The organism is Dyadobacter chenhuakuii, assembly GCF_023821985.2.
Taxonomy (GTDB): Bacteria; Bacteroidota; Bacteroidia; order Cytophagales; family Spirosomataceae; genus Dyadobacter; species Dyadobacter chenhuakuii.
In genome coordinates this window covers 173,014-230,684 of record NZ_CP098805.1, presented here as the reverse complement: position 1 = coordinate 230,684, position 57,671 = coordinate 173,014, and the positions used below count along the sequence as shown (strand labels likewise).

At 43.7% G+C, this 57,671-nt stretch carries 46 protein-coding genes (2 of these 46 only partly in view); 36 read left to right on the top strand and 10 right to left on the bottom strand.

Translation table 11 applies throughout. The features are described from left to right. From gmd to NFI80_RS00935, 17 genes are all read left to right on the top strand, one after another. Positions 1–836 carry the 3' portion of a GDP-mannose 4,6-dehydratase gene (gmd, locus tag NFI80_RS01015; protein WP_235164380.1) on the top strand. Its footprint begins 307 nt before the window's first position, so the window shows 836 of its 1,143 coding nt (coding positions 308–1,143); its start codon lies beyond the left edge, outside the window; it ends in the stop codon at positions 834–836. Between the two features lie 22 nt (positions 837–858). Next, positions 859–2,325, top strand: a complete 1,467-nt coding sequence (locus NFI80_RS01010) for a lipopolysaccharide biosynthesis protein (RefSeq protein WP_235164379.1) — start codon at positions 859–861, stop codon at positions 2,323–2,325. Positions 2,326–2,337: 12 nt separating this feature from the next. Then, positions 2,338–3,345 carry a nitroreductase family protein gene (locus NFI80_RS01005; RefSeq protein WP_235164378.1) on the top strand — a complete coding sequence of 336 codons (1,008 nt, stop codon included), beginning with the start codon at positions 2,338–2,340 and terminating at the stop codon, positions 3,343–3,345. Next, on the top strand, positions 3,342–4,529 hold the full coding sequence (locus NFI80_RS01000; protein ID WP_235164377.1) for a polysaccharide pyruvyl transferase family protein: 1,188 nt from the start codon (positions 3,342–3,344) through the stop codon (positions 4,527–4,529). The genes NFI80_RS01005 and NFI80_RS01000 overlap by 4 nt, the downstream gene beginning before the upstream one ends. After that, positions 4,496–5,680: a glycosyltransferase gene (locus NFI80_RS00995; protein WP_235164376.1), complete on the top strand. Its 1,185-nt coding sequence runs from the start codon at positions 4,496–4,498 to the stop codon at positions 5,678–5,680. Before NFI80_RS01000 ends, NFI80_RS00995 begins: the two co-directional genes overlap by 34 nt. 33 nt (positions 5,681–5,713) lie before the next feature. Further along, the gene (locus tag NFI80_RS25610) at positions 5,714–6,352 is read left to right on the top strand and encodes an acyltransferase (RefSeq protein ID WP_275978146.1); all 639 of its coding nucleotides are present in this window, start codon (positions 5,714–5,716) and stop codon (positions 6,350–6,352) included. Positions 6,353–6,420: 68 nt separating this feature from the next. Further along, complete coding sequence (locus NFI80_RS00985) at positions 6,421–7,614, top strand: hypothetical protein (RefSeq protein WP_235164375.1); 1,194 nt, start codon at positions 6,421–6,423, stop codon at positions 7,612–7,614. Next, positions 7,611–8,795 (top strand): glycosyltransferase, encoded by a 1,185-nt coding sequence (locus NFI80_RS00980; protein WP_235164374.1) that lies wholly within the window; start codon positions 7,611–7,613, stop codon positions 8,793–8,795. Before NFI80_RS00985 ends, NFI80_RS00980 begins: the two co-directional genes overlap by 4 nt. A 16-nt stretch (positions 8,796–8,811) precedes the next feature. After that, a complete protein-coding gene (locus NFI80_RS00975; RefSeq protein WP_235164373.1) occupies positions 8,812–10,014 on the top strand; it encodes a glycosyltransferase in 1,203 nt (400 codons plus the stop codon). Continuing rightward, positions 10,011–10,556 carry a WcaF family extracellular polysaccharide biosynthesis acetyltransferase gene (locus NFI80_RS00970; protein WP_235124403.1) on the top strand — a complete coding sequence of 182 codons (546 nt, stop codon included), beginning with the start codon at positions 10,011–10,013 and terminating at the stop codon, positions 10,554–10,556. The genes NFI80_RS00975 and NFI80_RS00970 overlap by 4 nt, the downstream gene beginning before the upstream one ends. 18 nt (positions 10,557–10,574) lie before the next feature. After that, positions 10,575–11,549 (top strand): NAD-dependent epimerase/dehydratase family protein, encoded by a 975-nt coding sequence (locus tag NFI80_RS00965; protein ID WP_235164372.1) that lies wholly within the window; start codon positions 10,575–10,577, stop codon positions 11,547–11,549. 40 nt (positions 11,550–11,589) lie between these two features. Next, positions 11,590–12,858: a WcaI family glycosyltransferase gene (locus NFI80_RS00960; RefSeq protein WP_235164371.1), complete on the top strand. Its 1,269-nt coding sequence runs from the start codon at positions 11,590–11,592 to the stop codon at positions 12,856–12,858. A gap of 31 nt (positions 12,859–12,889) precedes the next feature. Further along, positions 12,890–14,335: a capsule assembly Wzi family protein gene (locus NFI80_RS00955; RefSeq protein WP_235164370.1), complete on the top strand. Its 1,446-nt coding sequence runs from the start codon at positions 12,890–12,892 to the stop codon at positions 14,333–14,335. A 30-nt stretch (positions 14,336–14,365) separates the two neighbouring features. Beyond that, positions 14,366–15,373 (top strand): SGNH/GDSL hydrolase family protein, encoded by a 1,008-nt coding sequence (locus tag NFI80_RS00950; RefSeq protein WP_235164369.1) that lies wholly within the window; start codon positions 14,366–14,368, stop codon positions 15,371–15,373. Positions 15,374–15,750: 377 nt separating this feature from the next. Then, entirely contained in the window at positions 15,751–17,385 is a 1,635-nt protein-coding gene (locus NFI80_RS00945; protein WP_235164368.1) for a DUF1800 domain-containing protein, read from the top strand. 11 nt (positions 17,386–17,396) lie between these two features. After that, positions 17,397–18,917 (top strand): DUF1501 domain-containing protein, encoded by a 1,521-nt coding sequence (locus tag NFI80_RS00940; protein WP_235164367.1) that lies wholly within the window; start codon positions 17,397–17,399, stop codon positions 18,915–18,917. Positions 18,918–19,002: 85 nt separating this feature from the next. Then, positions 19,003–20,853: a glycosyl hydrolase family 28-related protein gene (locus NFI80_RS00935; protein WP_235164366.1), complete on the top strand. Its 1,851-nt coding sequence runs from the start codon at positions 19,003–19,005 to the stop codon at positions 20,851–20,853. Between the two features lie 70 nt (positions 20,854–20,923). Here NFI80_RS00935 and NFI80_RS00930 read toward each other — a convergent pair whose 3' ends face one another. Next, complete coding sequence (locus tag NFI80_RS00930; protein WP_252172088.1) at positions 20,924–24,835, bottom strand: T9SS type A sorting domain-containing protein; 3,912 nt, start codon at positions 24,833–24,835, stop codon at positions 20,924–20,926. A gap of 1,107 nt (positions 24,836–25,942) precedes the next feature. Here NFI80_RS00930 and NFI80_RS00925 point away from each other — a divergent pair. From NFI80_RS00925 to rfbD, 3 genes are all read left to right on the top strand, one after another. After that, positions 25,943–27,310: a sugar transferase gene (locus NFI80_RS00925; RefSeq protein ID WP_235124390.1), complete on the top strand. Its 1,368-nt coding sequence runs from the start codon at positions 25,943–25,945 to the stop codon at positions 27,308–27,310. A gap of 177 nt (positions 27,311–27,487) precedes the next feature. Further along, complete coding sequence (locus NFI80_RS00920) at positions 27,488–28,678, top strand: T9SS type A sorting domain-containing protein (RefSeq protein ID WP_235164356.1); 1,191 nt, start codon at positions 27,488–27,490, stop codon at positions 28,676–28,678. Positions 28,679–28,735: 57 nt separating this feature from the next. Next, positions 28,736–29,599 (top strand): dTDP-4-dehydrorhamnose reductase, encoded by an 864-nt coding sequence (gene rfbD / locus NFI80_RS00915; protein ID WP_235164355.1) that lies wholly within the window; start codon positions 28,736–28,738, stop codon positions 29,597–29,599. Here the strand turns inward: rfbD and NFI80_RS00910 are convergent, their stop codons facing one another. Further along, the gene (locus NFI80_RS00910; RefSeq protein ID WP_235164354.1) at positions 29,600–31,108 is read right to left on the bottom strand and encodes a capsule assembly Wzi family protein; all 1,509 of its coding nucleotides are present in this window, start codon (positions 31,106–31,108) and stop codon (positions 29,600–29,602) included. It lies immediately after the preceding gene. A 270-nt stretch (positions 31,109–31,378) separates the two neighbouring features. Here NFI80_RS00910 and NFI80_RS00905 point away from each other — a divergent pair, with 270 nt between their 5' ends. The 8 genes from NFI80_RS00905 (at position 31,379) to NFI80_RS00870 (ending at position 45,301) form a co-directional block, all read left to right on the top strand. After that, on the top strand, positions 31,379–31,546 hold the full coding sequence (locus tag NFI80_RS00905; RefSeq protein ID WP_235164353.1) for a hypothetical protein: 168 nt from the start codon (positions 31,379–31,381) through the stop codon (positions 31,544–31,546). Beyond that, positions 31,543–33,246: a sodium:solute symporter family protein gene (locus NFI80_RS00900; RefSeq protein WP_235164352.1), complete on the top strand. Its 1,704-nt coding sequence runs from the start codon at positions 31,543–31,545 to the stop codon at positions 33,244–33,246. Before NFI80_RS00905 ends, NFI80_RS00900 begins: the two co-directional genes overlap by 4 nt. A gap of 405 nt (positions 33,247–33,651) precedes the next feature. Beyond that, positions 33,652–35,013 (top strand): TolC family protein, encoded by a 1,362-nt coding sequence (locus NFI80_RS00895; RefSeq protein ID WP_233796832.1) that lies wholly within the window; start codon positions 33,652–33,654, stop codon positions 35,011–35,013. Positions 35,014–35,032: 19 nt separating this feature from the next. Then, positions 35,033–36,142 (top strand): efflux RND transporter periplasmic adaptor subunit, encoded by a 1,110-nt coding sequence (locus NFI80_RS00890; RefSeq protein WP_233796833.1) that lies wholly within the window; start codon positions 35,033–35,035, stop codon positions 36,140–36,142. Positions 36,143–36,179: 37 nt separating this feature from the next. Next, positions 36,180–39,347 carry an efflux RND transporter permease subunit gene (locus NFI80_RS00885; protein ID WP_233796834.1) on the top strand — a complete coding sequence of 1,056 codons (3,168 nt, stop codon included), beginning with the start codon at positions 36,180–36,182 and terminating at the stop codon, positions 39,345–39,347. A 146-nt stretch (positions 39,348–39,493) separates the two neighbouring features. After that, on the top strand, positions 39,494–40,396 hold the full coding sequence (locus NFI80_RS00880) for a bestrophin family protein (protein WP_235179412.1): 903 nt from the start codon (positions 39,494–39,496) through the stop codon (positions 40,394–40,396). Positions 40,397–40,723: 327 nt separating this feature from the next. Then, the gene (locus NFI80_RS00875; RefSeq protein ID WP_235164350.1) at positions 40,724–43,786 is read left to right on the top strand and encodes a SusC/RagA family TonB-linked outer membrane protein; all 3,063 of its coding nucleotides are present in this window, start codon (positions 40,724–40,726) and stop codon (positions 43,784–43,786) included. A gap of 6 nt (positions 43,787–43,792) precedes the next feature. Further along, positions 43,793–45,301, top strand: coding sequence for a RagB/SusD family nutrient uptake outer membrane protein (locus NFI80_RS00870; protein WP_254414164.1), 1,509 nt, complete (start codon positions 43,793–43,795; stop codon positions 45,299–45,301). 88 nt (positions 45,302–45,389) lie between these two features. Here the strand turns inward: NFI80_RS00870 and NFI80_RS00865 are convergent, their stop codons facing one another. The 5 genes from NFI80_RS00865 to NFI80_RS00845 all read right to left on the bottom strand — a co-directional run bounded on the left by NFI80_RS00865 (position 45,390) and on the right by NFI80_RS00845 (position 50,263). Continuing rightward, a complete protein-coding gene (locus tag NFI80_RS00865; protein WP_233796841.1) occupies positions 45,390–45,794 on the bottom strand; it encodes a response regulator in 405 nt (134 codons plus the stop codon). Then, complete coding sequence (locus tag NFI80_RS00860; protein ID WP_235164348.1) at positions 45,781–47,697, bottom strand: PAS domain-containing sensor histidine kinase; 1,917 nt, start codon at positions 47,695–47,697, stop codon at positions 45,781–45,783. Before NFI80_RS00860 ends, NFI80_RS00865 begins: the two co-directional genes overlap by 14 nt. A 174-nt stretch (positions 47,698–47,871) precedes the next feature. Further along, a complete protein-coding gene (locus NFI80_RS00855; RefSeq protein WP_235164347.1) occupies positions 47,872–48,306 on the bottom strand; it encodes a GNAT family N-acetyltransferase in 435 nt (144 codons plus the stop codon). A 12-nt stretch (positions 48,307–48,318) separates the two neighbouring features. Continuing rightward, positions 48,319–49,485, bottom strand: coding sequence for an FAD-dependent oxidoreductase (locus tag NFI80_RS00850; protein WP_235164346.1), 1,167 nt, complete (start codon positions 49,483–49,485; stop codon positions 48,319–48,321). Between the two features lie 28 nt (positions 49,486–49,513). Then, a complete protein-coding gene (locus NFI80_RS00845) occupies positions 49,514–50,263 on the bottom strand; it encodes a helix-turn-helix domain-containing protein (protein ID WP_233796845.1) in 750 nt (249 codons plus the stop codon). 212 nt (positions 50,264–50,475) lie between these two features. On the opposite strand from NFI80_RS00845, the gene NFI80_RS00840 reads away from it, so the two are divergent. The 5 genes from NFI80_RS00840 to NFI80_RS00820 all read left to right on the top strand — a co-directional run bounded on the left by NFI80_RS00840 (position 50,476) and on the right by NFI80_RS00820 (position 53,866). Beyond that, entirely contained in the window at positions 50,476–51,072 is a 597-nt protein-coding gene (locus tag NFI80_RS00840) for a Crp/Fnr family transcriptional regulator (RefSeq protein WP_233796846.1), read from the top strand. Positions 51,073–51,142: 70 nt separating this feature from the next. Continuing rightward, a complete protein-coding gene (gene uraH, locus NFI80_RS00835) occupies positions 51,143–51,550 on the top strand; it encodes a hydroxyisourate hydrolase (protein ID WP_233796847.1) in 408 nt (135 codons plus the stop codon). Positions 51,551–51,673: 123 nt separating this feature from the next. Next, complete coding sequence (locus NFI80_RS00830; protein ID WP_235164345.1) at positions 51,674–52,222, top strand: NADPH-dependent FMN reductase; 549 nt, start codon at positions 51,674–51,676, stop codon at positions 52,220–52,222. A 71-nt stretch (positions 52,223–52,293) separates the two neighbouring features. Beyond that, a complete protein-coding gene (locus NFI80_RS00825; protein ID WP_233796849.1) occupies positions 52,294–52,857 on the top strand; it encodes a Crp/Fnr family transcriptional regulator in 564 nt (187 codons plus the stop codon). A gap of 82 nt (positions 52,858–52,939) precedes the next feature. Further along, positions 52,940–53,866: an alpha/beta fold hydrolase gene (locus NFI80_RS00820; RefSeq protein WP_233796850.1), complete on the top strand. Its 927-nt coding sequence runs from the start codon at positions 52,940–52,942 to the stop codon at positions 53,864–53,866. Between the two features lie 134 nt (positions 53,867–54,000). Here NFI80_RS00820 and NFI80_RS00815 read toward each other — a convergent pair whose 3' ends face one another. Further along, positions 54,001–54,312, bottom strand: coding sequence for a winged helix-turn-helix transcriptional regulator (locus NFI80_RS00815; RefSeq protein WP_233797102.1), 312 nt, complete (start codon positions 54,310–54,312; stop codon positions 54,001–54,003). Between the two features lie 157 nt (positions 54,313–54,469). Between NFI80_RS00815 and NFI80_RS00810 the strand changes: the two genes are divergently transcribed. Continuing rightward, entirely contained in the window at positions 54,470–55,210 is a 741-nt protein-coding gene (locus NFI80_RS00810) for an SDR family NAD(P)-dependent oxidoreductase (RefSeq protein ID WP_233796851.1), read from the top strand. Positions 55,211–55,461: 251 nt separating this feature from the next. Here NFI80_RS00810 and NFI80_RS00805 read toward each other — a convergent pair whose 3' ends face one another. Together NFI80_RS00805 and NFI80_RS00800 are read right to left on the bottom strand one after the other, a co-directional pair. After that, positions 55,462–56,160 (bottom strand): carbon-nitrogen hydrolase family protein, encoded by a 699-nt coding sequence (locus NFI80_RS00805; RefSeq protein ID WP_235164344.1) that lies wholly within the window; start codon positions 56,158–56,160, stop codon positions 55,462–55,464. Between the two features lie 325 nt (positions 56,161–56,485). Continuing rightward, the gene (locus NFI80_RS00800; protein WP_235164343.1) at positions 56,486–56,848 is read right to left on the bottom strand and encodes a winged helix-turn-helix transcriptional regulator; all 363 of its coding nucleotides are present in this window, start codon (positions 56,846–56,848) and stop codon (positions 56,486–56,488) included. A 95-nt stretch (positions 56,849–56,943) separates the two neighbouring features. Here NFI80_RS00800 and NFI80_RS00795 point away from each other — a divergent pair, with 95 nt between their 5' ends. Further along, positions 56,944–57,474 (top strand): NAD(P)H-dependent oxidoreductase, encoded by a 531-nt coding sequence (locus NFI80_RS00795; RefSeq protein ID WP_235164342.1) that lies wholly within the window; start codon positions 56,944–56,946, stop codon positions 57,472–57,474. A 60-nt stretch (positions 57,475–57,534) separates the two neighbouring features. Then, on the top strand, positions 57,535–57,671 hold the 5' portion of the coding sequence (locus tag NFI80_RS00790; RefSeq protein ID WP_235164341.1) for a Rossmann-fold NAD(P)-binding domain-containing protein. The gene runs 901 nt beyond the window's last position; 137 of the gene's 1,038 nt are visible here — the first part of the coding sequence; its start codon is at positions 57,535–57,537; its stop codon lies off the right edge, out of view.

The window sequence follows — 57,671 nt, the reverse complement described above, 5'->3', positions numbered from 1 at the left end:
CAAATGCTGATGGTATAGGAACGCTTCGAATCTTAGAAGCTGTCAGACTTTTGGGCTTGACTAAAAAAACTAAAATTTACCAGGCGTCAACGTCCGAACTTTATGGCTTAGTGCAGGCTGTCCCTCAGTCTGAGACAACCCCATTCTATCCAAGATCACCCTATGCAGTTGCAAAAATGTACGCATACTGGATCACCGTGAATTACAGAGAAGCTTACGGAATGTTTGCTTCTAATGGAATTCTGTTTAATCACGAATCTCCATTAAGAGGCGAAACGTTTGTTACCCGCAAAATTACCCGCGCCGCAGCCAAAATTGTATTGGGGCTGCAGGATTGCCTGTATATGGGAAATATAGACGCCCAGAGAGATTGGGGACATGCGAAAGACTATGTCGAAGCCATGTATTTGATACTTCAGCAGGATACATCAGAAGATTTTGTTATTGCGACCGGCGTTACTACCCGTGTTAGAGAATTTATCAGGAAGACATTCGCGTTCCTTGGTGTTGAACTACAATTCACAGGCGCGGAATCTGATGAAATTGGTACAATAGCATCTGTGGATAGTTCTCGGTTGTCAGAACTTGGCGTTGCAAATGGCCCTCACTTGCAGCTTGGTACAACGGTGTTAAAAATAGATCCAAGATATTACCGTCCGACAGAGGTTGAACTGCTTATTGGCGACCCAACTAAGTCACAGGAAAAATTGGGATGGAAGCCAAAACATACTTTGGATACATTAATAGAAGATATGGCATCGTCAGATCTTCGCTTATTTCAAAAGGATCAGTTGCTGTTGAAAGAAGGTTTCGGCGTAATGAATTTCTTTGAATGATCACTTTCAGGCAGAATTAAGGATGAGCAACTCAAAAAGCCAAGTCATTAAGGGGGTATTCTGGAGTGGTTTACAGCTGGTTATTAATCAGTCACTAACATTCGCCATCAGGCTTGTGCTGGCCAAAATACTTTTTCCGGAGCAGTTCGGCGTCGTAGGAATGGCTACTGTTTTCACCGGTTTTGTCCAGGTTCTAAATGACATTGGTATTGGTGCAGCCCTTATACAACGGAAAGATCAAAACCTAAGAAATGCCCATTTCCACACTGCATTTTGGACAGGAGTGCTATGGTCTACGTCACTATACCTGCTGATCAGTTTTGGGTTGTCCGGTTTTGTAGCTTCATACTATAACGAACCAATCATAAAGGATCTCATCCCTGTTCTCAGTCTTGGTATTCTTTCAAGCCCTATTAATTTAGTTCATAAAGCGCAGTTAACTAAGCAAATGAACTTTAAAAAGATGGCTTTTATAGATAATATAGCCAACGTCACTTCCGGAGTCATCTCGCTGATCCTTGCTTTTGCAGGATTTGGCATCTGGTCGCTTGCATTTAATTCTGTGGCCTCTATTGTTATCGCAATGCCATTATATTTCTGGGCAACGAAGTGGACTCCCAAATTCATTTGGGAGACTTTGGCCTTTAAAGAGATTTTCGGATTCGGAATGCTCACAACTTTGACAAGCATTGTTAATTATATAATTGGCAATATCGACTATCTTATCATTGGCAAATTACTAAATGCTACCTTATTAGGTTCTTACACATTGGCATTTGTATTAACTGATACTTTTCGAAATAGGTTGACAACAGTAATGAATACAGTACTTTATCCACTGTATGGAAAAAAACAAAACGACTCCTCTGCGGTAAAGCGATACTACTTAAAAGTGATTGAATACAATTGTATTATAATATATCCTATTATGCTATACTTTGTTGTATTCAGCGGACCATTTATATACCAAGTATTTGGAAGTAAATGGGTTGACACCATCGACCCATTAAAAATACTTGCCGGTTCAGTTTTGTTTTCTATGATGGTAAATAGCAATACCGTGCTGATAAGAGGATTGGGCTTCGCTAAATTAGAACTACAATTGCAAATAGTAAAAGCATTGATCTTTTTACCGTCATTGGCTTTTGGAATCTACTACGGGGGAATTAATGGAGCAGCCTGGGCAGTTTTAGCAAATAAAGTGTTTGCGGTTTTATTAGCGCAGTACACCTTCAATAAGTTGCTAAGTCTGAAAATTTCCTCAATGGAATTTTGCAAAGCATTAGCGACACCCGTTCTTGCTACCCTTGGTTCCGCAGTGGTTGCTTATACCCTTTTATGGTATGACATAAATTATATCGTTGCAGCGCTCATTATAATACTAGTTTATGCAGCATTGATTTGGCTAAGGATGAAATCCGAAATTTTAGCTACTATTCGAGACTTCAGGAAAGCAAAAGAGCAGCCCGAACTGATAGTTGGGGCTTGACAAAATGAAATTATGATAAAAAAAGTCAAAAGTATAACAAAAGCACTTACTTCATTTGCAATGAGTAAGTCAACAAGCATTTGGCAGTTTAAGACTTTACACCAGTTACGATTTAAATTTGCTGCTTTAAAGCATGGAATTGAATTAAATACTAGTGGACAGTCGACTCTTTTCAACCTAAGAAGAAACATTCACCGACTGGAAAAAGGTTTGTCTTACCCGGTTGCAAAAGAGGTGTTTGCCGAAGACTACATTGTAGAAACAATACAGTTTTTAAAATCAGCTATCTCGAAGGATGTAATTGATGACGATACCTTAAATTGGGCTATATCTGTCTTGAAGCTTTACTTCAAAACCGTCAAGCTAAGTGACAAATTAAAACTGATCAAAAACGATTTTGAGCAAATATCAAGTTCTTTTGACTACGTCAATTCAGTACCATACCATTCATCGACCCGCCCGCCAATAACTGTCAACTATGAAGATCTTCTTAGTCTTTCAGTCCGCAGAAGGAGTGTTCGGTACTTTCATCCGGAACCTGTTGATATCGAGTTAGTGCGGAAAGCTTACGAGATTGCTAAATACGCCCCTAGTGCCTGTAATCGTCAGGCGTTCCAGTTTCTGTTCTACAACGAAAAAACTATTGTTGATAAACTCGCTGCGATACCGGGTGGGGTGTCTGGATATTCTCTGCCGTCAATAATGGTCGTTCTAGGGCGGTATGACGGATATTTTGACGTGCGAGACATCAATGCTCCGGTTATCGACTCAAGCTTGAGTATTATGAGCTTTTTATATGCCGCGGAAACTCTAGGTATGGGGACAGTTTGCATTAACTGGCCAAACCTCCCTGACAGAGAGGCTCAGTTGAGGAAGGTTTTAAATATTGATAAAAGCGAGATAGTTGTTATGATGATTGGCTTGGGATATCCACTCGATGATGGTAAAATACCTTTTTCAGCTAAGCGTCCAAACAAATCGGCCTTACTTTTTAACGAACGTAAAAAATTATCTGAATGAACATTTTAATAACCGGAGCTAATTTCAGTAATAAAGGTGCTCAACTGATGCTTGAAAGTCTTGTCTTTTCGGTCGGAAAGTTCATACCTAATACAACCATAGTAGTAAGTCCGTTACTAGGAAATGATGATAAGCTCAAGAAGCTTGGAATAGAAAAGCTTAATTATCCATTATATCATTATGGTAATGGGAAGAATTTCGACTATTTGCTAAAATATCCATGGTTTTTTTCTCTGCTGCTGAAACTGAAAGGAAAGGTTGCAAAAGGGACTATTGAATTGCGGGACATTGATGCTGTTTTTGACATCTCCGGATTTGCGTTCGGTGATAAGTGGGGTTCGTTGCCTTTGTACAATTTGGCAGTATTCGCACGTAAGATGAAAAGCCAAGGAACTAAGTTTATCCTGTTTCCCCAGGCCTTTGGATCTTTCGAGAAAAGCGGAATGAAAGAGTCTATTACCAGAGTTGTTAGTGAGGTAGATTTGTTGATTGCAAGAGACAGACAATCTTATACTTATATTACCGATACCGTAAAAACTGAGCAAAGTAATATCAAGTTATATCAAGATATCACATTAACTTTTTACAAAAAGATAGCAATAGAAGATGGGCAAATCAACTTGCCTTTTGTTGCGATAGTACCTAATGAGCGAATGCTTGATAAGGCATCCGCAAGTTGGACAAACAGTTACGTCGACACTATGGCTAATGCCATTGACTTTATATTAAAGAAGAGCGATTTGAACGTACTCTTGTTGATACATGCACAAGGTACTAGTGGTGATGCAAAGGTAGGCAAGGATATTGTTGCAAAATTAGATAGCTCGTTGAGCAAACGGGTGACGTTTTTTGTAGAAGAGGATCCCGTTCGACTTAAATCAATAATTGCTAAGGCAGAATTTATGATCGGATCACGTTTTCATGCTCTTGCATCAGCACTATCATCAAATGTTCCTTCTATTGGTACTTCCTGGCTTCACAAGTATGAAATGTTGTTTGAAGACTATGGCTTAAAAGAATTTAGTTTTCTGGAGCCAAGTGATTTAATATTGTCAAAAATTGAAGCATTGCTTGATCACGAAACAAACAATAAAATCAGGAAACAGCTCACAGAAATTAATTCAACGCTTGCTTCTTCCAGCGAACGTATGTGGCAAGAAATAAAAACGGTATTAAATCAATGATGTCCGATCCCAGGAGAAAAATTCTTTACGTCCACCATAGTGGAAATCTCGGAGGTGCCCCTAGGAGCTTATCCTTCTTGATTGACAAAGTGGATAAAGAGAAATATGATGTTTCGCTGCTATGTATTGCAAACGGGCCAGGACTGGACGTTTTTAAAAATATGCCCATTAACATTATTTTAAACGAGAAAATTTTCCCCTTTCACGGTTCTACAGTTAGTGGAATGACGCTTAAATTGTTTTTAAATAATTTTGTACGAATCCCGCAATCTTTTATCCAGACGATTAAGGTAATTAAAGAAGTTAACCCTAGCCTAATTCATCTGAACTCTTCCTCTCTTTTTATTGTGGCAATGGCTGCAAAATTCTTAAATATAAAAATAAAAACTGTTTGCCATATTAGGGAACCACTTCTAAAATATTCAATTTCCGCATTGTTGATTAAGTATTTTTGCTATTTTTTTGTCGACTATTTTATTGCGATTGACTCCTATTCAGGTGCTAGCATGAAAGTTAGAGACAACATGAAAATCATTTATAATGCTGTAAATTTTGAACAGTATAACCCATTAATTAACGCTAACCTGATAAGAGAGGAGTTAAGTCTGCCTTGTAAATCAGTCTTATTCTTATATCTCGCCCGATACAGTTCCAGCAATGGAACCAAATTACTGGTTAAAGCTGCAAAAAAGCTAACTGCAAAATATCCGAATTTTCATTTTGTATTGGCAGGTTTAAAAGATAACGCAAAAGACAGGTACACCCTTGATGTAGTGGAAAGTGTAAAAGACAATGGCCAGATACATTTATTTCCATTTCGAAGTGATGTACCTCAGCTCATCGCGTCTAGTGACATAATGGTGGTGCCGTTTAAGGAGCCACACTTTGCCCGCTCCATTGTGGAAGCATGTGCCATTGCCAAGCCAAGCATTGGAGCGAACGTTGGAGGGGTGAATGAATTAATTATTGACAAGAAAACTGGCTTGCTGTATAATACGTTGGACGAACTTTGTATCTGTTGTGAAAAGCTTGGAACAGATGTAAAATTAAGGAAGGAAATGGGTAATGAGGCCAGAAAAATAGCTGTCGAAAGATTTGATAATGCGGTAAACTCAAGGAGAGTTTTTAATATCTATGATGAGCTAATCTAAGCGATATTCAATTCAATAACTTCCGATCAGGCAATGCAACTTTCAAGAGATCTGAAAAACAAAGTATTACAGCTCCTTTATTGTTGGAGATACCCTAGGGATATTGTCTATTCGTTGCTTAAAATAGGTTATTGGAGCTCTACGTGGCGCCTTTATGGAACCCCCGTTATTTTTGTTCACCCAAAGGCAAAGCTAAAAATTGGAAAAAACTGGATTTCATGCAGTGATCCAAAGTACAATTCTCTTGGTGTGAATCAGAAAGTCACAATCAAAGCAATCAAGCCGCTTGCTTATATAAGTATTGGTGACGATGTCGGGATGTCAGGGGTAAGTATATCCTGCTTTGAACAAGTAACTATTGGAAGTAGAACACTGTTAGGAAGTGGGTGCGTCATAACCGACAATGACGCTCATTCTATACATCCTGATTTTAGGACAGACCCAAGATATGTGCCAAGTAAGCCAGTTTACATTGGTGAAAATGTGTTTATCGGTGCTCGTGCAATTATATTGAAAGGAGTGACTATAGGTGAAGGTGCAGTTGTTGGTGCCGGTGCGGTAGTAGTTCGGGACGTGCCGGCTATGGCTATTGTAGGCGGTAACCCCGCGAAAGTGATTGGAGATGTTCGCGATCCAAAGTTTAACCCTGAACCTCCCGCTGTTGTAGGCTGAATGCATTGCTATCTTTCCAAGCAATAATACTTGGCATAATTAAGACTTTGATCCTAATCGTATATAATATGAAAAAGGCAATATCCAATATCATCATCCTCCTAATTTACCTCACTCCATTTTTTGGAATTAATGAGGTATGTACCTTTCTTTTGATAGAATCTCCTCTGCCTATTATTTATTATAAAGCTCCCAAAGAAGGCCTGCTTGTGATTTTGCTAATCCTGGCTTCCATTTATCATATAAAAAATGGGATTCCCCGCCATATCTTTTTTGTACTTCTTTGTCTATTGTCCTTTACCGTAATTGTTTTCATTTTCTCATCAGGAAACCTGTTTACAGCCGTGGCAGGTTTAAGATGGAGCTTACCTTTTTTCACGTCTATCTTGTTAATAGGATTAATTGATCTAAATCTTTTAAGACGTTTGGCACTCGCTATGTCTATTTTTATATGCTTTAATTTCTTTACGCAAATTTACGAGATGTACAATATGCCTGCAATCCGAGGCTTCAACCAATTTGGTCTATCCGGTCGTGTTTCAGGTTTCTTCTCAAATGCTAGCATGGCGGGAGTTGTGGCATGTTTCACATTCTTCCTTGTTCGTTACTTTGCCGCATTCGGGTCTAAGGCTAAACTATTTATATATTTAATATGCATTGCCAGTGTGTTCCTCTCCATGTCTTCAACTGGAATTGCGGTTCTTATTTTACTGCTCGTTTCTCCCCTATTTTTGAAAAGTTCGCATAAATTGGCATGGATTCTGGGGACTATACCAGTTGGTTTAGCGTTATTTCTTAATCTCGATTTATTAAGCGGACGGCAGGAAGGTTCCTCGGATATCTCATTTTCTACCAGAATAGATATTTTCCTTCGCCAATTCACAAATGTTGAGCTGATATCATCAAGATTCGGAGAGGCTACAAACACTGCTGTTAACCTAAATAAGAACTTATTTTCTAACGGAGACGCTTACATTTCCGATTCGCTTTTTACAAGTATGCTGACAAACTACGGGCTGATATTTTTCATAGGCTTTCTGATCATTCTGTTTATGCTTGTTATGTATGTATTGAAAAAGGAGAAAGATGATTTGACTGTGTTTTTTGTCATGAGTTTGTTGTGTTCCATTCCCTTGATTATTGTTGAGATTTACCCTGTAAACTTAATTATATCGGTTATGATTGCTTACTATACTACTCCACAGCTTGTGAAAAAGAGACGGGTATTTTACCCAACAAGCCCAATAAATCAATATTCATGATTGTTCTAGTTGCACCATATACGGGATATAATAAATCGGGCGATGTTCATTTGGGCGCGTCGAAGAAAATTCGCTTTGTAATTTCCGTCTTGTCTAAACTTTCAAATGACATAATCCTAATCAATTCCGCTCACAACGCTCAGGAAAAAAATGCGTTAGTAAAGCGAAAAATTGTAATTGACGGAGTATCACTTACTGAAATATTGCCCCCAACAATACAGCGCAGAGCGGTTGGAAAACTACTAAATCTAGTTAATATAAATGAAGTTGTAGAACAACTTGGAATTGAGGAGCAAAAGGGAAAAGCACCAGAGTTATTTTGGTTCTATAATGCGTACGCATTCGAGATGTTGTTTGCCAATAAAGTCTCAAAAAAATACAAAGCCCCATTAATACTTGAATTCGAAGATTGGCATTTTTCTCGCAATCGTGGCGGTAGTCTTAAGCCATGGATCGATTATCTTTTTTGGCGCATAAGTATCGGCAAGTTTGAAAAGGTTTATGCAATTAATGCTAACGTCAGGAACATTGTCAGACCGCTCTGCTCTAACGTATCACTGTTGCCAGGAGTCGTTCCAAAAAGCTTAGCCATTATCGCACAGAATAATGCGCCTTTTGCCAAGAGCGGAGGAGCTTTGAAGATTGGATACTTTGGAGGTTTGAGTAAAGAAAAAGGTGCGGATATTGTCCTGGCACTTCCTGATATGCTGTCGTCCAACTTTGTATTGCATGTAACTGGATCCGGGTCTCTGTCTACATTATTCACAGAACAAAGCCATAAGACTCCTGACAAATTGGTTTATCATGGCATGGTTGACGATAAAGAATTAATGGAAATCATCGCTGACTGTGACATCATTTTGAATCCTCATACCCCCATTGCAGAGTTTAAGGACGGCCTGTTTCCGTTCAAAGTGATCGAGTCTATTGCTAGTGGGCGAATGCTCATATCTACCGAATTGTCTTTCACCGGTTTTGAAGAGTTGGCCAAGGGCACATTGTTTGTTGATCATTCAGTAAGCGCATTTGCAAAAGCTATAACTGAAGCCAGGTCCTGGTTTGAAAAGAATAAAACTGACATCGAGGAATCTTCATCGAAAGCAATCGCAATGTTCGGAGAAGAATCGATAGTTGGCTATTTAAAACAACTTATCGAAACCAAAACTGGGCATATTGCTTGATATAAATTGTGATTTGATGAAAATACTAAGAGTTATACCCAGTATGGATCCTTCTATTGGAGGCCCGTGCCAAGGAATCAGGAATTCGATTCCCGAGCTTACAAAGTTGGGTATTGAAAATGAGGTGGTTTGTATGGATGCTCAAGATGCCGATTATTTAGGAATGGATTCATTCCCTATTAAGGCATTGGGCCCATCCAAAGGACCATGGGGTTATTGCGAAAAGCTCATTCCACATTTAGTATCAAATTTTCACCTTTACAACATTGTCATTATCCATGGTCTTTGGCAATATCATAGCTATGCCGTTAACAAAGCCGCCGCTATCTACAAGAAAAAATTTCCTAACAAGGCCACTCCTATTATTTATGTAATGCCACATGGCATGCTCGATCCATGGTTTCAAAAAGCCAAAGAACGGCGGATCAAAGCAATAAGGAACTATTTTTTCTGGAAGTTCTTTGAAAGCGATGTGGTCAATAATTCGGATGGCGTGTTATTTACCTGTTTGGAGGAATTACGACTTGCCAGGCGTCCATTCAGACCATATCGTCCAAAAAAAGAAATTAATGTTGGATACGGGATCATTGCTCCGCCAGCATACACAACCGATATGGACATCGCATTCCGGAGTGCTTGCCCTACTTTGGGGGACGATGCGTATTTGCTATTCCTAAGCAGGATCGACCAGAAAAAGGGTGTTGACTTACTTATCAAGGCCTACTTATTATTAAAACAAAAAGGAATATCATTACCAAAGCTGGTCATTGCAGGACCTGGAATGGAGACATCTTACGGAGATCAACTTCTAGTCCTGGCTTCAAATACCACTGATATACTATTTCCGGGAATGCTGCGCGGAAATGCCAAATGGGGAGCATTTTACGGTTGCGAAGCATTTATTCTGCCAAGTCATCAGGAAAATTTTGGGATTGCCGTGGTTGAAGCAATGGCTTGTGAGAAGCCTGTCCTCATTTCTAATCAAATTAATATCTGGCGTGAAATAGACGCAGGAAAAGGAGGAATGATTGAGCCCGATAATGCATCCGGAGCCGCAAGTCTTATTATGCGTTGGGTTGCGCTATCGGGTGCTGAAAAGCAAATAATGGGTAAAAATGCTTCAAATACTTTTCAAGAACTTTTTACTACTGAAAAGGCTGCAAAACAAATGTTTCAGCAAATCCTGCAACCAGCTAAAACAACGAATAAGTTATCATGAGTTATCAGGATTTAAGCAAGTTTTCTGTCCCAGCCCATTTTCGTGGGAGGTCTAAAATAGTTGTTCAGCTTTGGTGGATGATACAATCATCTGCCTTCTCCTGGTCTCCCCAGGTCTTATATGGGTGGAGAAGGTTTCTCCTAAGATGTTTTGGAGCCAAGATTGGCAAAAACGTCTTAATCAGATCAACAGTTAAAGTAACATATCCATGGAATCTGTCGGTAGGCGACAATACATGGATTGGTGATGATACTGTGCTTTACAATTTAGGTAAAATCAGTATAGGCCAAAATGTAGCGATTGCACATAAAGTGTATTTAAACACAGGAGGGCATGATTACAAAGTTGAGTCGTTTCCCATATTTAGTGAAGAGGTGATAATAGAGGACGAGTGCTGGATCACTAACGACGTATACGTTGCTCCCGGCGTTAGAATTGGTAGAGGCTGTGTGTTGGGAGCAAGAAGTACCGTATTGCAAAACATGCCATCGGGGAAAGTTTGTGTCGGTACACCGGCCAGACCTATTAAAGACAGGATTTAAAATATATCATTTGTATTTATGGCCAAATATCTGATTACCGGCGGGTCTGGTTTCATTGGGACTCATGTAGTTCAAGCTTTGATAGCAGCAAATAACGACGTTTTAAACCTTGATAGTTTCAGCCCAAAAAATCCCGCCCATATTGCCTTTTGGAAAAATGTGGACATTCGTGATAGATCGGCGCTTATAAATGCTATAACCAGCTTTCAACCGCAGTATGTGATTCATTTAGCTGCCAGAACTGACCTCAATGGTGAGACTTTGAGCGACTATAGTACAAACTCAGACGGTGTAACCAATTTACTAGACGCACTGGATCAAGTTGCTGATCTGCAAAGGGTAATATTTGCGTCTTCCATGTATGTATGTAAACCAGGTTACAGCCCTAAAAGTGATTCCGATTACTTGCCACATACTGTCTATGGCGAGAGCAAAGTTTTAACGGAGAAAATTATAAAGGCTAGAAATCCTGCCTATACTTGGTTAATTATACGGCCAACATCCATTTGGGGGCCTTATTTTGGAGAGCCGTATAACCTATTTTTTAAAATAGTTCTATCTCGAAAATACTTCCACCTTGGCGCTAAGGCATGCAAGAAGACTTATGGTTTTGTGACAAACGCTGTATTTCAAATTACAACATTAGTCGATGCTCCTAGCGACGCAGTAAACTCAAAGGTGTTTTATATTGGCGATTACGAGCCTTATGACATTACCCAATGGGCTGATGAAATAGCTGATATAGCAAACATAAAAATCAGGACCGTGCCTTTTTTCCTATTCAGGTCAGCAGCAATATTTGGAGACATATTGAAAGCCATTGGTATTAAGTTTCCTATGACCTCCTTCAGGCTACGAAATATGACAACAGACAATATCCATGATTTAAGACCTATACAACTATTAGCCCCAGTACTTCCCGTAAGGCGCGTAGATGGTAGCAAAGAAACGATTGAGTGGCTGAACAAGGAAGAAAAAGGGATATCTGCCTGACGTATTTACGATGGTAATGCAACTAAACTGAAATTGAATAATGCGAATTTTAATATACGGCATTAACTACGCTCCGGAGTTAACAGGAATCGGTAAATATACTGGTGAGATGGCGTCATGGCTGGCTGATAAAAAGCATAACGTTTCAGTCATTACAGCTGTGCCTTATTACCCTGAATGGAATATTCACGATAATTATAAAAATACTTTTTGGAAGAAAGAAACAATTAAAGGCGTCGAGGTCTATCGCTGTCCACTTTATGTACCTAAAAAGATTACGTCCCTAACCAGGATTATTCATGAATTTTCGTTCTTGATCAGCAGCTTACCGATATGGCTTAAACTCCTATTTGCGAAAAAATATGACATTGTCATTTGTGTTTCTCCCCCATTCCATCTGGGTTTTATGGCTTTGATCTATTCAAAACTTAAAAATTCAAAACTAGTTATTCATGTTCAGGATTTACAGATAGATGCTGCGAAGGAACTTGGAATGATTCGAAATCCATGGCTTTTAAAAGTTATGTTCCAACTTGAATCGTTTCTTTTAAAAAGCTGTTCCGCCATATCAACCATTAGCCCCGGAATGCGGAGGAAGATTTTATTGAAGGGATTCCCGTCTTCAAAAATAATGCTTTTCGCGAATTGGGTCGATGAGAAAGTAGTACATCCGGTTTCAAAGGAGAATTCACTTCGCAAACAATTCGGGATCGAATTGGACGATAAAGTAATTCTTTATTCAGGAAATTTGGGAGAAAAACAGGGGTTGGAACTTATTATAGAGACGGCCGCCCTATATAAAAACAGGAGCGACATCAAGTTCTTGATAGTGGGTTCAGGTGGAGGAAAATTAAAACTAGAAACAATGGTTGCGGAGTTGAATGTAACCAATGTAAGTTTTCTTCCACTGCAGCCAATTGAACAACTGTCTGCGCTTCTCGCTACAGCAGATCTTCATCTTGTATTACAAAAGAAGTCTGCCTCAGACCTAGTAATGCCTAGCAAGCTAACAGGGATTCTTGCAGCAGGTGGGTGCGCTATTGTCACAGCATTTCCAAATACGTCACTTTATGATACGGTAAAACGTAACAATCTGGGAATATTGATAGAACCTGAGTCTGTAGCCGCTTTAAAAAATGGAATTGACCTGGCTTTGACGTCAGACCTTACCATATACAGGACCAACGCGCGAAGATATGCAGAGGACGTGCTAACGAAAGATAAAATTCTTCAATCTTTCGAGGATAAATTGATTCACCTTATACAAACATCACATGTATTATCCCAAGTTCAGACGGAGAGAGCATAATATAAAATCTGTTCTAACCCTTGCAATTGTGATGTCGACGTTTGGATTTTTGCATGGACAGGCAGAGTTAACGTCGGTTGATTCAACCAGGAAAAACATCCAATACAGTTTAAGAGGAGGTGTTACAGCTGCTACTGCCACACAGACCCCATTTTGGCTGCGTTCGAACCAATTTGGAGTAGTGCCGGAAAAAAATCCCAACGTATTTCTCTCTGGCAGCATTATGTCCGATTATACCAAAAAAAATTGGGATTGGGGTTATGGAATTGACACGTGGATAAATCTTGGTGCAAGTTCAAGTGTAATTGTTCCGCAAGCATATATAAAGGCGAAATACAAACGTTTTGAAATTCTTGGAGGAAGGGAAAAACAAATTATTGGAATCGTTGGCGATTCATCGTTGACCAGCGGGTCGTACATTCAGTCAGGGAATAGTATACCTATTCCTATGATCCAAATTGGTTTCACTAACTATGTTCCTTTACTTAAAGGATTGGTTGCCTTTAAGGGCTTTATCAATCACGGATGGTTTGATGCCAATGCAGTTGTGCGAAATCATTACTCGCATCAGAAAGCGTTTTATTTAAGGTTCGGAAAAGACAAATGGCCAGTGGCAATTTCCGGTGGATTCAATCATAATGTGCAATGGGGCGGTACTGTGATAACATCTAACCGATGGACTGTTGGCAAAAAAAATCCCCAAGACTGGATTGACTATTGGTATGTATTTACCGGCAAAAGCATTCCTACCTTTGGCTACGTTGATCCCACAAAATATGACTTAATAGACAGGGGTAACCGGGTAGGTAATCATCTTGGTTCTATTGATGTTGCCCTGGAAATACGATCGGCAGATTGGAATCTGATGTTTTACCGACAATCGTTTTATGATGATGGCTCTTTGTATCAAAAAGCGAACATCCGCGATGGCCTGAATGGTGTCACCCTCAAGCTTCGTAAACCAAGTTCGTCAAAGATTTATCTTAGGTCTCTTCTTTTCGAATATTTATATACTGTAAGCCAGGGTGGCAACAGCTTCGATCTGGACGGTGGGCCAAGAGGAAGAGATAATTATCTTAACCACACTCAATTCGAAGGATGGGTCTATCAGGAAAATACAATCGGCACTCCCTTTATCACTCCAAAGATTGCTACACGACAAGATCTGCCACAACCATCAGTATATTTCTTTTCTAACAATAATAGGGTAAAAGTCTTTCATGCGGGTATTGCTGGCCAAGTCAACCAAGTGAGTGTCGTTGCGAAAGTATCATACTCTAAGAATCTGGGAATTTATGATCGCCCTTTTCCGGAAGGTATAAATCAAACTTCTGCCATGCTTGATCTAAATTTCCCTCTTCGATTAGGTACAATGCGAAATCTTAATGGAAAGATTGTGCTTGCATCAGACATTGGTAAATTATACAAAAACTCTACCGGCGTAAGTATTAGCGTTATTAAAAGGGGATTTCTTTGATATCACTATCATTTGCAAATAATAATGCCTATGAAAAAGAACATATACACAGATCCAGCTATACTAAGCAAAATTGAAAGAAGAAGCTTCCTTCAGCTTGCCGGATTCTCGGCGCTAAGTTCGTTTTTTCTGGTGAGCTGTGAAGGTGATGATCCAGGACCTGCCCCAAGTCCGGAACCGAAACCAGAACTTGATAAAACACTTGCATTCTTCGGTGACAGTTTGACTGTTGGTTCTGGTGGATCAGCCTCATACGGAACGGCTGTTGGGAAAAGTCTCGATAACCGTCCCGTCTTTATAGATGCAATTGGAGGTCAAAACAGCGCTCAAATAGCTGCTAGGCAAGGTGGGTTGCCGTTGAAAATTTCTGTTGAAGGAAATGCATTCAGGGGAGCTGAGACCATTCCTATAACCAAAATATCAAACGAATTCCTTTCCACGGCAGCAACGGTAAATCAGTTAACTAGGAAGGTGACTGTAGCTGGCGTTAAATGCACCATTATCCGAAATGGTAAGGGTAATCCAACTGTGGAGACTTACAGAATAAGGCCTGATGTTGCCAGTACAACGGCGGTACCAGAGGACTCGTTGGTAATCCTTGAAAATGCTGAAAAAGCAAAAACTGCTACTCAGATTCTATGGTATGGTCGCAACGACGTTGCCGGTGCAACAGTGATTTCAGACATCCTCTCTAATATCGAACATAGTGTTGCTTACATCGCTGAGCCTAAAAGATTTATTATTCTCGGAGTGTTGGCTGGCCTCTTAGAAACTATGACCACTGATCGTTATAAATGGATTTCGGAGCTAAACTCGCACTTAGAAGCTAAATATGGCGATATGTATGTGCCAATGTTACCACCAACTACTACTGAAATGACGGCTGTCAACTATACTCCGACGGATCAGGATAAAGTTGAGATCGAAAACGGAGTTTTTCCGATGGGATTACGAGCAGATCGCACTCACTTGAATAACGATGGCTATCAAATAGTTGCCAATCGGGTTATATCCAAGATGAAAGAACTCAAGTATTAAACCGGGAAACGAAACGGATGTTCGATCAGCTTCATAGAGGCATTGCAAATAATTAATTAAACAAGGCGCCATACGCCAGTGATGGTCGGAAGAAATTCCGGCCATTTTTTTTGGCAGTAATGATCTAGTTAAATAAGAGTTCACGGCTAAATCCAGGCCACTTCAAAATGGAAGCCTACATCTGGTAGGGCGATTTATCCAAGGCCATAATTTTATCTGGTGCTCAAACTAGAAAAAACTTTTGTAACACAACTTTATTATCACAGTATTATTACAACTTTCATTATATTTGTAGAGTTAATTCTATATTATATTAGAATAATATTTGTGTTTTTAGAACACTTCATATCAACAGTAAAAGCAAAATCAACGCAAATATGTCGTACCTGGACGTATATAGTGAACAGCTTACCGCCAGTACAGCTGCTCATTTATTGAGAAGAGTCACCTTTGGCCCAACGAATTCCGAAATAGCTGAGTTTACAGGGCTTACGGCTACGGAGGCTGTTGACAAATTAATCAGCAACTCCACATATGCCGCATCTCCGCCGCCGCCGGTTGAAATGGACGAAACCAGACCAAATGCTGGCCAGCTATTTCTATCAAATCCTTACGATGCAACTCGGACATATGATTATAGTATGTACATCAAATACTGGTGGATTGGATTAATGTGCAAGCAGGACGGGAAGCCGTCCGTTTTGGAAAAATTAACGGCCTTTTGGCAGAATCATTTTGTGGTGGCGCATTCTAGTGTAGGTGATTACCGACTGGTAAACAGATATATCCGGTTCTTACGGGCAAATGCGCTTGGGAATTTTAGAACCCTTGCGGTCGGTATTACGAAAGACCCTGGAATGTTAATATTCCAAAATGGAAGTGAAAATACTAAGGCGCATCCAAACGAAAACTATGGCCGTGAATTACAGGAGCTTTTCACAGTCGGACAAAAGGACTTTCAGGGAAACGATAATTATACAGAACAAGATGTTAAAGCAGCCGCCCGGGTGCTGTCGGGATGGCAAGTTCCAAATTATAAAAAAGCCGGCTCAGTAAGTACAGATCCAGCCTTTAATTTGACACGACACGACACTTCGGACAAGGTCTTTTCATCCAAATACAATGATACGGTTATAAGAGGCAGAAATGATAACACTGCCGGAGACACCGAAGTAAATGAGCTTATTGACATGTTGCTCCGTCATCCGGAAATGCCGAAACATATTTGTAGAAAGCTCTACAGGTGGTACGTAAATCCGAATGTCACCCCAGAAATTGAAAGTCAGGTCATTGTTCCTTTGGCGACCTTTTTTGCCAGTTCCCAAAACAATTTCGCAATAACTCCTGTCCTTCGAAAGTTGCTGACAAGTCAGATTTTCTTTGCAACTAACAACATAGGGGCAATTCTTAAATCTCCCGCAGAATTTATGATTGGCACACTCAGGATGATCAATCAGCCTATTCCAAATATTACAACTGAGTATGCAGCATTTTTTAAAGTCATGAACTATCTGTATTGGAACATGACAACAATGCAACTTAGCTTCCTGGACCAGCCATTAGTTTTCGGCTCCGTCCCCTATTATCAAACCGGCTTTTCTAAAAATTGGATAAATGGGACGACGCTGGGATTAAGAGGGCAGCATTCTGATGGATTCGTTGTCCCATGGATGGAAATCAAGCCCGGACAAATGCTGGGCATTAATTTTATTCAACGCTTGACTGCTCTTCAACCAAATTTTTCTGACGTCACCGGTACTCCTCCTATTTCGATTGATGTGGTCTTCAAAGATTTCTCCAAAAATCTTTTTGCAATTGAGTTAAGCCAAAGTCAACAAAACTTTTTAATAGATACAATTATGATGAGAGGCATTCCGCGAACCTCCTGGGATAGGGAATGGAATGCGTATCGTACTACGCCTACCGACACTTCGAAAAGAAACACGGTCGTATCAAGATGCCAATGGCTGGTTAAACATATGTTCAGGATGGCTGAATACCAAGTTTTTTAATTCAACGAACCATGAAAAGAAGACAGTTTCTAACAACCGCATCAGCGTCCTTGCTCCCTATTGCACTGAATGGATTTAGCCTGAGATCAGTCAGCAAAAATTCGGGGTTGATTCAATCAATACTAAAAACAAATGCTATTGCCGACGATAAGGTTCTGGTAATAATATATTTGAATGGTGGTAATGATGGATTAAATACAGTAATTCCAATAGAGCATTATTCTAATTATTACTCACTACGCAGCAATATTGCTATCCCAGAAAGTAACGTGTTGCGTCTTCAGGGTAATTTAGAGACCGGATTACACCCTGCTATGACTGGAATGCGAAAAATGTACGACGAAGGTAAGCTAGCGATTGTACATTCAGTCTCCTACCCTAACCCAAATCAATCCCATAACAGGTCGGCAGATATTTACATGACGGGTGTAGAATCGAATCAATTTGCCACTTCCGGGTGGGCAGGTAGGTTTCTTGAGAAAAACTATCCCGGCTATCCGCAAGGATACCCCAACTCGAACATGGAGGATCCCTTAGCACTTCAGATCGGGTATGTTGCAACCACAACTTTACTTGGATCCCAGCAGTCGACGGCGATTAACATAAAAACTCCTGGTAACTTCTATCAAATCGTCGGTTCACCAACACAGCAGTCAAGTGATTTACCTTGCTGTGATCCTGGCGATCTGATAGCATATGTACGCGAGCAACAATTACTGTCCGTTGGGTACGCATCGGAAATCAAAGCTGCTTCCGATGCTGGGACGAATCTCGCTGCTTATCCCCCAGCAGCTGAGGCGAACGATCTCGCGGAGCAACTCAAAATTGTAGCCAAACTAATACACGGAGGGCTTCGAACAAAAGTTTACTATGTCGAACTGGAGGGGTTTGACACGCATTCGGGTCAGGTAGGTACAACGTCAGTTGAAGGCACTCATGCTAAGTTATTGAAAAAACTATCTGATGCAGTTGCCGCATTTCAAAACGATTTGAAATTGCAAGGAACAGAGAACAAGGTGATTGGCCTCACGTTTTCCGACTTTGGGCGGAGAGCCACTTCAAATGCGTCAAAAGGGACTGATCACGGCATTGCCGCGCCAATGTTTGTTTTCGGGACCGGTATCAAACGTCAAATTATTGGAACAAATCCTGATCTGGTGAATGGTCTTTTGCCTGAACTGCCTGGTCCGTCAGAAATTAATCGCGACATTAAAATGCAAATTGATTTCCGGCGGGTTTATTCAGATATTTTAAATGACTGGTTTGGAAATGCAAGTTCATCAACCGAACAAGTCCTTTACAGGAATTTCAACACAACTTCCTTATTTTCCGATTTAGTACAATCTATTTCCTCAGGATCCTGGATCAATCCTTCGACTTGGTCGAACGGACGCGTCCCTGCTGCTGCCGATGCAATTAGAATTAACCGCGGCCACATTGTCGAAGTTGGACACAATATAATAGCTAAAAAAATTCATGTTGAAGGTGAACTGAAGTTTTTGGGTAACTATTCCGTGAAAACAACAAGCTAACAGTGCAGGAGAACCTTTTCTGACAGAACGCCCAATATAAGCTAAGACTGGAGCGTTGCTTAGGTAAGGTCAAAGCTCCATTAGCATGAAATTATCGTTGTCACTGTTGTTGATTAGTATTTCTTTTTTAGCAGCCGCTCAGAAAAAGGATTCTATTTCCCGGGAAAACAGATCTAATAAGTTTACTGAAAAAATTCGGAATGAAGCCGATGGCAAGGTAAGAACAAATCATGTTGCGGATGCATTAGACAACATGGAGGAAAATATGGGGCACCGTATTCCTTTCATGACAATGAATGAGTTACGCTCCTCCTCACCGAAAATTGCAAGTGTTGTATACATTGACGAAGGCCTTCGTTCAGGCAATTTCCGTTACGACCCTGCCAGCACTGCTCCCGATGACAGTAGCATGGTGATCGTTTCCGGGAACAAAAGATTCGTGAGACAATACGATGGATTTGTTAATATCCGCTGGTATGGTGCTGTCGGAGATGGGAAAACAGATGATACGGAACCCATTATCAAGGCGGCCAAAGCTAACAAAGAAGGAATACTCATTCCCAATGGCACCTTTCTGATCAACTCACCAATACCTTTCTCCTGCCCTATTAATGGAAACAGCAATCAGGGTGCAATCATCAAAGCCTCGAAGGAATTCAAAGGGCAATTTATGATTGACAACTATGCCGGCGGGGAAAGGAAATTCTTAAAAAATGTGAAGCTGGATGCGAACGATGTGGCAGGGCTTCAAATTATAGGCAGTTCCGGGGATGCCCAGGGAAGTTCCATAACCGTATATGAGAATGTTTATTTTTACAACACTCACAAGGATTCATTTACCGTCGGCGGAGCTAGTAAAAAAGCTGTCCCGGGAATGCTTACGGGCGCCACATTCATAAATTGTGTTTGGAGAGCTACAGGTAAAATGTTGAACCTGGGACAAAACCAAGACGACATTCAATTTATTGGATGCCGCTTTCACATGGACAAGTCCCCGGTTGACGTCGCTTTCATTGTAGGCAATGGCTCCAATCACAGATTTCAAGGATGCTATTTCTACATTACCAAAGTCATAAAACGGAACGATGTTGGTCGGATTTTTCAGGTAGGAAACAACATTACAAATTTTGAAAATTGCTTTATAGAAGGCACTTCCAACCTGACCCATCTTTGGCATTGCGCATCTCCTGGTGCCACATTGTCTTTAAGAGACATACACATCAATCTTACCGCCCCGGATTTCGTTGCGCTAATCCGAACAGAATTGCAGCAGACCAGTCGTGATTTTCGACAGATAACTGTTCAAAATATTGGAAAGTCAACTCATTTTCCCGATAACGCCAAAATACTCGACTTATATGTTGCTTATGCCGAACCAGGCAAGCAAATTTCGCTGAATTTCTCGGGAGTAGATATATTTAAAGATGTTTATCAGATCACGCCTGGAAGTGTCAAAAACGACAATAAGATATTAAAATTGGACGGTTCTTTGAGAACAGAGTCATACGACAACTATGCCGGTTTGCGAACTGAGAGCGCTTCAAAAAAATCCGATACCCCCCAGATCGACGATATCTCAAATCAAGTTGCAAGTATAGCTTCTACAAACAATTCAATTCCAAATGGTATAAAATATAAACTTAAGGGTCCGGGAGTTTGGTTGGTAACCGTCACATCAAAAAGCGGCGGAAAAGGCGATGCCTTGATGGCTGCTAATTTTATAGTTTATTATTACAAATCTTCAAACGGTATTTTCTCAACAGAACGGCTTGGTAGTATAAAAAAATCGGCAAGTTTGGAAGATAAAATTTATGACTTATCCGTTTCTGATCCTAATGCAGAGGGTCTCATAACCATTTCGTCTTCCCTTGGTGGCAATTCTCCAACTAAACCAACATTTATTGTGAATGCCAAACAACTAAGTAGCTTGTTATAATTCATCGAGAACTGTCAAGGCTACACACCAGTATTCTGCCTGGCTCCTCCAGAGGACGTTTACCATTCAGCTATTTTAGAACTACCATTCTTTTGCTTATAATTTGCCCACCAATTTCAAGAGTCATGATGTGAATACCTGCACTCTCTATATTCAAATTGATTTCTTGGTATTGTTCTCCACCTAATCCAACAACTTCCTGTTTCCATACTTCGGTCCCGGCAATGTTCCGTATAATTAGCTTTGCTTTCGTATGGTTACTTAAATTTAATATACATTTAAAGCTCCCAGTATTCGGATTAGGCGATATTGTCAAGCTCAAAGATTTTTCTAAATCAATTTGCGGTTCAACAGTTGCTATACTCGACATTCGTGCGGATGATGAGCAGTTAACTACTATGGGCGAGCCACCCAAAAGTATGCTCGTGCCCTTTATGCGCACGCTGACAGAATGGGGCTGGCCATTGCGTAGAATGCTTGGGGAAGCGATAACGAAGCCATAGTTGCCCGTGCCCATTGTATCAAGGTCCTGACGGAAAATGCTGGCAACCGATGTTGCTAGGACCGTACTGCCCTCAATCAATTCTACACTTACCGTTTTGGACGGGTAATTCTGGTTCCAGGCCCAACCTTTGATCTCTGTGCAGGTTGCCGATTCAAGGGCCCCGCCGTACAATGCAGGCATCACACAATTTACACCCCGAGGCGTGCCAGCCAGCTTATAGCTGGAACCCTTCACCCGTAAAGTAATCGTGTGCTGCTGGCCATCCTTCAAAACATTCGGCATGGCTAGCGTAAAGCCGTAATTACCAGTCCCTTTACCTGAATCTTTCAGGTCCTGGCGGTAAGCATTGGCCACGACGGTGCCTACCACCACATTACCATCCAGCAGCTCGACTGTCAAGGCAGCAGCAGTAGGGTTGTTCTTGTCCCATGCCCAGCCTTTCAGCTCATTGCAGCTCGTCGTTTCAAGCGCCCCTTCGTAAGAAGGTGGAATGGCACAATTTATTATTTTCGGTGAACCACTTAAAAGGATATTCGTACCCTGTATGCGCACGCTGACAGAATGGGACTGACCGTCACGTAAAATGCTTGGGGAAGCGATAACGAAGCCATAGTCGCCCGTGCCCATTGTATCAAGGTCCTGACGGAAAATGCTGGCAACCGATGTTGCTAGGACCGTACTGCCCTCAATCAATTCTACACTTACCGTTTTGGACGGGTAATTCTGGTTCCAGGCCCAACCTTTGATCTCTGTGCAGGTTGCCGATTCAAGGGCCCCGCCGTACAATGCAGGCATCACACAATTTACACCCCGAGGCGTGCCAGCCAGCTTATAGCTGGAACCCTTCACCCGTAAAGTAATCGTGTGCTGCTGGCCATCCTTCAAAACATTCGGCATGGCTAGCGTAAAGCCGTAATTACCAGTCCCTTTACCTGAATCTTTCAGGTCCTGGCGGTAAGCATTGGCCACGACGGTGCCTACCACCACATTACCATCCAGCAGCTCGACTGTCAAGGCAGCAGCAGTAGGGTTGTTCTTGTCCCATGCCCAGCCTTTCAGCTCATTGCAGCTCGTCGTTTCAAGCGCCCCTTCGTAAGAAGGTGGAATGGCACAATTTATTATTTTCGGTGAACCACTTAAAAGGATATTCGTACCCAGTATGCGCACGCTGACAGAATGGGACTGACCGTCACGTAAAATGCTTGGGGAAGCGATAACGAAGCCATAGTTGCCCGTTCCCATTGTATCAAGGTCCTGACGGAAAATGCTGGCAACCGATGTTGCTAGGACCGTACTGCCCTCAATCAATTCTACACTTACCGTTTTGGACGGGTAGTTCTGGTTCCAGGCCCAACCTTTGATCTCTGTGCAGGTTGCCGACTCAAGGGCCCCGCCGTACAATGCAGGCATCACACAATTTACACCCCGAGGCGTGCCAGCCAGCTTATAGCTGGAACCCTTCACCCGTAAAGTAATCGTGTGCTGCTGGCCATCCTTCAAAACATTCGGCATAGCTAGCGTAAATCCATAATTACCAGTCCCTTTACCTGAATCTTTCAGGTCCTGGCGGTAAGCATTGGCCACGACGCTGCCTACCACCACATTACCATCCAGCAGCTCGACTGTCAAGGCAGCAGCAGTAGGGTTGTTCTTGTCCCATGCCCAGCCTTTCAGCTCATTGCAGCTCGTCGTTTCAAGCGCCCCTTCGTAAGAAGGTGGAATGGCACAATTTATTATTTTCGGTGAACCACTTAAAAGGATATTCGTACCCAGTATGCGCACGCTGACAGAATGGGACTGACCGTCACGTAAAATGCTTGGGGAAGCGATAACGAAGCCATAGTTGCCCGTGCCCATTGTATCAAGGTCCTGACGGAAAATGCTGGCAACCGATGTTGCTAGGACCGTACTGCCCTCAATCAATTCTACACTTACCGTTTTGGACGGGTAATTCTGGTTCCAGGCCCAACCTTTGATCTCTGTGCAGGTTGCCGAATCAAGGGCCCCGCCGTACAATGCAGGCATCACACAATTTACACCCCGAGGCGTGCCAGCCAGCTTATAGCTGGAACCCTTCACCCGTAAAGTAATCGTGTGCTGCTGGCCATCCTTCAAAACATTCGGCATAGCTAGCGTAAATCCATAATTACCAGTCCCTTTACCTGAATCTTTCAGGTCCTGGCGGTAAGCATTGGCCACGACGCTGCCTACCACCACATTACCATCCAGCAGCTCGACTGTCAAGGCAGCAGCAGTAGGGTTGTTCTTGTCCCATGCCCAGCCTTTCATCTCATTGCAGCTCGTCGTTTCAAGCGCCCCTTCGTAAGAAGGTGGAATGGCACAATTTATTATTTTCGGTGAACCACTTAAAAGGATATTCGTACCCAGTATGCGCACGCTGACAGAATGGGACTGACCGTCACGTAAAATGCTTGGGGAAGCGATAACGAAGCCATAGTTGCCCGTGCCCATTGTATCAAGGTCCTGACGGAAAATGCTGGCAACCGATGTTGCTAGGACCGTACTGCCCTCAATCAATTCTACACTTACCGTTTTGGACGGGTAATTCTGGTTCCAGGCCCAACCTTTGATCTCTGTGCAGGTTGCCGAATCAAGGGCCCCGCCGTACAATGCAGGCATCACACAATTTACACCTCGCGGCGTGCCAGCCAATTTATAGCTGGAACCCTTCACCCGCAAAGTAATCGTGTGCTGCAGGCCATCCTTTAAAACATTCGGCATAGCTAGCGTAAACCCATAATTACCCGTCCCTTTACCTGAGTCTTTCAGGTCCTGGCGGTAAGCATTGGCCACGACGCTGCCCACTACCACACTACCATCCAGCAGCTCGACTGTCAAGGCAGCAGCAGTAGGGTTGTTCTTGTCCCATGCCCAGCCTTTCAGCTCGTTGCAGCTCGTCGTTTCAAGTGAACCTTCGTAAGAAGGTGAAAAGCACGTAAACGTTTTAGGCGACTCATCTAAGAAAAAATTTGTGCCTTTGATACGCATGCTCACGGTGTGAGCATATCCATTTTTTAAGCTTTGAGGTATTGGTAGAAGAAATCCATAGTAACCCGTACCAATGCCATTTGCAGCCAAATCTTCACGGTAGATTTTCGCATTGGTAGACCCCAATACAATATTGTTTTCGAGCAGCTCAACAGTTAGACCTTCAATGTTTGGCTTGTTCGGATTCCACGCCCAACCCTTAAAATTAGCACAATCCACTTCTTCCAAGCGGCCGCCGTAAGGGCAGTTCAGATTTTGTAAAGAATTCTGTAATGTGTAAGTAGAGTTCCTTACTCTGAGTTTAATGTTGTGATCTTCTCCATCTTTTAAAAGAGGCGGAACAACAATACTGAAACCATACCGACCAGTCCCCAATCCGGCTCCTTCTAAATCTGCTCGATAAGTTACCGCGGCACCGGTTGCAATAACAACATCAGCATCAAGCAGTTCAACCGTAACGTGAGCCAATGGATTACTTTTGTCCCAAGCCCATCCCTTTATTGTGTCACAATTTATGCTCTCAAGTAATCCGTCGAAACTTTGGGGTATGGACGAAGAACTCAGCGAAGCCAAAGAATATATTTCATAAGAGTTTGGTATGATGCGATGAAGAGTGGTTATCGAGCCGGAATCAATATTACTGACCCATCCCGTAATTGCCAGTTCATCTATTGAAGACCTTATTGACTCCCATCTATTAGTCAAAGAATTCCAGCCGACAATGCTCAATCTAGATAGTGAATCGCCTGTCAAGTTTTTGACACTGCTTGCATGATTCCAGGTTAGGCTCAGTTTACTAGTATTGGTGCCGTTTATATCCCAAAATTCAGTACTACTAATTTTATTTACAGTACTATCCTTTGCGTTTATGTTAAAGGGTCCTATACCTTGCAAGGATATCAAGCTTGGATTTTCTTTATAGTAAGCGCCGTAGGTCCCGGCACTTTCGGCTGCAAAAGGCCTGTAAACATTATGATGCCCTACCGGAAAAATGAAATGCTCATCTCCGTAAGTCTTCACATACCCATCTATATGCTTCGAATTGCCTATACCAGATAGCTTCACCCCCGAAGCATAGCTAACCAAGCCAACAGGCGATACGCGAGAAGCTTCAATTATTAGATCTTTTTGAGCATACAGGGCACAATCCGAAACTTGAAACGCTAGTAGTATGATAACAAACAGTCTGTAAAATTTTTCCATGTCAATCTAAACAGTCAATACCTAAACAAAAGTAGTGACAATTCATCCTTTTAACACGAATTATTTCTACAAATTTAAATACAAATTTAAATTTTAACTACGTGATAATTTTGGTTCGTTTTACGAAGTATTTTTTTACACTTCCTGAACTGTCTTTCCGAGGTTAACACATTGCGAAAAGAACCCGATATGTCAATCTAAGAAAAAGATAACTTGGAATTTCGTTGAAAATGTTTTAGACTTGTATATTCTAAGGCCAACTAGCGGTTAGAAGCTTAGAAGCCTAACGGTTGACGTACATTTCTGTATTTTTCCACGGATTATTATGGAAAACTTTTGAAAAGCTTAGTTATCAACACTCAACGTTATATCATGAAAAATCACTATTCCGGACTTCTTCCAAAGGCCCATTTGTGGACAGATGTTTTCCTGCTGAATCTGTCCTTCATTATAGCCTACCTACTGCGCTTCGAGATCAGCTCACGTGTTCTGCCCCATCATTATGTAAACTTGCTTTTAGTTGCAAATTTGGTTTGGATATTTACGATCCATATTCTTAAGACGTACTATTTCACTCGCTTATCCTATCATTTCAATACACAACTTGGAAATTTCTTGAAGGCAGTGCTAGTCCACGGGGCTGCAATGATGGCATTTCTGTACCTTACTAAACAAGGAGAAGAATATTCGCGATATCAGTTTCTGGTTACTTACGGTCTGTTTGTAATTATGTCTACTGCTTCCAGAGCTACAGCAGTATTGTTCCTGAAATTATACCGGCAGGCTGGATACAACTACAATCGATATGCAATAGTTGGCAAGGGTGACCTAGCGACCTTAATAAGAGAATTCTACGGTGAAAGGAAAGAGCTTGGCTACCGGTTTTATGGCATGTTCAGCTTGGAGAACATGGATGATCAGATTGTTGACCTTGAAACACTTGTTAAAGAAAAACAGCTTGACTACCTGTATTGCTGTCTTTCAGAGATGAGCGATGATCAGGTACGGGATGTTATCAAGATGGGCGAACGCCAACGAACCCAGATTCGGCTGGTTCCTGATTTTCGGGGATTTATGACTAACATGGCAACAATCGAATACCATGATATGTATCCGATCATTCAGGTTAACACGAAGCCGTTTTCCAGTTTCAATGAGCAAACGTTGAAGCGTACTTTTGATCTGGTTTTTTCTGTCATTGTTATGGTGCTGGGTGCACCCATATTCTTCCTCGTTTGGGCTGCAATTAAAATCAGCTCGCCCGGTCCAGTGTTTTTTAAACAGCAGCGTTCAGGGCGCTGGGGAGAAATGTTCTTTATTTACAAGTTTAGAAGCATGTATGTTGATGCCGATAAAATGGGGTTGCAGCATTCACAGGGGGATGGTGATCCTCGCATAACGCCGATTGGGCGGATGTTAAGAAAATCGAGACTGGATGAACTTCCTCAGTTCATTAATGTGCTGAAAGGTGAAATGTCAGTGGTAGGTCCTAGGCCACTTTACAAATATGACGTAGATATGCTCATGGAAGCGGCACCGCATGAATTTCAGAGATTGCTTACTGTGAAGCCCGGTATCACATCCATTGGTCAGATTAATGTGGGTTATGCTGATACTGTCGCTAAGAATGTAGAGCGTCTTAGATATGACTTGCAATACCTTAAAACATATAGTGTTTTCGACGATGTGCAATTAATATTTCGAACAGTTCAAGTGATGGTTTTGGGCAGAGGGCAGTAAGCGATTGCGCTAATTAAAAAGAGAGGCCCCTGATTTTGGTGTGACAACCTAAAATCAGGGGCCTCTCTTTTAAGCGAAATAGTATTTATTCTACAAATATGAATTAATACTACTCTTTCAATACAATTTATTTTATATTTGTAGTATAAAAATTCTACGATTGTAATATTTATTGGAATGAAAAAGCTTTTGTTCATCCTAATCATATTTGCATACCACAACTTTTGTGAAGCGCAATCAGCTGGCCATATCTCTGCTGAGCGGAAAAGTTCCATTGGAAAGGTAACATTCGTCAGCACCTCTGCTATTACAAGTTACTACGTTGATGGCTATGTTCAGGTTTCAGGAGCATCTCGTTTTACATTCCCTGTTGGAGACAATGGACGATTTAGACCATTTGCAGTTAGTGCAGACGGAACCTTGGGAGCCTATTATGGTGCAAACCCAAATGTGGCAGTCACTAGCAATCCAAAAGGAGGAAATTATGGGCCATTGCCCTTAGGCGCTCCGTTTCCAACATCACAAAAGGAAGCGGCCGTGAAGGTTATATCAACAAAAGAGTATTGGGATATTAATGGTAGCACGAAAACCAGAATTACCCTGACTTGGGATAGCCAGAGTGGGATAGCCCAATTGCTAAACAACGGAAACCTGACAAAATTATACATTGTCGGGTGGGATGGCAAAAAATGGGTAAAAATTGCATCTACTTATGATGCAACGTCTATTTTAGGAGGTCAAAGCTCCCACAGCAGTGGGTCCATCACTACAAATCTTCTCATTGTGCCAAACACCTACAACGTGTACACGTTTGGTGCCGATCCAGCGTCAACTGCCGCGGCACCAGCGTTAGCCACTACGAGTTTCAGTGGAAGCGCAAATAACCAAAGAATTAAGTTAGAATGGAATACAGACTCTATAACGGCAATCAAATACACTGTGGAAAAAAGTACCGACAGCACCAGCTGGGAGCAGGTGGCTAGTGTGGCAGCAGTCAATTCTGTTTCATCTCGATATTTTGCGGAAGACCTAAATCCCGCCAAGGGCAAAAACTTTTATCGTTTAAAAACTACTTTCCCGGAGGGAACTGTTACCCGTAAGCCGATATTTGTAAAATTTGGTCGGGTAGAAGAGGTGTCTATTAGTATATATCCTAACCCTGCTAGTGATCGCGTTTTTGTTCAGGGTGCAAATTTTGAGCGCGTTAGACGCATTGTGATCCAGGACCTAACTGGAAAAACATGGATCGACGCGAAGTCGGCAGACAGAGGAATTGATGTTCGGTTACTTTCTTCTGGTATCTACATATTAAGCATGGAAAATTTGGACGGAATTATTAATTCAAAAAAGCTTATTATCAATAAATAATTTTGCTAAGCTCCTTCATTCCTTATCTTTGCCTCGAACGTTTTTCAACAAGGATACATGAGAATAGTAGTATTAGGCGCATCAGGCCAACTGGGTAGTTGCCTGAAAAAAGTAGCGACCGAAAGAAGCATTACAGACATATCATTCCCGTCAGAACAGGATGGCAACATATTAGATGCAGAGCTTCTCAATAAATTATTCTCAGTAGAAAAACCTTCCTTCGTCATCAACTGCGCCGCTTACACGGCCGTAGACAAAGCCGAAGACGAACAGGAAATCTGCCTAAAAGTGAACAGGGATGGGGCTGCTAATATTGCGAGAGCCTGTGCCGCACATGGCGCGAATCTCATTCACATATCTACCGACTTCGTTTTTAAAGGCAATGTAACCGGCATGTTGACTGAGACGGATCCAGCAGAACCAGAAAATATTTACGGATTGACCAAGCTTGAAGGTGAGGCAGCCATCGCGGAAATTTTGCCTGAACACTTCACGCTCCGAACAAGCTGGCTTTATTCTGAGTACGGCAATAACTTTGTTAAAACAATGCTAAGGCTGGGTAAAGAGAGAGATCAACTTGGAGTGATCATAGATCAGGTGGGCTCTCCTACTTATGCTATTGACCTGGCGGGGGCAATTTTGGATATCATTGAATCTGGAAGCAAGGAGTACGGTATTTACCATTATAGCAACGAGGGCGTGACTTCATGGTACGACTTTGCCAAAGCTGTTTTTGACATCAGCGGAACACAGGTCCAGCTTAATCCAGTTAAGACATCAGAATACGTGACCAAGGCGGTTCGCCCCGCCTATTCTGTAATGGATAAAACCAAAATCAAAACGGCGTTCTCTATTCAAATCCCTTATTGGAGAGACAGCCTTGCAGAATGTTTGCAGCGGCTTGCAGCAGAGCAGCAATAATTAAAACGACAGATTCTTTCGGATTGAGAGCATCAGTCCGAAAGCATCGTCAAGAAACTCACCTGCATCAGCCGAAACTGCACCTTTAATAACTGAGCCGCCTAGCCACTCTACTTGCTTTTCGAGACCGACAACTCCGGAAAATTGGAGCAATTTACTTGGTAATGGAACATCGTAAGTTCCCTGATTACTCGACAGGGATAGCTTGGTTGTCCAAATAGCACCTGTCAGCTTGCCTTTCATGCCTGTGTGTACAACCCAAACCCTGTTATTATTAGTAAAAAAATCAGCGTATCTCGGCCAGTCGTTTTCTGACTGTGGGGTAATAAAAGGTGTCCCTAATCCTCTTCCATAATAGGACCATCCGTCCCTTACCTGGGCATTATTGAAATAGTCGTCTTTCCCCCGGATAGCATTGCCGTCAACTGCCTCACTTCCACCCTGACTTTTTGTATACAACACTTCAAATGTCAGCTTATCCAATGTGAAGTTTCTGACTTCTTGATTTTTCATAGTAAATGTCACGCCATTTAATCCATCCTTGACATTGTTTAGATAAAAAAGCGATCCGTCTTCAATCAGGTTTTGTCTATAAAAAAGGATGTTGACTGATTTCAAATTAAGCTCTAAACCAAAGTCAAGGCTCGCAACATGGTTACCAATTCTATTAGCGTTGTCAAATGACGAAACATCTTTCAACTTTCCGTTCGGCTTGAATCCGGTAATCACATACCAATATTTATCAAGACCGCTAGGCATTTGGCCGTTTTCTGTAAAATAAGGTGATTTACCGCCCCATTGCACTGCATGGTTGAAACCTCCATGCAGCTGCACCGTTCCGGTTGGCTTTCCTAAGCGAACGAACAAACCTTTATTATGTAGTTTCAATTCACTTGTAACCGGCCTTTTACCGTCTAATAGCCCGTCAGAATAGAAGCCTTTGAAATAGATGAAGTTTTTGATTAAAGGAACATAATTTTCAAAACCCAGTTGTATACGCGGAATAGGAAGCGCGTTGCCCGACCACATATAAGAACCTGTTCCAAGTTCATTGTCGTTAAATCCAACATATTGTTTGCGCCTTCCGACCGTAAGTTGAAAGCTTTTGAATGCAAGGCCTGCATACGCCTGTGGAATTAGGAATTTACTGTGCGCTGCGCCGTTAGCTACGAACTCCGCTCCATATACAACGGACCAATTAGATTTGGACTGAGAATCTTTTGTTAAAAATCTCCTGGCTTCCACTCCGGCGCGCAGACTGAGTATCTGACCTGATGTCGGCACTATACCCCATTGATTTGCATGGAACCAAAAAGGCGTCCTGGAAGCAGTCGAGCCGTAACCAGCAAACTCTACCCAAGCCTTTCCTCCGGAAGTTATTTCATTGGTGTCGCCTTGGGTTGTTTGATCTTGAAAGGCTGCGCTTACCGGAGGCATGCCGTGTGTCAATCCAGGCAGTGCGGCCACCAGCACAACGGCAATCAAAGGTAGAAATCGGAAAGTAGACATCAATATAGAAGTGGTTAACGTTGAGGTTTAATAGTCGGATGGCAAAAGTTACTAAATAATTGGAAAGGTAAAGATAATAACCGGCAACAATAAATTGCGTAATGCCAGCCCACCCGTTCATCCCAATTTTCATCCCACATGCTAAAACAATGTAAAAACCGTTCTATTTTTACCGGTGGCACGCTGCCCGGTGGTACGTTACCCGGTGGCACGCTGCCCGATAACAAAATGCCCGGCTGCCCGCAGCCTTAATCCCCGAACCCGCTCTCGATGAATGTAAACGAACATAGCCCGCTGGACGGGGATAGCAAAAAACTGGTTGACCGCGACGGATTACCCCCATTTGTCAAAAGCTGGAAACAGCTTTATCAGCTGCTTATTGGCACGCTCATTCTGCTGATTGTCCTCTTCTATTTATTTATGAAACACTTTCAATGAGCTCGCTGGACTGGATTGTACTCTCACTCACACTGATATTTGTTGTTGCCTACGGAATTTATCGCAGCCGCGAGAAGCATACGATGGACTCGTTTTTACTGGCCGGGCAGTCCATGCCCTGGTATCACGTAACACTGTCATTGATGGCCACGCAGGCCAGCGCTATTACGTTTTTATCTGCTCCGGGTCAGGCTTATACGGACGGCATGCGGTTCGTGCAGTTCTATTTTGGTTTGCCGCTTGCTATGGTGGTGCTTTGTATCACATTTGTGCCCAAATTTGGCCAGCTTAAAATATTTACGGCCTACGAGTTCCTGGAAAGGCGCTTCGACCTTCGAACGCGCGCGCTCACATCGTTTCTTTTTCTTTTGCAGCGCGGACTTTCCACTGGGCTTTCCATCTATGCGCCTTCGCTGATTCTTTCTGCTATCCTGGGTTGGGACATTATGTGGACTAATATTATTTCCGGAGGCATTGTCATGCTCTATACCATTGCAGGCGGCAGCCGCGCGGTTTCTCACACGCACTTGCAGCAGATGGGCATCATCACAGTTGGAATGGTGATTGCCGGCGTAATGGTTGTTCGTTTTTTGCCTAATGATGTCTCCTTTAGTGATGCGCTGCACGTGGCGGGTAAGATGGGCAAGATTAATCTGATTGATTTTACTTTTGATTTAAATAACCGTTATAATGTATGGTCAGGGCTGATCGGTGGTTTCTTTCTGCAACTATCCTATTTTGGAACGGATCAGTCGCAGGTCGGGCGGTTTCTGACGGGAAGCTCTCAGGGACAAAGCAAGCTGGGGCTGGCCATGAATGGTCTTTTAAAGATCCCGATGCAGTTTATGATTCTGCTGGTGGGCGTTTTGGTTTTTGCATTTTATCAGTTTACAAATCCGCCGCTGTTCTTTAATGAAACGGCCGTGGAGCAGGTCAGAAAAACGCAGTATGCGGCCGAATACCAAAAGCTCGAAACCCGGCACGATGCCATTCAGGCCGCCAAGCGCCCGCACGTGATGGAGCTGACGCGCGCGCTGAAAAAAGATGATGAGCCCGCCATTGAACAGTCCCGCACTGCGCTGGCAAAGATCGAAACCCAGGTTCAGGATGTGCGCAAACAGGCCGGGGCCGTGCTTTCAAAGGCCAATGGAGCCGAGATCAATGATGTTAACTACATTTTTCTAAGATTTGTGATTGATTACCTGCCGGTAGGAATGGTTGGTTTGCTGATTGCGGTGATCCTGCTGGCGTCAATGGGCTCGGTGGCATCGGCTTACAACTCGCTGGCTTCTTGCAGCATTGTGGATATTTACAAACGGATGGTGCATAAAGATGATGATTCGCGCAATTACGTGGCAGCCTCCCGCTGGGCAACATTCTTCTGGGGCGTCTTCTGCATTGGCGTTGCCCAGTATGCCTCCCGGCTGGGCAGTATGATCGAGGCCGTTAACATTCTGGGTTCATTGTTTTATGGGGTGATCCTGGGCATATTCCTGGTCGCATTTTATTTTCCCAAAATCGGTAGCAGGGCTGTGTTTTTTGCCAGTATACTGGGTGAAATATTTGTGGTTCTCAGCTACTGGCTGGATCTGACTGCCTTTCTATGGCTTAACCTGATCGGCTGCGCCCTTGTTATATTCTTTGCGCTGATCCTTGAAAAGATCTGGCCCCAACCTGCCCAAGAGGTGAATGCGTTGTAAGTAACTGCCAGGCGCGCGCAGCAAGCTCCCATGAATATTGCAATCCGTAGCACATTCCGGCAGCTGGCAGGGTTTGTGCACAATTTCTTTTAAAATTTTGATTATTAGAAGAAGATTGCCTGGCAGCCCAAATTTTTACTGGTTACCGTGAAACTATTCCGGGTTTTAAATCCTTAATAAGTACAATCCAAGAACCCTGACGGGCTGTTTTTTACGGCTATTATGTCACCGTTTGTATACAAAATTTTTTCATCCTGAACCTTTTATGTATCCCTTAGCCCACCCAGTGATTTTCCAGTCAGGCTTAGATTTTATCCCTACCGACAGCTGACGACCGGGTCCCGTTCTTAACCTCGGCGCTATTGAAGCGTCAATATCTATCTGTTTCATAAAATAAAAATCTACATGAAGTATTGGTCTAAGCCACAAAAAACAATGCGTTTGGCGCTTAGCTCGGCACTGCTTTCACTCACTTCTTTTTGCCCGATATTTTCTCAGGCCATTCAGGAAAGTTCCAAAGAGGCGCCCTTATTGGAGCAGGCAACTTTGCAGGCGGTTGTTGACTACGCCATTAAAAACCAGCCCATTGTTCAGCAATCGCTGATCGATGAGCGGATTACCGAAAATCAGATTCGCAGCAGGCTTGCCGACTGGTATCCGCAGATCAATTTCAATTACAACTTGCAGCACAACTTTATCGTGCAGACCAGCATCATTGCCGGTAATCCCGTAAAGCTTGGTGTCAGCAACATTTCCGCAGCGCAGTTCACATTATCGCAGCAGATCTTCAACCGCGATGTGCTGTTGGCAAACCAGACCAAAAGAGACGTGCTCTTACAGGCCAGCCAGAACACTTCCTTTAATAAGACCGACATTGCCGTCAATGTTTCCAAAGCATTTTATGATGTGCTGGCAACGACCCAGCAGATTGATGTAGCTCAGGAAGATATTCAGCGCCTGGAAAGAAGCTTAAAGGATGCAGAAAATCAATACAAGTCAGGAATTGCTGATAAAATTGATTTTAAGCGTGCGACCATTTCGCTTAACAACACCAAAGCCAGCAAGAAAAGCAATGAGGAGCTTTTGAAAGCCAAGCTCGATTATCTGAAATCGTTAATGGGTTACCCATCCGACAAGCAGCTAGCGATCGCCTATGACACATTGCAGATGGAAAGAGAGATATCGCTGGATACGCTGCAAAATCTGGATCTGAACTCGCGCATAGAATTTCAGCTGCTGAGCACGCAGAAAAAGCTTTTGGAAGCAAATCTTCAATATAACAAATGGAGCTATCTGCCTAATATTTCGCTCAACGGGGCTTACAACCTGAACTTTCAGAATAACCAGTTTACCGATCTTTACAACAAGAATTATCCCAATTCCTTCGGACTGCTGACGCTTTCGCTGCCCCTTTACCAGGGCGGTAAAAGAAAGGCCAACACCAAGGCCGCAGAATGGCAGATCAAACGGCTTGATTGGGACATAAAAGGCCTTCAAATGAATGTGAGCGCCGAATACTCGCAGGCGCTGGCTAACTACAAAGGCAATCTGACGAATCTGCTTGCCCAGAAGGATAATATGGACCTGGCCCGCGAAGTATATGATGTCATCCAGCTCCAATATAAATCAGGCATTAAAACCTATCTGGAAGTGGTAACCTCGGAAACCGACCTGCGATTGGCACGCATCAGTTATTACAATGCGCTCTACCAGACTCTGGCCAGTAAGATCGATGTGCAAAAAGCCCTTGGGCAAATGAACTATTAAATCGAAAAATACCCCTATTATGTTCTCAAATAAATTACCATACTTTTCAGCAGCACTGTTTCTGGGCATTCTGAGCTCTTGCGGAGATAAAAAAGAGCAGCAGCAGCAAGCAGCAGCTCCCCCGGCCGTGCCGGTCTCACTTGTAGCTGTGACGACCGCAGATGCAACCTATTACGACGAATATCCAGGCACAGTCACTGCGCTGAACGAAATTGAGCTTCGGCCGCAGGTTACGGGCTTTATCACCGGCATTCATTTCAAAGACGGCTCCCGCGTAAGAAAGGGCCAGCTGCTTTATTCTATTGATGCGCAGCTTTATAATGCCAATTATGATCAGGCTGTTGCCAACCTTAATGTGCAGCAAGCCAATCTGGCCCGCGCTCAGAAAGATGCTGACCGCTACCATGAGCTTGAAAAAAACGATGCTGTGGCCAAACAGCTTGTTGATAATGCAGATGCAGCCCTGGAAGTAGCCAAAAGACAGGCTGAGGCGGCCAAGGCAAACATTCAGGCGGTTCAAACGAGTGTAAACTATACCAAGGTGACTGCTCCCTTTGATGGTGTGATTGGCATCTCGATGGTGAAAGTGGGCGCGGCTGTAACGGCTGGCCAGACCATTCTGAACACTGTTTCAACCGACACCCAATTGGCAGTTGATTTTAATGTAGACCAAAGAGAAATCTACCGGTTTTCGACATTGATGAAAAACGCAAAGGCGGCTGATTCCACATTCACTTTGAAATTTGGAAACGATATTTTTCCTGCGACAGGCAAAATCGCCCTGATCGACCGCGCTGTTGACCCGCAAACAGGGACCATTAAGACAAGGCTTGTTTTTCCAAACAAAGATAACCGGCTGCGTTCTGGCATGAGCGGAACTGTGCGCGTGCTTAATAATGCTGCTGCCAAATCTGTGGTGATCCCCTATAAGGCAGTTACCGAGCAGCTGGGCGAATTCTTTGTATATGTAGCTGGCGACAGCAGCAAAGTAAGCCAGCGCCGGGTTGTGCTGGGAACATCCCTGGGAGCCAACGTGATCATTAAAGAAGGGCTGAAAGAAGGAGAAAAGATTGCCGTAGAAGGCGTTCAGAACCTGAGAGAAGGCGCAGTTATTAAAGAGGGAAAATAATCCTTCGCTCTTTTACTAATATTATAATCCAGTAAAAATGATTGCAGATATTTTTATAAAAAGGCCCGTTACAGCCATTGTTACGTCCATCGTGCTGGTGCTGGTGGGTCTTATTGCACTGACCATATTGCCTGTTGCGCAGTATCCGGATGTAACGCCGCCTACCGTAACAGTAAGCGGTAACTTTACCGGCGCCGACGCCCAGACCGTTGAGCAGACCACAACGACGCCTATTGAAACCCAGATCAACGGTACGCCGGGCATGACTTACATGTCCAGTAACTCGACCAGCAGCGGTCAAAGCAGCATTAATGTTGTTTTTGATGTTGGAACCAATGTCGACATTGCCGCCCTGGACGTTCAGAACAGGGTAAGTGTGGCAGAGCCTACCCTACCCGATGCCGTTAAGCGTCTTGGTTTGACTGTAAGAAAACGCCAGCCAAGTATCATGATCGTTTTGGCATTGTACTCACCCAATGGCACCCATGATGCCCAGTTTATTGGTAACTATGCCAACATTTATCTTAAAGACGCATTACAGCGCGTAAAAGGGGTTGGAGATATTATTTCCAGAGCAGATGATTTTGGTATGCGGATCTGGCTGAACCCCGAAAAGCTGGCCAACCTGCGCATGACGCCTTCGGATATTTCAGCGGCGCTTGCCGAGCAAAACCTTCAAGTTGCAGCCGGAACCGTGGGCGGTAACCCGCAGCCCAATACGCAGACATTTGAATATAATGTATTGACCAATAGCCGCCTTAATAGCAAGGCGCAGTTTGAGGACATTATCGTAAGAAGCTCGCCTCAGGAAGGAAGTGTTGTTTACTTGCGTGATGTAGCCCGCGTTGAGCTGGGTAAATTCGATTACGGTGCCAATGCATTTGTTGCCGGAAAACCAGCAGCCTTCGTTTTGATCTATCAGGCGCCGGGCGCCAACGCGCTTGCCACCTATGAAGGTGTGATGAACAAGCTTGCCGAAATGAAAAAAACATTTCCCAAGGACATCGATTACGTGATCCCCAATGAAACGGCGACCGTAGTTAAAGTTTCGATTGAGGAGGTTTTGAAAACATTTGCCGAAGCGATGATTTTGGTTGTTGTCGTTGTGTTTTTGTTTCTTCAAAACTGGCGGGCAACACTAATTCCAATCCTTGCCATCCCCGTTTCGCTGATTGGTACATTGATCTTCTTTATCCCGTTTGGTTTTACGATCAACACCCTTACGCTATTTGCATTCGTACTGGCCATTGGTATAGTTGTCGATGATGCCATTGTGGTTGTCGAGGCCGTCCAGCATTATATTGACGAAAAGAAAATGTCGCCCAAGGAGGCAACCGTTCAGGCGATGAAGGATATCTCTGGACCTGTAATTGCGATTGCCCTTATCCTGGCTGCCGTTTTTGTTCCGGTGAGTTTTGTGCCCGGAATTGTAGGACGGCTCTATCAGCAGTTTGCCATCACCATTGCCGTATCTGTTTTGCTTTCGGCTTTTGTTGCCCTTTCGCTTACGCCTGCGCTCTGCACGATCATGCTCAAACCCTCCAAAGGTGAAAATGACAAGAAGAACTGGCTGGAAAGATTTTTTGATCGCTTCAACCGTTGGTTTGACAAAGTCTCAAATGGCTACACGCGTGGCGTGGCCAAATGGATCAAGGCAACTCCGCTGGTGCTTGTGATGATGGTCTGCCTGTTTGTGGGTCTGTTTTTCCTTTTCAAAAACAAACCATCGGGTTTTATCCCGGTTGAAGATGAAGGGCGTCTTTTTGTAACTTATGAGATGCAGGAGGCCACTTCAACGACGCGTAACATTGCTATGCTCAAAGAGGTCATGAAGCGCGTTTCTGCAATTCCCGAAGTTCGTGTAGCGGGTGGTTTGGCAGGACTTAACGTTTTAAGCTTTTCAAACAAGTCCAATGTGGGTACGCTCTTTATCAGCTTGCAGCCGTGGGCAGACCGTAAAGGCGCCGAGCATCACGTGCAGGCGGTAATCAAGCAGATACAGGCCCGTACGGCCGATATTAAGGAAGCAAGGGTGCTCGCTATTGCTCCGCCGGCTATTCCCGGGCTTGGTGCAACCTCTGGTTTTACATTCCAGCTGCAACAATCCACCAGCACCGACAACATTCAGCAGTTCGAGGGTGTGATGCGTAATTTCCTTGGTGAGGTCAACAAGCGTCCAGAGATTGCCATGGCCTATACTTTCTTTAATGCCAGAACGCCGAGTTACCAGATTGATGTGGACCGCGACAAAACCAAGAAATTGGGTGTTCAGGTCAATGATGTATTCAGCTCGCTTTCGACGCTTCTGGGAAGTAGTTATGTAAACGATTTCAACCTTTACGGACGTAACTTCCGGGTAATGGTGCAGGCTGACAGCAGTTTCCGCTCGTCGCTGGATAAAATCAAGCAGTTCTACGTCCGCAACCGAGAAGGAAATATGATCCCGCTCGGCTCGCTGGTAACAACCAAAGTGGTAGAAAACCCGGCTTTGATTTCCCACTATAACATTTACCGTTCTGTCGAAATCAACGGAACGCCTAAGCCGGGTTACAGTAGTGGTCAGGCCATTAACGCGCTGCGTGAGGTTGCCCAGAAACTACCCGCTGGTTATAGTTACGAATTCTCTGGTATGAGTAGCGAGGAGATTAAAGCGGGTGACAGTACAACATTGATCTTTTCGATCTCGATCGTGTTTGTGTTCCTGTTTCTGGCAGCATTATACGAAAGCTGGTCTATCCCTTTCTCAGTGCTATTTGCCGTCCCTATCGGCGCTTTCGGCTCGATTCTGACACTTACATTCCTGCCGAATTTATCAAATAACATTTATGCACAGATCGGTCTGATTACACTGATCGGCCTTGCGGCAAAGAACGCGATCTTGATCGTTGAATTTGCCAAGGAACGTGTCGATGGCGGTATGGAGCTTGTAGCAGCTACCCTGGAAGCCGTTCGGCTCAGGTTGCGCCCCATCATTATGACCTCTCTGGCCTTTATTCTGGGTGTACTTCCGCTTGCATTTGCCAGTGGAGCTGCGGCAGAATCAAGAAAAACCATCGGCTGGACCGTATTCGGGGGGATGCTTGCAGCAACCTCGCTGGCCATCTTCGTGGTGCCTGTTCTTTTTGTTGCCATTGAAAAGATAGCCATGGGCAAGAAGAAACACGACCATACGCCGCCTGATGCGCCTGCTGCTGAGATAGCTTAGCATCATGCACATCTACAAAAAACAGCTCACGGAAATAATATTTCTGTGAGCTGTTTTTTTATCAATTATTTATGAAATCTTGCTGGCTGCCCAGTGCGGGCATTCTTTTTTATCACAAGCATTTACGTTATACAAATTCCCCTATCATGTACGTTAAGCAAGTCTTTTCAATCTGGCGGCTGCTCAAAGGCATCTGGCACGGTCTGCTGGCCGTTACTGCCTACGCGACGCTGGTTTTTTACCTTTTTAGCTACCAGAACTGGCATTTTCTCTCTTTTCCTATATCCATCATTACCATTCTGGGAACGGCGATTTCGCTGCTGCTGGGTTTCAGGACCAACTCAGCTTATGATCGCTGGTGGGAAGGCCGAAAGGTTTGGGGCGAGATCGTCAACGACAGCCGAACGCTCATCAGGCAGTCTATCACTTTTATTAAGGCCAACAAAGACGAAAAAGACGAAGTGGTCGCCAACATCACCCATTTACAGATTGCCTGGTGCTATGCCCTGGCCAATTCTTTACGCAAAGAGCCGGTTTTGGTTTATGCCGATCTGCATTTGACGGCCTCCGAGCATGATTACGCAGCCAACCAGAACAATATTCCCAACGCAATTTTAAATCTGATACAGTTCAAATTCTCCGAGCTGCACCAGGATGGCAAGATCGAGACCCTGCTTTATCAGAACATTGACCAGACCCTGCAACGCTTATGCGATGCCATGGGAAAGTGCGAGCGGATAAAGAACACCATTTTCCCAACGCAATACAGCTTTTTTGTCGTGCTGGTTATCTTCATATTTACGTTGATCCTGCCCATGGGTCTTGTCGAAAGCATCGGCCGGATCGCTATTCCGATCACATTCATTATCTCGTTTCTCTTTCTTTATATGGAATGGATCGCCTACGTCATGCAGAATCCATTCGAAAACGGGCCAAACGACATTCCCATGACCTCACTTTCGCGAACAATCGAGATTAATCTCTTAGAGCTGATCGGGGCAAGCAAAATCCCGGAGAAGATTTTGCCGAAGAATGGGGTGGTGATGTAAATTACCGTTGATTCACAGAATAGCTATCTTATTTCACTTGGTTTGGGCACATATGCTTATTCCAAGTTTCTCCTTCCACAGCTTTTGATAATTTTTTGGCTCAATCTATGCCTGCTTAAAATCGGGAATTCTTGCGTTATCGAGCACATAATTTGCGTGAACGAAAACACCTGACCAGTAGATACTATAATGTATGAGAGCTGAATACAAAAAGATCTATTGTAAAATCTAAGAATTAATACATAAAAATTGCACTATTTCTCAATACACAGTATTGATGGGTAGTAAAATTTGGGTTACTTTGCCGGGTAAACAAAATTTACTACTATGACAAAACCTAAGCCCAAACAAAAAAAATCCTTGTGGTTACCCAGTAAAAAGTCACTGCGCTATCCCCTTGCAATGATGATCGGGATATCACTTTTTGCCCCGCAACAAGGCAGCGCTTTGTCGCTGATCGCCTACCCCACTTCGCAGGTAGGCAGCCTGGACCGGACCGTAACGGGTAAAGTAAAAGATGAAAAGGGAGAGCCCCTTGTGGGGGTAACCATTACCCTTAAGAACAACAATGCTATCGGTGCTGCGACCGATATGAACGGGGATTTTTCGATGAGCATCCCCGAAAATCTGGTTGCCAATGCAACGCTAATATTCAGCTACATCGGTTACGCACCCGTTGAGGCTGAATTAGGTCAGAAAACAGTGTTTGACATCTCACTGAGCTCTTCCATCCAGGAGCTGGACCAGGTTGTAGTGGTGGGATATTCAGCCAAAAAGATGAAATACCTGTCAAGTTCCGTTACAACGATTAATAACGAAAAACTCAGAGATGTCACATCCAACGAGCTTCCCAACCTGCTTCAGGGTAAGGCGCCGGGCGTTGTGGTTTCGAGCGCGTCGGGTGATCCTACCAGCGCAGGACGTATATTGATCCGCGGAGCAGGCACTATTTCTGCGGGAACATCCCCGTTAATCGTCGTTGACGGAAACATTGGCGGCAGTTACAATCCTGTCGATGTTGAAAACATTACGGTCTTAAAAGATGTTGCTGCAACAGGACTCTATGGTTCGCGCGCAGCCAATGGTGTTATCATTGTCAATACAAAAATGGGGAAAGCAGGTAAAACCCAAATCAGTTTTGCCAATACCATGGGATTTGCCCAGGCTACGACCGGAAATTTCCGCCTGATGAATTCCCAGCAGTTGTATGATTTCCAAAGCACTTTTTACCCGCGGGATGCATCGGTGCTGCAAACCAATACAAACTGGTGGGATGAGGCTTTCAGGACAGGATTTGTCAATAACCACACCGTCTCTGCCTCCGGTGGAAGTGAGAAAACCACTTTTTACATTTCTGCCAACTATTATAAGGAGCAGGGAACGCAGATCGAAAATGATAAGACGGGCTACAACTTCCGCGCAAACCTGCAATCGCAGCTGACGAAAAAATTGACTGCCAAAGTGCTGTTCAATGGCGTCTTCAACAAGGATAACTATGCAAACAGCAATACTTTATACGATGCCTATAACAACCTTCCATTCGACCCAGCATATGATGGTGAGGGCCAACCCACAGACGGCAGAAGCTACCCCGGATGGCTGGGACGCGAGCGTGAAAATTTCCTGCATTCCGTTCAGTATAACTATGCGAAGGCCCAAAGCCTGAATGTTACAACCGATGTGGACCTGGACTACGAGCTAACAGATAAAATCACATTGTCATCCTATAACCGGATCAACTTTGGAAATGGCCTGAGTGCGAGCTATAATGACAAACGCACCAAACAGGGCGGGGCCAACGGTGGTGAGCTCTATAACGGAACAAGCTATTCCAACCGCTTGCTTACCTCGAACCGTATACGCTATTCCGAAGATTTCGGCAAGCACGGACTTACGCTTCTTGGCGTTGCCGAAGCGGAAACGACTTATTCGAGCAGCACCAGCGCGGCAGGAAAAGGCTTGCCTCCCGGCCGTGACGTAATGTCTGTGGCTACGGATATCCTGACCAATCCTACCGGGCTCAATGAGCAGGTAGGTTTCCGTAAATTTCTGGGACAAGCCGATTATAACTACGACAACAAGTATTTTCTGATCGGATCTTTTGTAAACGAATTTTCTTCTTTGTTTGGAAAAAACAACTCTACGGCCAATTTCTATCAGCTAGGAGCATCCTGGATTCTGAGTAATGAGGAGTTTTTGAAAAACAACAAAACCCTGACTTTTGCAAAACTTCGTGCGAGTAATGGAACGGTTGGTAATGCAGACGGTCTAAGCAATTTCGCTTCATTGGGATTGTATACCATTTCTGCCGATGCATCTTACTCGGGACTTCCCGGCGCAGCTCCTTCGCAAAAAGGAAACCCGGACCTTACCTGGGAGAAGATCAAATCTTCAAACATCGGATTTGACCTGAGTTTTTTCAATCGCATTGACCTGGTTGTGGACGCCTATGTTAAAGAGGCCAGCGAGCTGCTATACCGCAAACCGCTGGCAGCAACGACGGGTTACGGCTACGTTTGGGTAAATGCAGGCTCTATCCGCAATAAGGGTATCGAGTTCAGTCTGACATCTACCAACATTAAACGCAATGGTTTTAATTGGGAAACTAACCTGAACATGGCCTTCAACCGCAACAAGGTTCTCGAACTGAGCGATGGTTCTACCGTATTCAACTCCGGCGCACGCCAGCCTATCGCTGTCGGGCATAATATGGATGAGTACAACATGCCGATCTGGGCGGGTGTAAATCCGGAAAACGGCGATCCGCAATGGGAGAGAATTGTAAAGGATGCTAATGGTAATCTTACCAAAGAACTAACGAGCACTTATAACCAGGCGCAAACGGCCGATTCACGTCAGTTTACAGGAAAAACGGCTGCTCCCAAGTTCACGGGTGGCCTTTCCAATACATTGACCTACAAGAACATTACCTTTTCTGCATTCTTTAACTTTGTTTACGGAAACTGGGTATATAATGAAAGCCGTGTTTATTTCGACAATGATGGTTTCTATGAGGCCTACAACCAAATGGTGCCTGCCAAAGATTGGAACCGCTGGCAAAAGCCGGGTGACGTAGCGACGCACCCCAAAGCAATTGTGGGAGGTAACAAAGATTCCAATCAGTCTTCTTCGCGTTACCTGGAAGATGGTAGTTACGTCCGGCTGAGAAACGTTCGCGTGGGTTACTCGCTTCCTGACAATGTTCTAGGAAGAAGCGGCTTTTCGCGGGTTTCTGTTTTTGTAAGCGGTGATAATTTATGGACGGCAACCAAGTTTTCAGGCCCGGATCCGGAAGTTTCCTTATCACAGGTTGATTTAAGCTCCGGACTATCGAGTTTAAGATATCCAATCAGCAAAAAATATCTTATAGGGATCAACTTTTCATTCTAATATTATATGAGACAATATTCAATATTTAAATTCCTATTAATGGGGTCGCTGACACTGGGTACGGTGTCCTGTGAGAAATATTACGAACCCACAACTTCCATTGACGAAGAATCGGCACTAACCAATGCGGGAGATGTTGAGACGGCAACCATCGGCACTTACGCTGTATTATTGAATGCAGCTTATGTGCGCAGCGTGCATTTTTTGATGGAATATCCCAGTGACGAAGTTGCACAGGGACAGTCATCAGGCGATGACCTTACGCGGGCATATCGTTACACGCATATCAATACTTCGGGTCATGCCACTAATTTCTGGGGCCAGGCTTACAAGGTGATTGCGGCAGCCAACAAGATTATTGCATACGTTCCCGATGAGTCCTCCATTACACTGCGCCAGCTCAAAGGTGAGAACCTTTACCTGAGAGCGATGATGCATTTCAATCTGGTGCGTGTTTTTGGTCGGCCGTATCCTCAGGAAAACGGCAATAACCCAGGCGTTCCACTGCTTTTGGACGGATTAAGCGACGATCAGATCAACAAAATCACCCGCAGCTCAGTAAAAGACGTTTACGAATCCGTCATTCAGGATCTGCTCAAGGCAGCGGATCTGATGTCTGAAAATAAGTCAAATTCATTTGCATCAAAAGAAGTTGCTCAGGCGCTGCTTTCACGTGTATATCTGTACAAAGGTGAGAATGATAATGCAATCAAATATGCTGATCTGGTTATCAAATCGGGACGCTACAAGCTGGTTCAGGGCGGAGAGTACAGCAGCTATTTTAAAACGGCCCCTGCCAGTAATCCCGAAACCATCTTTGCTATTCGCCACACAAAAGTGCAGGATAGAGCATTCTCGGCGATTGGATCCATGTATTTTAGCGCCGATGCATCCGGCACGCCGCAGGGACAAGGCGTAAGTGGCTGGGCAGAGATTTATGCCTCAAAAAAGTATGTTGACTTTCTTTCCAAAAATCCGGGTGACCTCAGAAACAATTTTGTCTCGCCATATACGATCAATGGGGCTCTGCAGTATAATGTCAAGCTGTCGCCCTCAACGCCGATGTATTATGTTAACAAATACTCCATGCAGGAAGGCGTCATCAACCTGAGCTCACCCGTGTATCTGCGTCTTGCAGAAATGCACCTGATCCGGGCCGAAGCCAATGCGAAACTGGGAAAAACTGCCCTGGCACTGGAAGATGTAAATTTGATCCGCCAGCGTGCAGGTCTGACGGGTGATAAACTTTACACCGTTGCCAATCTGGGAACGAAAAAGGCCCTGGATGTAGTCATGGAGGAGCGAATGCTTGAATTGGCATTTGAAGGACACCGCTCTTATGATCTGTTCCGTAATAATCTGCCAATGGAAAGAAATTATCCAGGAACACATTCTTTGAACAATACGCCTACAACCAATGTAAATCAGAAAGTATTGCCCACCGACCCTCGCGTGATATTCTTTATCCCGCAGGCCGAAATCGATCGCAATGCAAAGCTGACCCAGAATCCCTAAACTGGATACTGCCCGATAACAACAAACGGCGCGAAAATTTTCGCGCCGTTTGTATTTTGTCAATGTGCTTATTTCTTTTCTGATACTATCAATTACTCGACTTTGCCGGACTTAAGAGCTGATATAACCTTTCTACATAGTCCTGATAATGAATGAAAACGTCGGGCTTTACAAGGAATTGGCGTGCGCCCATGGCAAGGCATTTATTTCGGGTGGCATCAACCGACGAAGTTGAGGTAGCAACCACGTCAATACCGCTATATTTTGAGCGCACCTCAGAGATGATATCATACCCGTTCTTGCCGGGCATGTTTAGGTCTGTGATCACCAATTCGGTAGTGGGATCCGCCTGCTTACCAAGCCAAGCCATCAATTGGTCGCCATTTCCAAACTCACCGACCACTTCAAAACCGGCAAATGAGTTGAAGGCATCAACCATAAAAAACCGTTCATCTTCATCGTCTTCTACGATAGCTATTTTAAACCGCTTCATTTTCCTGAGTTGTTGCAGGCCAGCCCTGCGGGATAATAACATGAAAACTCGTTCCTTGGCCAGGTTTTGACTCAACCCAAATCCTGCCGTTATGGCGTTCTACCACTTTTTTACAGATGGCAAGGCCAACCCCGTTGCCTGGATATTTGCTGGCAAAATGCAGCCGCCTGAATACACCGAACACTTTCTCGAGGTGTTCATTGGGTATCCCTATGCCGTTATCCTGAACGACCAGCTCTATGTGCTCATCCTGGCTGAATGCACTAATAATAACCTCGGGTTTTTCTTTTTCGGTGAACTTTATAGCATTGCTTAAAAGGTTCTGTAAAAGCTGTACAAGCTGCACCCTATCTCCGTATAAGTAGTCAACTTGTTGATTTATAATAAGCTCGGTGCCACTCTTTTGGATGGCATCGTCCAAAATCTGCACTGCCTCGGCAATTACATCGCTGGCTTTAAGTTTCTGCTTCTGTAAATTTACATTGCTGATTTGGCTATAATACAGCAAGTTATCAATCAATTCCTGCATCCGTTGCACACCCCGCAAGCTTTTGGCCAAACTGATGGGAATGGTCTCAAAATTCTCCTGCTGCAGGTTTTGTTTCATTAGAAGCAAATGACTTTTGATGGTCCGAACCGGCTCCTTTAAATCGTGGGACACTACGGCTGTAAATTCTTCTAGTTCCCTGTTCACGACTGACAACCGGTCGTTGCTTTCGGAAAGTTCTGCGGCTAGCTGGCGATATTGATTCGAGCTTTGCTGTAGAGCCTGCTCAGCCAGCTTACGTTCAGTCAAATCGCGGGTCACCTTTGAAAAACCCGTATGCCGGCCTTCTGGATCATACAGGGCAGTAATAACAATATTTGCCCAGAAACGGCTTCCATCTTTGCGTAAACGCCAGCCTTCCTCTTCATATTTACCCGAAGCACGCGCGATTTGCAGCTCCCTTACCGGTTTGCCTCCGATGATTTCTTCTTCGGGATAAAAAACAGAAAAGTACTTTCCGATTATCTCTTCGGCCGCATAGCCCTTGATTCGTTTAGCCCCTTCGTTCCAGCTAACAATCCGGCCTTTGGTATCAAGCATGAAAATCCCATAGTCCCCCACCTGCTCAACAAGCGATCGGTAACGGATCTCACTTTGGCGCAAAGATTCTTCGGCCATCATCTTATCTGTCAGATCACGAACTACTTTCGAATAGCCTATGTGTTTGTTATGCGCATCATATAGGGCCGTCAGTACAACGCTCGCCCAGAATAATGAGCCGTCTTTTCTGACCCGCCAACCTTCCTCGCGGTATGTCCCCGTTGTTTTGGCAACATCAAGCTCTGTTTCCGGCTTTTTTGCCAGCAAGTCGTCGTGCGTGTAAAAAAAAGAAAAGTAACGACCCAGCACTTCCGGAGCCGAATAACCATGCACCAGACGGCCGCCATCGTTCCAGGTCACAATGTGCCCCTGCGTATCGAGCATAAAAATGGAATAATCCCGCACCGCCTCAACAATCAACCGGTACCTTTCTTCGCTTTCCAGCAGCGCGATTTGTTCCTGTTTCTTTTGGGTAATATCTTTTATCAATACAGAAAAACCCCAATGGCGGTCCTTCTCATCAAAAATCGGCCAGTATGAGGTCTCAGCCCAATACCGGCTGGCATCCTTTCTAAGCCCCCACCCTTCGATAAAAAAGCCATTCCTGTCTAATGCCTGATTAAGCTCGTATTGTAACTTGATGGCGTCTGGCTCCGGCCCGGACAAATTGGCTAATGACAGAGTTTTTAACTCATTGTCGGTATACCCGGTAAGCTTAGTGGCAGCGGCGTTGGAAGAAACGATCTGTCCGTCATTGCCGGCCGTGAAGACAGCTTCGCCCAGGTGTTTTAACACCGCAATCTCGCTTGGAAGCATAGTTTAAAATTCTTATTAGCTGCTCGGAATAACCCATCGTTCAAAGATAGGCTTGCCTCCCAGTATTCTACCAAGTTGTAAGACCGATTTTTCTAAATTGTCTCAAAAAAGATAACAAAAAAGGTTCTTCTGCAACCAATTTGCATGTTACGGCTACATATTCACGAGGGCGATCTAGTCATTTGCGCTGAGCAGTAAAAACTCCCCTTCTGAGCTGTCACCTTTTTCAACGACTGTCCATTTTTTTCGTAGGTAAAAATCCATTGCGCTTTGGTTAGCAGTCAGACATTTGAGTCTTGCCGGCCGGCCAATCACTTTCAAACAGGAATCCAACAAAGCAGTTCCTATGCCTTGCCCGTGAAAATCCGGGTCAACAAAAAGATTATGGATAAAGTTACCGGGTGCCCACCACGACACGAAGCCCACAGGCCTGCTCTGATAAACTGCCACCAACAGATTCTCGCCAACAATAGACTGATCAAAGTCACCAAGTTGAAATTCCGAGGAATTTACCCAGTAAAACGCATGGCGTCGCGATCTTAAAAAAACATGACGCAACGCTTCCGTGTGCTCGTTGCAATAAGGTGTTATCAGATTAATATTTATCATTGTCTACCGCCGTTATTTTTCCGTAAGATCATGCTTATAGCCCTCAAACATGTCAAGTAATTTATTCAGCGCACCTTTGGAATGCAGCATCTCGGTCGCGTCAAGTGACATTTTCGTTACCGCCGCTGCGCGCGCAGACATTTGCTTTTCGAATGTTGCTATCGCCTCGGTGATGGTGGCATGCTCACCCGATAGCAGTTGCGTTGCCAGCTCCATAGCGTCCTGCATGGCCATATTTACGCCCTCTCCTGCATATGGAGGCATTCGGTGTGCTGCATCACCGATCATCGTCAGGTTAGGGAGCGGCTCCCATTGCTGATTGGTGGGATAATGATACTGTGGACGCGCAACAAACCAAAGCTCGCCGCTTGCAAACAATTCCTGCCATATGTCGCTCCATAAGCCGAAGGCATCTTTAAACCAGTTCAGGACCTGTTCTTTATTTGAAAAGGAAATCCCACATTTGTCAATCCATTGCTCCGGCACTTTTATACCCGTATAAAAAGACAGGCTGCCATCGCCCTTGGCGCTTAGTATTAAGGATTGTTCATTGCCCAAAGCAAATACTTTGCCCCCTTTGGTCAGCTCACATAACTTCGGCGCGTTGCGGTTTGCATCATACAGGTTTCCTTCCACGATAGTTATGCCCGAGTAAAGCGGCTTAATGTCTGTAATGTATGGACGTACCCGTGAATTCGCGCCGTCGGCTGCTATGACCACATCAGCGTAAGCGCTGCTGCCGTTGCTGAAATGCAAAAGCCACCCCTCGCCTCTTTTTTCCATAGATAGAAAGTGGCTGTTCCATACGATCGTCTGATCTGCCAGTGATTCAATTAATATATCTCTCAAAGGCCCACGATCAATTTCGGGACGATTTTCAGTCAGCTCGCCAGAGTCGTGGTCGTCAAAATGGATACTAGCGTGCTGATCCGTAACCCGGAGCTTACCGGCGTGGGGCCGGTAACTGGCGTAAAAAGCATCCATCAGACCCGCCCGTCGCAGGGCTTCCAGGCCCGATTCCTCATGTAGGTCGAGCGTAGCGCCCTGAACGCGCACGCCCTTATTAAGGTCCCGCTCATAGACTTTCACCTGAGCGCCACCCATTTGAAGGAGTCGTGCCAGCGTTAAACCGCCCGGCCCGCCGCCCACGACTGCAATTGTCTTATTTTCTGTTGTCATTGTTTGTCTCTTTAATTATAAGACAAAACTAGTTGGGTGAAAGCGTGGAAAATTGTATAAATCGGTCGTTGGTGTTTTTGGCCAGCTCTTTGGGTACAACGCCAGCAAATTTTCGAATATCGCGGATAAAATGCGATTGATCTGCGTAATTTTCCTTTGGGAAAAGCTTGCCTGATTTGATATGCCCGAAAGAAGACCTGAAACGCAACACGCTGCAATAGGTTTTCAGTGACATACCAAAAGTATCCTGGAAGTAGCGGTTCATTTGCCTGGCGCTCCATCCGACATTTTCCGAAAGCGCTCTTACGCTCATGCCTCCGTGCGAGCTATAAATCAGATCAAACAGTCTTTTCTTTCGCGGATCAATATCTGCTGTGAGCATTTTTGATAGGACCTCTGTCAAAAGACCGGAAAACTCTCCGATGTTCTCGAAATCATTCAGGGTATCATTAAAATAGTTTGCCGGAAGCAAGCTTATGCTATCAGGCACAATCGGCAAAAAACTTTTAAAGAGATATTCGGCCGCCAGTGGGCGGAAGCTTATGCAAAACATGCTGAATCGGGGCGCTATCTCAACTTGCGAGGGCTGGGTTTCCAGACCATGCAAAAGGATACGCTGGTGATTTCTCGAAGTAAAGCTGACGTCCAACCGACCGTCCGGCAGGATGACGGCAGGTTTCTTATCATCAGTTTCATTTGCCAGTCTCCAAAAGCTTTCCACCAACGGTTCCAATGCCGGGATCGGCTGAACTGCTTCAAATTGGATACGATCCGTCATTTTTTCGAAGAGCTAAAACAATTGCAATATCGAGGATAAAACTTTATCAAAACCAGTTTTCAAGCGCCAGTTCTGTGTTGATTTAGCTCAAATGTATTACATTTCATGAGAGCAGGCAATGCGTGTTTTCAGGCCGATCAATTCTTACTGAATCCGTTTCCACAAGCGTGCTGCCCTTGTAAATACTAACTTTTTGTAAATATTCAGTGCTAATGCAACCAACCAATAAAATACCTGCTCTATATCAACCTCTGGCATCTTACATTCTGAGCAGACATGATATTGACCATGACAAACTTGAAAATATATGTTCATTCTTTCATCCCGTAAAAGCTGCCAGAAACCAAGTTTTGATCAGCTATAATGATACTTGCAGGGCCTACTACTTTATTAATACGGGATCTCTTCGGGTATTCACATTAAATAATGCAGGAGTTGAAACGTCGCGTTATTTTGCTTTTGAGGGCATGTTTGCCACGGCTCTGCCCAGCTTTATAGATCAGAAGCCGGCCTTGGAATATCTGCAGGCCCTTGAAAAATCAGAGCTGCTTGTAATATCACGAAAGGACTTTTTTCAGCTCGTAGATACCCTACCCGAGTTCAGTCGCATCTACCGGGAAATACTGGAATTAGGCTTTGTAAATGCTCAAAAACGTATTTACGGCTTCCAGGGTTTTGACGCGCTGGAAAAAGTAAAGTGGATCATTGCATCACAACCAAAATTTTTACTGCGGGTATCCAATAAGATGGCCGCTTCGTACCTGGGAATTTCTCCATCTACATTAAGCCGCGTAAAATCCCGACTCTAAAAACGTTGACTTAGGTCAACACTTTCGGCAAACCGGACTTGTAGCTTTGCAAGAAACAAACCTGAAAGCAATGAAAAAATTACTTTTTGTGCTGACGCTGATGCTAAGCACAACCCTGGCTTACCCGCAATCTAAAACGTATCAGTTATCAAGTCATATCCTTGATATATCCAAAGGAATGCCCGCATCAGACGTACCTATCCGACTGGAAAAACTGGACGCTGATAAAAAAACATGGTCAATCGTAGCGGAAAAAGTAACCGACTCGAATGGCCGGATTTCCGACTTTCTTAGCGCTGAAAGCTCTAATGAAGGTATCTACAAGCTGACGTTTTTGACAGCAGCTTATTTCAAAAAACAAAAAATAGAGAGCTTCTATCCGTTTATTGAGGTTGTCTTCGAGATCAAAGGCAGCAAACATTATCACGTACCAATCACACTGTCGGCATACGGTTATTCTACTTACAGAGGTAACTAGGTGGCAAATAATCAATAGTAGAGTCGGGCAAGGTAATTTGACTTGATACTGCGGCTATGCAACAACCAAACCGTTTAATTAACTTGCTGCTGAGATTTTCGGAAAGATTTAGAATACTCAATGATGAAACCAATTCGTATAATAGGTATTTCAGGCAGCTTGCGTTCAGACTCGACCAATACGCTTGTCCTGAAAACGCTGGCAAAATGTTTCCCTGAAAATGTAGATTACCAAATATTTGATGGTTTGGATAAAATCCCACATTTCAGGCCGGGACTTTCAGAAAATGAAGGTGTTATCAAATTTAAAATGGCCATCCAACATGCTGATGGCATTGTTATCTGCACACCCGAATATGCATTTGGCATCCCGGGAACATTGAAGAATGCACTCGACTGGACTGTGGCAACAGGCGATCTGAATGAGAAACCCGTGGCCGCCATCAGCTCTTCTCCGCTCAATACGGGCGGCGACAAAGCCCTTGCTGCCCTGCTGCTAACGCTGACGGCCCTGGGAACAAAGAAAAACCAGCAAAGCGCTTATTCCATTCCAAACGTAAATCTCAAGATCAACGCATTAAGGCAACTTGATGACGAATTAACGCAGACCGGACTGCAGGCGCAATGTGACAACCTGTTAGAAATTATCGGAAACGTGAAGCTCAACGGCTAAAAAATCAGGCGTGTACTGAGACCGATCCGGTCATTAATCTTGTCGATTTCTAAATCATAAATAGTATCAAAATGGAAGAATTCGTCAACTTTTTAAGAGGGGTGATATCGATTGATGACCTGGATCTTCAATTGGTGCTTTCCAGGTGTAACGAAAGGTTAGTTCCTAAGGGAAAGCTGATTTTGCGTAAAGGTCAAATCGCCAATCAATATTTTTTTATCGTATCAGGAGGGGTCCGCTTCTATTATCATCTGAACCAAGAGGAAAGAACGAGCTGGATTTGTTTCAAGGATGAGTTTTTTACAGAGATTTCCAGCCTTAATCCCCAAAAGCCATCCCGCTTTAACATTGACACCATCGAAGAAACCAGGCTGATTTTCATTGACAAAAAGGATATGGATTTCTTATATGCCCACGTGAGCGTCTGGCAAGAGTTGGGCCGCAAAATCTGGGAGGCAACCTCGGTCAGGATGATCGACCAGATCCTGAATTTCCAAACCCTTTCCGCCGAGCAGCGTTATTTGGAATTTATGAATAACCCTGAATTTTTACAAAAAGTACCAGTCAAACAGCTCGCCGAAGTCCTTGGCATTACACCGAATGCATTGAGCCGGATCAGAAAAAATGTCCGTTGATTACCGAATCTACCAAATGATAGATTCGGCGCATCCCTGACGCTTTACCTTTGAGCATTGAAAATCAAAACCTACTTGCTCAATGGAAAACACAGTGATCTCTCCAAATCAATATACAGAAGAAGAATTAATAAAGCACTTTCCTGGCTTTACCCATCAGCATGCAAACGTGAATGGCGTAGAGCTCCATTATGTCGATGGCGGCAGCGGAACGCCTTTGATTTGTTTGCCAGGTTGGCCACAGACCTGGTTCTCCTACCATCCGCTTGCCCAATCACTTGCTGAAAACTTCCGCGTCATTATCGTGGATATCAGAGGGATGGGCAGCTCAGAAAAACCTGCTGCCGGATATGACAAAAAGAACATGGCAACAGATATCCTCGAACTTGTAAAGCAACTTGGACTTACCAAAGTACATTTGATGGGTCATGATATCGGTGGAATGGTAGCGATGAGTTTTGCATTCAATTATCCAGATTTCGTCGACAAGCTGATTGTTCTGGATGGCTCTCACCCCAGTGAGGGCATGTTGCAAATGCCGCTGATTCCGCCAGCAGGAACATTTACAGAAAAGATGGATACCAATACGCCCTATGCCTGGTGGATGGGTTTTAACCAGATTAAAGCATTACCGGAAAAGATCCTGGAAGGACGCTTTCAATATTTGCTTGACTGGCTTTTCGAATACGTAATGATCGATGCCAGCAAAATGGGCACGCTCGACCGCGCTGTCTATGCTTCCGCATACAACGAGGCGGCAAGTATCCGGGCGTCCAATGCCTGGTACCAGTCATTTACCCAAGATATAGAAGACGCTAAACATTATAATCCCCTTGAAATGCCCGTTTTGGGGATCGGCAGCAATGTGAGCTACAACTACATGAAAATGGGTTTGCCTTACGTAGCCACGAATGTAAAAGTCGAAGGCATATTGGATAGCGGACACTATATGTTCGAAGAACAACCAAAAAAAGTCATTGAACTGGTGAACGGCTTTTTAGCATTCTAACCTCTTATTTCTATTTAACAGAAATGGCCTGCCACCCACGGCTTCCCATAGGCCTATTACTAATTAAAAATTATTATCTATAAACGCCAGCGACCCGCTCTAAAAGGGGCGTGAGCTTGTCACGCCCGCATCGTCTAATCATTTTGCATATGAGCAGCTACCTGCTCGCGGTGCATGTTACCCCAGTCGGACATGGAGGCAAGGACCGGCCTTAGGGTTTCGCCAAGTGCTGTAAGTCTATACTCGACGCGCGGTGGCACTTCCGGATATACCTGACGCTCTACAATGCCGTCATTTTCTAATTCCCGCAATTGTGCTACCAGCATCCGCTCGGAGATGCCTTCAATATCGCGGTTAAGCTCACCATAACGCATAGTCTTGTTGGAAAGTCTGCATAGGATCGCAGGTTTCCACCTACCCCCGATTAGGCCTAAGGCATAGGCCATACCGCAGCTATCAATAATTCGCTTTTCATTAAAAGCATTCGTAGAGTTCTCTTTTCTCATTTCTTACGTTTTTGTAAGTACCTAACAAATTTATAAGTACCATACAAATGTAAGGTATTTAGTAGAAATTTGATGCGTTAATTAATTACTGAATCAAATGAAAAAGTTAGAGAATAAAATAGCGCTGGTAACTGGTGGCAGCCGTGGTATCGGAGCAGCAATCAGCAAAAAATTAGCCCGCGAAGGTGCAACAGTCCTGTTCACCTTTTCGCATGCAACTGAGAAGGCCCAAGCAGTGGTGGCTGAAATCAAGGAAGCAGGCGGAAATGCAGTAGCGATTCAGGCAGATAGTTCCGACAGCCAACAGATCACCGATACAGTAAATGCCGCCATCGCAAAGTTTGGTCATATTGATATACTTGTGAGCAATGCAGGCATCTATATTGGAAAGGCATTCGAAGACCATACGCTTGAGGACTATGAGCGCATTATGTCCATCAATGTGCGTGCCGTCTACCTGGCTGCGCATGCGGTAGCAAAACAAATGTCAGCCGGTGGTCGCATTATCACCATCGGGAGCAATTTGGCAGATAATTCATTGAGCTCGCAGACAACTTTGTATACAATGAGCAAGTCAGCCTTACAGGGCTTCACCCGTGGTTTAGCGCGTGATCTGGGGCCAAAAGGCATTACGGTAAATTTGGTACAGCCCGGACCCATTGATACCGATATGAACCCCTCCAATACGGAACATGCTGAGTTTTTAAGGGGCAGGATGGCTATTCCCAAATATGGAACCGGCGAGGATATTGCAGGTTTGGTGTCTTTTTTGGCAAGTGAAGAAGGAAATTTTATTACAGGCTCCGCGCTGACCATTGACGGCGGTTTTAACGCCTGACCGGATTTCTGTGCTGTTGTCATTTAATGGGGCCGTCTCAAATCAAATTTGGGACGGCTCTATGCTTATGATACTTGCTGGACCATTTTGAATTAAAAATACTGGACTATCTGGCTGACCTGAGACCTATCTAACTTTGTAAAATTATCATAGTCACCTGAACCATACAGGCTGAGATAAAAACAATTACTGGCAAAAATGAGCAGTTAGTAACGGAATTTACACAATCCAAGCCTTGGTTTATAAGGGTGCTACAAATTAAACAGTAATAGTTTATCAGCTTCATCACCTAATTGTCCAGCCAGCTCACCGTCCTTACTCCAACTAGCGGAAAAGCCAGCACTTTGGAAGTTATCCTGATACCCCACACTGTTGGCCATTAACACTGTAATTCCAAAATCACCGGCTATCTGAGCTAGCCGTTTGTACGCACGTACCACTCCTTTGGCACTTTTTGCAACGCTAGCAATGTAGATATCAGCACCATTTTGAATAACACTACAGGCATGTTCTGGTACAAAAACTTCATAACAGATTGCAAAAGAGATTGTTCTCTCCTTCCACCTTATCAAGACCGGCTTTCTACCCGGTATGAAATAAGGCTCTTCGTCAGCATGAAGATATTGTTTGGAGTAAACCTGTCTAGGCTGATTAGGAATAAAGACTAGCAAGCTGATTAGGATACCATTACTACCTCTGGTAGGTAAGCCAACGCCAATAATAATGCCATTAGCATCGCTTAAATCCTGAAATGGTTGTAACCGAGAATCGTCCAAATGCATCACTAGCTCAACCGCTAATTCAGGTTCATATCCCGTTAATGATAGTTCCGGGAAAATAATAACATCGGCTTGCTCTTCGATTGCCTGTTTGATAAGACCAAGGTGCTCAACAATATTTCCTGAAATGTCACCTTTAACTGGTTTAGTTTGCGCGACACATAGCTTCATATTAATAAATCTTTGATTTTTATAATAGCATCTTTCTGCACATTAAGCCCGGTATGATATTACGCCAAAAGCATTGCTGTCGGACTTACGATGAACCGGTGCGTGCTCTGCGTGCCTGCTATCTCTGAGTAAAGTCGGTAACATCTCGCAAAGAAGCAATTAAAATAAATTAAGGAAAACGGATCTATAATGTCGGCAATAGCGCAATGATCACAGAATCATCGGCGATCGAGTTGCCCCGCAAGCTGCCTGGCGTAGGCGTCGGGCAAGGCGATCTGTTTAATTTCCGAATTCTGGTATTTACATATATATGGGATACCCTGGATTATTGACTAGTTAATTTTTTATGACGATCCCCCCAATTTTCCAACTCTTTGATGACAGGTTTTAAGTCGTATCCTATTTGAGTTAATTCATATTCGACGCGGGGTGGCACTTCTGCATATACGGTTCTTTTGACTATCATATTTTCTTCAAGCTTACGGAGCTGTAAGGTCAACATACGTTCGGTAATGTTTGGCAACTTCTTTTTCAGTTCCCCAAACCGAAGCTTACCGCTCAATAACCAGGAGCAGATGACCAGTGTCCACTGTCCGCCAATAACAGTTGAAGCATAAGCCTCTGGGCATTCTTCACTTAATGCACTCTTGTTGGAGAAATTGGTCGATGTCTGCTTAATCTTACTCATTACTTACATTATTTATAGTACCTAACAATCGGTGGGTAATATACGACTTCGATGTAGTGCATGCTACCTTTGTGTAGATTATTATTGATATTACTATGAAGACTTTAATCATTATTACGCACCCAACCATTGGCGAGTCTACCATCAATAAAAGGTGGATGGAGGAGCTGCTAAAGTTTCCAGAAGAGTACACTGTTCACCAGTTGTACGATGCATATCCAGACGAAAAGATAGATGTCCGGGCTGAGCAGCGCCTAGTTGAGCAATACGATAAGATTGTATTCCAATTTCCCTACTACTGGTTTAATATTCCCTCATTGTTAAAAAAATGGTTCGACCAGGTTATGACACACGGCTGGGCGTATGGTAGTAAAAGTGGATACTGCATGAAAGGAAAAAAAATAGCACTGGCCATATCGTTGGGAGTTGAAAAGGAGGAGTTGAGTAACGCAGGGATATACAAATATCCGCTCAACGAGCTCACAAGGCCATTCGAGCTAAGTTTTGAATATGTCAAAGCGGAATACCAACCGGCATTTGCTTTTTACGGTATGGAATTCAATGTTTCTGATAGCCACATCGAATTGGGTGTAAGATCATATATGAAATACTTGTCAGAATTTTAATAGCGATGCTATTGATACTAAAGTGAAGTAATTGAATTGTACTGATTTTTAAAAAATAACATGGAATTAAAAAGAAAACGGATCTTGATTATAGGCGGTTACGGAATGGTAGGTAGCAACATAGCCCGGTTGATCAGACGTGCAGATACCAGCATAGAATTGGTTCTCTCCGGCAGAAACCCTCAAAACGGTGAACA

Coding starts and splice junctions, on each gene's coding strand:
- NFI80_RS01010 (WP_235164379.1), top strand. CDS start 859: ATGAGCAACTCAAAAAGCCAAGTCATTAAGGGGGTATTCTGGAGTGGT.
- NFI80_RS01005 (WP_235164378.1), top strand. CDS start 2,338: ATGATAAAAAAAGTCAAAAGTATAACAAAAGCACTTACTTCATTTGCA.
- NFI80_RS01000 (WP_235164377.1), top strand. CDS start 3,342: ATGAACATTTTAATAACCGGAGCTAATTTCAGTAATAAAGGTGCTCAA.
- NFI80_RS25610 (WP_275978146.1), top strand. CDS start 5,714: ATGCAACTTTCAAGAGATCTGAAAAACAAAGTATTACAGCTCCTTTAT.
- NFI80_RS00985 (WP_235164375.1), top strand. CDS start 6,421: ATGAAAAAGGCAATATCCAATATCATCATCCTCCTAATTTACCTCACT.
- NFI80_RS00980 (WP_235164374.1), top strand. CDS start 7,611: ATGATTGTTCTAGTTGCACCATATACGGGATATAATAAATCGGGCGAT.
- NFI80_RS00975 (WP_235164373.1), top strand. CDS start 8,812: ATGAAAATACTAAGAGTTATACCCAGTATGGATCCTTCTATTGGAGGC.
- NFI80_RS00970 (WP_235124403.1), top strand. CDS start 10,011: ATGAGTTATCAGGATTTAAGCAAGTTTTCTGTCCCAGCCCATTTTCGT.
- NFI80_RS00965 (WP_235164372.1), top strand. CDS start 10,575: ATGGCCAAATATCTGATTACCGGCGGGTCTGGTTTCATTGGGACTCAT.
- NFI80_RS00960 (WP_235164371.1), top strand. CDS start 11,590: ATGCGAATTTTAATATACGGCATTAACTACGCTCCGGAGTTAACAGGA.
- NFI80_RS00955 (WP_235164370.1), top strand. CDS start 12,890: ATGTCGACGTTTGGATTTTTGCATGGACAGGCAGAGTTAACGTCGGTT.
- NFI80_RS00950 (WP_235164369.1), top strand. CDS start 14,366: ATGAAAAAGAACATATACACAGATCCAGCTATACTAAGCAAAATTGAA.
- NFI80_RS00945 (WP_235164368.1), top strand. CDS start 15,751: ATGTCGTACCTGGACGTATATAGTGAACAGCTTACCGCCAGTACAGCT.
- NFI80_RS00940 (WP_235164367.1), top strand. CDS start 17,397: ATGAAAAGAAGACAGTTTCTAACAACCGCATCAGCGTCCTTGCTCCCT.
- NFI80_RS00935 (WP_235164366.1), top strand. CDS start 19,003: ATGAAATTATCGTTGTCACTGTTGTTGATTAGTATTTCTTTTTTAGCA.
- NFI80_RS00925 (WP_235124390.1), top strand. CDS start 25,943: ATGAAAAATCACTATTCCGGACTTCTTCCAAAGGCCCATTTGTGGACA.
- NFI80_RS00920 (WP_235164356.1), top strand. CDS start 27,488: ATGAAAAAGCTTTTGTTCATCCTAATCATATTTGCATACCACAACTTT.
- rfbD (WP_235164355.1), top strand. CDS start 28,736: ATGAGAATAGTAGTATTAGGCGCATCAGGCCAACTGGGTAGTTGCCTG.
- NFI80_RS00910 (WP_235164354.1), bottom strand. CDS start 31,108: ATGTCTACTTTCCGATTTCTACCTTTGATTGCCGTTGTGCTGGTGGCC.
- NFI80_RS00905 (WP_235164353.1), top strand. CDS start 31,379: ATGAATGTAAACGAACATAGCCCGCTGGACGGGGATAGCAAAAAACTG.
- NFI80_RS00900 (WP_235164352.1), top strand. CDS start 31,543: ATGAGCTCGCTGGACTGGATTGTACTCTCACTCACACTGATATTTGTT.
- NFI80_RS00895 (WP_233796832.1), top strand. CDS start 33,652: ATGAAGTATTGGTCTAAGCCACAAAAAACAATGCGTTTGGCGCTTAGC.
- NFI80_RS00890 (WP_233796833.1), top strand. CDS start 35,033: ATGTTCTCAAATAAATTACCATACTTTTCAGCAGCACTGTTTCTGGGC.
- NFI80_RS00885 (WP_233796834.1), top strand. CDS start 36,180: ATGATTGCAGATATTTTTATAAAAAGGCCCGTTACAGCCATTGTTACG.
- NFI80_RS00880 (WP_235179412.1), top strand. CDS start 39,494: ATGTACGTTAAGCAAGTCTTTTCAATCTGGCGGCTGCTCAAAGGCATC.
- NFI80_RS00875 (WP_235164350.1), top strand. CDS start 40,724: ATGACAAAACCTAAGCCCAAACAAAAAAAATCCTTGTGGTTACCCAGT.
- NFI80_RS00870 (WP_254414164.1), top strand. CDS start 43,793: ATGAGACAATATTCAATATTTAAATTCCTATTAATGGGGTCGCTGACA.
- NFI80_RS00865 (WP_233796841.1), bottom strand. CDS start 45,794: ATGAAGCGGTTTAAAATAGCTATCGTAGAAGACGATGAAGATGAACGG.
- NFI80_RS00860 (WP_235164348.1), bottom strand. CDS start 47,697: ATGCTTCCAAGCGAGATTGCGGTGTTAAAACACCTGGGCGAAGCTGTC.
- NFI80_RS00855 (WP_235164347.1), bottom strand. CDS start 48,306: ATGATAAATATTAATCTGATAACACCTTATTGCAACGAGCACACGGAA.
- NFI80_RS00850 (WP_235164346.1), bottom strand. CDS start 49,485: ATGACAACAGAAAATAAGACAATTGCAGTCGTGGGCGGCGGGCCGGGC.
- NFI80_RS00845 (WP_233796845.1), bottom strand. CDS start 50,263: ATGACGGATCGTATCCAATTTGAAGCAGTTCAGCCGATCCCGGCATTG.
- NFI80_RS00840 (WP_233796846.1), top strand. CDS start 50,476: ATGCAACCAACCAATAAAATACCTGCTCTATATCAACCTCTGGCATCT.
- uraH (WP_233796847.1), top strand. CDS start 51,143: ATGAAAAAATTACTTTTTGTGCTGACGCTGATGCTAAGCACAACCCTG.
- NFI80_RS00830 (WP_235164345.1), top strand. CDS start 51,674: ATGAAACCAATTCGTATAATAGGTATTTCAGGCAGCTTGCGTTCAGAC.
- NFI80_RS00825 (WP_233796849.1), top strand. CDS start 52,294: ATGGAAGAATTCGTCAACTTTTTAAGAGGGGTGATATCGATTGATGAC.
- NFI80_RS00820 (WP_233796850.1), top strand. CDS start 52,940: ATGGAAAACACAGTGATCTCTCCAAATCAATATACAGAAGAAGAATTA.
- NFI80_RS00815 (WP_233797102.1), bottom strand. CDS start 54,312: ATGGCCTATGCCTTAGGCCTAATCGGGGGTAGGTGGAAACCTGCGATC.
- NFI80_RS00810 (WP_233796851.1), top strand. CDS start 54,470: ATGAAAAAGTTAGAGAATAAAATAGCGCTGGTAACTGGTGGCAGCCGT.
- NFI80_RS00805 (WP_235164344.1), bottom strand. CDS start 56,160: ATGAAGCTATGTGTCGCGCAAACTAAACCAGTTAAAGGTGACATTTCA.
- NFI80_RS00800 (WP_235164343.1), bottom strand. CDS start 56,848: ATGAGTAAGATTAAGCAGACATCGACCAATTTCTCCAACAAGAGTGCA.
- NFI80_RS00795 (WP_235164342.1), top strand. CDS start 56,944: ATGAAGACTTTAATCATTATTACGCACCCAACCATTGGCGAGTCTACC.